The sequence below is a fragment of the Streptomyces sp. NPDC006193 genome (assembly GCF_040613915.1).
Lineage (GTDB): Bacteria > Actinomycetota > Actinomycetes > Streptomycetales > Streptomycetaceae > Streptomyces.
This window is the reverse complement of sequence record NZ_JBEXTB010000015.1, coordinates 56,187-113,857: the sequence shown is the minus strand read 5'-3', so window position 1 is coordinate 113,857 and position 57,671 is coordinate 56,187. Positions and strand designations below refer to the sequence as shown.

The window sequence follows — 57,671 nt, the reverse complement described above, 5'->3', positions numbered from 1 at the left end:
AGGGACTCGGCGAGGCGGAAGCAGTCCTGCACGTCCTCGGCGGAGGCGTGGCCGGGGTGGAGGGCGAGGGCGAGGGCGCGGCGGAGCACACGCAGCTCCTCCGCGCCGAACACCATGCCGCCGCGGGATCCGTATGGCGTGGGCATGCGGCGACGCTAGCGCTAATCGGACAAAAGCGATCAATAACGGCGTTGCCGCTCCGCGTGTCGCTCCCGGTTTCCCTCGTCCGGGGTCACCCTTCCGGGTCGCGTCCGGGAGCGCAGCGCGCGTGCCGCGCCCCCCGGCTCACAGCCGTGACACGTTCCGCTCGTACACCAGCCGCAGCCCGATGAGCGTCAGCCACGGCTGGTGCTCGTCGATCACGGAGGACTCGCCGAGCACCATCGGCGCGAGCCCGCCCGTGGCGATCACCGTGACGTCGTCCGGGTCGTCGGCCAGCTCCCGCGCCATCCGGCTGACCACCCCGTCGACCTGGCCGGCGAAGCCGTACACGATGCCCGCCTGCATGGCCTCGACGGTGTTCTTGCCGATCACGTTCCGGGGCCGGGCCACCTCGATCTTCCGCAGCTGGGCGGCCTTCACACCGAGGGCCTCCACCGAGATCTCGATGCCCGGCGCGATCACCCCGCCGACGTACTCGCCCCGCGCGGAGACCGCGTCGAAGGTGGTCGCCGTGCCGAAGTCGACGACGATCGCCGGCCCGCCGTACAGCTCGTTCGCCGCGACCGCGTTGATGATGCGGTCGGCGCCGACCTCCTTGGGGTTGTCGAACTGGATCGGCACGCCGGTCTTCACGCCCGGCTCCACCAGGACGGCGGGCACGTCGCCGTAGTAGCGCCGGGTGACCTCGCGCAGTTCGTGGAGCACCGAGGGGACGGTCGCGCAGATGGCGATGCCGTCGATGCCGTCGCCCAGCTCCTCGCCGAGCAGCGGGTGCATGCCCATCAGGCCCTGCAGCAGCACCGCGAGCTCGTCCGCCGTGCGGCGCGCGTCCGTGGAGATGCGCCAGTGCTCGACGATGTCCTCGCCGTCGAACAGCCCGAGGACGGTGTGCGTGTTGCCGACGTCGATCGTGAGGAGCATGACCGTTACTCCGCCTCGCGCAGGTCCAGGCCGATGTCCAGGACCGGCGAGGAGTGGGTGAGCGCGCCGACGGCCAGGAAGTCCACACCGGTCTCGGCGTACGCGCGCGCGCCCGCGAGCGTCAGCCGCCCGGAGGCCTCCAGCAGCGCCCGGCCGCCGACGATGCCGACGGCCTCCTCGCACTCGCCCGGCGTGAAGTTGTCCAGCAGGATCAGGTCGGCGCCCGCGTCCACGGCCTCGCGCAGCTGGTGCAGGGTGTCGACCTCCACCTCGATCGGCACGTCCGGGAAGGCCTCCCGCACGGCCTGGAAGGCCTGCGCGACGCCGCCGGCGGCGACCACGTGGTTGTCCTTCACCAGGGCCGCGTCCGACAGCGACATGCGGTGGTTGACGCCCCCGCCGCAGCGGACGGCGAACTTCTCCAGGGAGCGCAGGCCCGGCGTCGTCTTCCGGGTGTCCCGCACGCGCGCCTTGGTGCCCTCCAGGGCGTCCGCCCACGCGCGCGTGGCGGTCGCGATCCCGGACAGCCGGCACAGGATGTTCAGCGCGCTGCGCTCGGCGGTGAGCAGGTCGCGCGTGCGCGTGGTGACCGACAGCAGCTTCTGCCCGGCCTCGACCCGGTCGCCGTCCTCCACGTGCCGCTCGACCTCGAACTCGTCCGTGCAGACCACGGAGAGCACGGCCTCGGCGACCCTCAGGCCGGCCACGACGCCCGCCTCGCGCGCGGTGAAGTCCGCGGTGGCCACCGCGTCCTCGGGGATGGTGGCGACGGTGGTCACGTCCACGCCGCCGTCCAGGTCCTCTTGGACGGCGAGGTTGGCGATGTCCTCGACCTCGACCGGGTCGAGCCCGGCGGCGGCCAGCAGCTCGGCGAGCGCGGGGTCCAGCCCGCACTCCGGATACTCCTCGTCGCCCTCCGCGCCGCAGGCGCAGCCGTCGCCGCAGCCGCCGGTCGGGGCGAGGGGAAGGTGCTCGGTGCTCACGTCTGTCACTGCTCCTGGGGGCGCTGGTCGGGCCGGGTCGGGGGGAAGTCTGCGGTGTCGGTGGTGCGTACGGCCAGCGCGTGGTCCGGGTCGAGCCGTACGACGATGTGGCGCCGCCAGCGGGTGTCGTCGCGGTCGGCGTGGTCCTCGCGCCAGTGGCAGCCGCGGGTCTCCTCGCGCAGCCGCGCGGCGGCGACCAGGACCCGGGCCACGCACAGGAGGTTCGTCGCCTCCCAGGTGTCCACGCCGGGCTCGGCGGTCTTGCCGTTCTGCTCCAGCGCCTCCCGGGCCTCGGCGTGCAGCCGCTGGAGCCGGTCCGCGGCCTTCTCCAGCGACTCCGCCGAGCGCAGCACACCGGCGCCCTCGGTCATGATCCGCTGGATGGCGAAGCGGGCCTCGGGGGTCAGCAGCGGGTGCGCGGGCCTTCCCGCGTCCGGCACGGGGGCGGGCACGCGCGCGTGGAGGCCGTCCACGGCGTGGGCGGCGGCGATGTCGGCGGCGATCCGCTCGGCGTACACGAGCCCTTCGAGGAGGGAGTTGGACGCGAGCCGGTTCGCGCCGTGCACGCCGGTGCACGCGACCTCGCCGCACGCGTACAGGCCGGGCACGGTGGTCCGGCCGTGGGCGTCGGTGCGCACGCCTCCGGAGGCGTAGTGGGCGGCCGGGGCGACCGGGACGGGCTCGGTGACCGGGTCGATGCCGTGGGCCCGGCAGGCGGCCAGGATCGTCGGGAAGCGGCGCTCCCACATGTCGGCGCCGAAGTGCCGGGCGTCGAGCCACATGTGCTCGGCGCCCTGCTCCTGCATCCGCCGCATGATGCCCTTGGCCACGATGTCCCGCGGCGCCAGCTCGGCCAGTTCGTGCCGTCCCAGCATGAAGCGCACGCCGTCGCCGTCGACCAGGTGGGCGCCCTCGCCGCGCACCGCCTCGGACACCAGCGGCTGCTGGCCCTCGGCGTCCGGGCCGAGGAACAGCACGGTCGGGTGGAACTGCACGAACTCCAGGTCGCTGACCTCCGCGCCCGCGCGCAGCGCCAGCGCGACGCCGTCACCGGTCGACACGGACGGGTTGGTGGTCGCGGAGAACACCTGGCCCATGCCGCCGGTCGCCAGGACCACCGCGGGGGCGTGCACCGCGCCGACGCCGTCGTGCTGCCCCTCCCCCATCACGTGCAGGGTGACCCCGGCCGTACGGCCCTCGGCGTCCGTCAGCAGGTCCAGCACCAGCGCGTTCTCGATCGTGCGCAGCCCGCGCGCGCGGACGGCCTCCACCAGCGCCCGGGAGATCTCCGCGCCGGTCGCGTCCCCGCCGGCGTGCGCGATCCGGCGGCGGTGGTGGCCGCCCTCGCGGGTGAGTTCCAGCTTGCCGTCGGAGGACTCGTCGAAGTGGGCGCCGGTGTCGATGAGCCGCCGTACCGCGTCGGGGCCCTCGGTGACGAGGATCCGCACGGCCTCCTCGTCGCACAGGCCCGCGCCCGCCACCAGGGTGTCCGCCAGGTGCTCCTCGGGTGTGTCGCCCTCGCCGAGGGCGGCGGCGATGCCGCCCTGCGCCCAGCGGGTGGAGCCGTCGTCCAGGCGGGCCTTGGTGACGACGACCGTCGTCAGGCCCGCGGCCTCGCAGCGCAGGGCCGCGGTCAGACCGGCCACCCCGGAGCCGACCACGACCACGTCCGCGGAGATGGCCCAGCCGGGGGCGGGCGCGTGCAGTCGTATGCCTGTGCTGGTCACGAGGCGGCTCCGAAGGTGAGGGGGAGGTTGTCGATCAGCCGGGTGGTGCCGACCCGGGCGGCGACGGCGAGAACGGCCTCGCCGGTGAAGTCGGCGCCGATCTCGGTGAAGTCGGCGGGGTCGACCAGCGCCAGGTAGTCCAGCTGGAGCGGCGGGTCGAAGCGGGCGGCCTCGTCCAGGACCTGGCGGGCGGCGGCGCGGACGGCCGCGGGGCCGCCGGGCGCGGCGGTGGCCACCGCGTGCGCGTCGGCGGCCGCGCGGGACTCCCCTATGGCGCTCAGCGCCTCGGCACGGGCGCGCGTGGAGGGCACCTCCCGGGCCCGCGCGCGCAGCGCCTCCTGCGCCGCGTGCCGGTCGCGGCCCGCGAACAGGGCACGGGACAGCGCGAGGGCGGTGCGGCGCTCGTCCGGCGAGAGGTAGCGGTTGCGGCTGGACAGGGCGAGCCCGTCCTCCTCGCGCACGGTCGGCACGGCGACGATCTCCACGCCGAAGTTCAGGTCCCGCACCATGCGCCGGATCAGGGCGAGCTGCTGGGCGTCCTTCTGCCCGAACAGGGCGACGTCGGGGCGGGTGAGGTGCAGCAGCTTGGCGACGACGGTGAGCATCCCGTCGAAGTGCCCGGGCCGCGAGGCGCCCTCCAGCCGCTCGCCCATGGGGCCCGCGGAGATGCGCACCTGGGGTTCGCCGCCCGGGTAGACCTCGTCCACGGAGGGCGCGAACACCGCGTCGGCGCCGGACTGCTCGGCCAGCTTCAGGTCGGCGTCCAGGGTGCGCGGATAGCGGTCCAGGTCCTCGCCCGCGCCGAACTGCAGCGGGTTGACGAAGACCGTGACGACGACCTCGCCGTCCGGGCCGGCGATCCGCCGTGCGGTGCGGATCAGGGTCGCGTGGCCCTCGTGCAGCGCGCCCATGGTCATCACGACGGCGCGGCGGCCGTGACGCACACGCGCGTGCAGCTCGTCGGCGGTGCTGAGCAGGGCGGTGGTCATCGGTCGTTCCCCTCGCTGCCGGTCGTGCCGTCGGTGCCGCTGTCGCCGTTCGGGCCCCTGTCGCCGTTCGGGCCGCCGTAGCCGTCGGGGCCGCTGTCGCCGTTTGGGCCGCCGGCGGGGTGGCCCGCGTCGGCGAGCACCCCGAGGAGGTCCTCGGCGAGCTCCGGCTTCAGCAGTCCGTGCGCGAGCGCCCGGTCGGCGGTCGCGCGGGCCATCGCCAGATAGCCGGCCACGGTCTGCGGAGAGTGCTTGCGCAACTCGGTGACGTGCGCGGCGACCGTGCCGGCGTCGCCGCGCGCGACCGGCCCGGTGAGGGCGGCGTCGCCCGAGCGCAGGGCGTTGTCCAGGGCGGCCCCGAGCAGCGGGCCGAGCATCCGGTCGGGCGCCGCCACGCCGGCCTGGCGCAGCAGCTCCATCGACTGGGCGACCAGGGTCACCAGGTGGTTGGCGCCGAGCGCGAGGGCCGCGTGGTACAGCGGGCGGTCCTGCTCGCTGATCCACTCCGGCTCGCCGCCCATCTCGATCACCAGCGCCTCGGCGGCGAGCCGCAGCTCCTCGGGCGCGGTGACGCCGAACGAGCAGCCGGCGAGGCGCTGCACGTCCACGGGGGTGCCGGTGAAGGTCATCGCCGGGTGCAGGGCCAGCGGCAGCGCGCCCGCGCGCAGGGCGGGGTCGAGCACCTTCGCGCCGTACCGGCCGGAGGTGTGCACGAGGAGCTGGCCGGGGCGGACGGCGCCGGTCCCGGCGAGGCCGGCCACGAGGCCGGGCAGGGCGTCGTCGGGCACCGTGAGCAGCACCAGGTCGGCGCGCGCGAGGACTTCGGCGGGCGACACCAGCGGGACGTCCGGGAGCATGGTCTCGGCGCGCCTGCGGGAGGCGTCGGAGACTCCGGAGACGGCCACCGGGCGGTGTCCGGCGAGCTGGAGGGACGCGGCCAGGACGGGGCCCACGCGACCGGCGCCGACGACGCCGACGGTGAGCCGCGCGGGGCGGTCCTTGAGGTCTGGCTGGTGGACTGTACTCACGCGACGGCGGCCTTCCCGTTCCAGTCCGCTCTGGGTACCGGACGATTTCTCGTCATGTTAACGCTATCGGGCGTGGCGGCGGCCGGCCGTCCACAGGCTGTGGGTTTCCCCACGTCTCCGGCGGACGGCGCCGCGGCAGGCCCCCGGGCGCCCGCGCCGGCCAAAACCCGGGCGCCCGCGCCGGGAGACCGGGGAGAACAGGACGCCGGTCCCGGGGGGAACCCGGACGCCGGTGCCGGGGAGAACCCGGGGCGCCTCCGGGAGAACCCGGGTGCCCGCGGCAGCGGGGGTGGGCATGATCCCGGCATGACGAAGACGGCTGAGCGGGACGACGGGCGGACGCTGCGCGAGCGGCGGGCGAACGCCTGCGGGACGGCCCGGCGCATCCTGGGGTGCGTGGGCTTCCGGGGCACGCGCCGCGACCGGCCGGCCTGGTCGGCGGAGACGGCACCGCAGGCCCGCGACCATGAGGAACCGGCGGACGTGTCACGGCGACGGGGTGGTCGCCGCGCCGGCCACCCGCTCGCCCAGAGCGGCGGCCGGGGTGCCCTGGGAGCGCGTGCCACCCCGGGACGCCGCACACCCACCAGTTCCGGGTCTGGCTGCCGTACCACCCCGGGGTCGGGGAGGAGGCCGCGGTGCGGCAGGCCGAGGAAACCTCGGTGCTGCTGTTTTCCGGCGCCCTCGGGCGGGGCGGCCCCGATCCGGCGTCCACGGAGGTGACGGTCGGCGGGGTCCGCGTCAGCCGTGGCCGCCCGCCCGCACCAGCCCCGTCTCGTACGCCAGCACGACCACCTGCACCCGGTCGCGCAGCCCGAGCTTGGTGAGGATGCGGCCGACATGGGTCTTCACCGTCGCCTCGCTCAGCACCAGCCGGGCGGCGATCTCGCCGTTGGACAGCCCCTGGGCGACCAGGACCATCACCTCGCGCTCCCGCTCGGTGAGCCGCTCCAGCTCCTTGTGCCGGGGCTCCTTCCCGGCGGAGGGCAGCATCGGCGCGAAGCGGTCCAGCAGCCGCCGGGTCGTGGAGGGCGCCACGACCGCGTCGCCGCTGTGCACGGCGCGGATGGCGGCCAGCAGATCACCGGGCGGCACGTCCTTGAGCAGGAAACCGGAGGCGCCCGCCTTCAGCCCGGAGAAGGCGTACTCGTCCAGGTCGAACGTGGTCAGGATGAGCACCTTCGGCGGGTCGGGCTCGGAGCAGATCCGCCGGGTGGCCTCGACGCCGTCCAGCTTCGGCATGCGGACGTCCATGAGGACGACGTCGACGGCGGTGGACCGCAGCGCCTGGAGCGCCTCCACGCCGTCGCCCGCCTCCGCGACGACCTCCATGTCCGGCTGGGCGGCGAGCACCATCCGGAACCCGGTGCGCAGCAGCACCTGGTCGTCGACGAGCATCACGCGGATCGTCATGGGGTCCTCTTCCGTGTTGGGGTGCCGCCTCCGCCGCTCGCGTGCCGTCTGCGGCGGCCGCCGGCAGGGTGGCGCGGGTGTCCGACAGGGGGTGCGGCGGGGTCAGTGCGCCGGCTTGAGCGGCAGCAGGGCGCTGATGCGGAATCCTCCGCCCGGACGCGGACCGGCGTCCAGGGTGCCGCCGACCATGCCGACCCGCTCCCGCATGCCGATCAGGCCGTGCCCCTGGCCGTCCAGGCCGCCCTCCTCGTACAGCTCGTGCGGGGCGCCCTTGCCGTCGTCCTCGACCAGCAGGCCGAGCCCGTCGTCGAAGTAGACCAGCCGCACGCTCGCGCCCGCGTCGGGCCCGCCGTGCTTGCGGGTGTTGGTGAGCGCCTCCTGCACGATCCGGTACGCGGTCAGCTCCACCCCGCTGGGCAGCGGGCGCGGGGTGCCCTCCACCTTGAAGTCGACGGGCAGGCCGGAGCTGCGGCACTGCTCGATGAGGTCGTCGATCTGCTCGACGTCGGGCTGCGGGACGTACTCGCCGCTCTCCTGGTGCTCCCCGGTGCGCAGCACGCCCAGCAGGCGGCGCATCTCGGCGAGGGCCTGACGGCCGGTGGAGGAGATCGTCTCCAGGGCCTTCCTGGCCTGGTCGGGTGCGGTGTCGAGGACGTAGGCGGCGCCGTCGGCCTGCACCACCATCACCGAGACGTTGTGCGCGACGACGTCGTGCAGCTCGCGGGCGATCCGGGCGCGCTCGGCGGCGACCGCGACCTTCGCCTGCGCCTCGCGCTCCTTCTCCAGGCGGGCCGCGCGCTCCTCCAGCTGGGCGAAGTAGGCACGCCGGGTGCGCATGGAGTCGCCGAGCACCCAGGCGAGCGCGAAGGGCACCGTCTGGAAGACCGCCATGGCGGCCTGCCCGAGGAACCCGGTGTGCTGGGCCGGCCAGCGGATCTGGGCGAGGGCCGCCGCGCAGAGGCTGACGGCGAGCGACAGCCGCGACGACCAGCGCGCCCCGATCATCGCGACCGTGTAGGTGATCACCAGCAGGGCGAAGTCGGCGGCGATCGTCTCCACGTCCAGGACCAGCTGGGCCAGCCCGGTCGCCAGGGCGAGCAGCAGCATCGGCTCGGGAAGACGGCGGCGCAGCGCCACGACGACGGACAGGACGGCGGACACGGCCATCCCGGCGGGAATCGTGCCGTGATGGCCCTGCACCCCGTCGAGATTGACCACGCTCATCCCGGACAGCCCGAACAGGACGACCGCCCAGAAGGCGTCGACCCAGGTCGGGTGGCGGCGGAGGAAGTCATAGAGGCGCTGCACGTAACCCAGAGTAGGGAAACCGGATGCGTGCAGGGGTCAACCGGAGGACCGATCCGCGCCCGGCGCGCGTACTCCGCAAGGTGGAGACCGTGATCATCTGTGCGCCTAGTCTGGAGCGGTGACGGACGGGACGACGACGCAGGACAGCCGCGGCGGCCACCGCCCGCGCGGCTGGCGCGCGGCGGCCGGGGCCGCGCTGTACGGACCGGGGGGCTTCTACCGGCGCCCGGAGGGGCCCGCCGGTCACTTCCGGACGTCCGTGCACGCCTCCGCGCTGTTCGCGCGGGCCGTGGCCCGGCTGCTGTGCCGGGTCGACGAGGCGCTCGGGCGGCCCGCTCGGCTGGACTTCGTCGACATGGGCGCCGGGCGGGGCGAGCTGGTCACCGGTGTGCTGGCCGCGCTGCCGCCCGAGGTGGCCGCCCGCACGCGTGCGTACGCCGTCGAGCTCGCCGGCCGCCCCGCCGGGCTGGACGCGCGGGTCACCTGGCTCAGCGAGCTCCCGGAGGCCGTCACCGGGCTGCTGTTCGCCAACGAGTGGCTGGACAACGTGCCCGTGGACGTCGTCGAGGTGGACCGCGCCGGGGTGCCCCGGCTGGTGCTGGTCGCGCAGGACGGCTCCGAGCGGCTGGGGGAGCCCGTGACGGGCGCGGACGCCGAGTGGCTCGCGCGCTGGTGGCCGCTGCCGGCCGAGGAGGGGCTGCGGGCGGAGATCGGACTGCCCCGGGACCGGGCCTGGGCGTCGGCCGTGGCGCGGGTGGTGCGGGGGCTGGCGGTGGCCGTGGACTACGCGCACACCCTGGACACGCGCCCCCCGTTCGGGACGCTCACCGGCTTCCGGGAGGGGCGCGAGACGGCGCCCGTGCCGGACGGCTCGTGCGACATCACGGCCCACGTCGCCCTTGACGCCTGCGCGGCGGCACCCGGCGCAGCGTCCGCGCCGCCCACCCCCGCGCCGCCGCCCCGGCACACCGGGACGACTCCCGCGTGCCCGACGCAGACGCCCGACCACCCGGCGACGCACACACCCCCGAGCCCGGCGAACATCCCCGGCCACCCCGCGACGACGCCCGCAGACCCGACGACCACGCCCACAGACCCGACGCCGACGCCCGACCACCCGACGACGGCACCCGCGGACCCGGCGACCACGCCCCAGCGCACCCGGACCGCTCCCACCCCAGCGACGCACACGCCCCCGAGCCCGGCGCACACCCCCGGCCACCCCGCGACGACACCCGCAGACCCGACGACCGCGCCCGCAAACCCGACGCAGACGCCCGACCACCCGGCGACCGCACCCGCGGACCCGGCGACCGCGCCCCAGCGCACCCGAACGGCTCCCACCCCAGCGACGCACACGCCACCGAGCCGGGCGCACACGCCCACGGACCCGGCACAGACTTCCCGTCACCCCGCGACGACTCCTGAAGACCCGACACCGGCACCCGCACACCGGACGACCGCGCCCCAGCGCACCCGGACCGCTCCTACCCCGGCGACGCACACGCCCCCGAGCCCCACCCACACCCCCGGCCACCCCGCGACGCCACCCGCAGAACCGACGCCGACACCCGCGAACCCGACGACCGCGCCCGCGGACCACGCGACGACGGTCGGCCGCGCTGCGCCGGCGCCCGCCGGAGCGGGGCGCGCGCTTCCCGCCGCACGCCTGCTCACGCAGCGCGCCGCCCTGCGCGCTCTGGGGATCACCGGCGCGCGGCCCCCGCTCGCGCTGGCCTCCACGGATCCCGCCGCCTATGTGCGCGCCCTGGCCGGCGCGGGCGAGGCCGCCGAGCTCACCGCCCCCGGCGGGCTCGGGGACTTCGGCTGGCTGGTCCAGCCGGTCGGCATCGCGGACCCGCTGGCCCCGGACCCGCCCGCCCGCGGCCCGCGGACCGGGCCCGGCTGACCGGCGCGGCCGCGGACCGCTACTTGTCGATGTCGCCGACCACGAAGAACATCGAGCCCAGGATCGCCACCATGTCCGCCACCAGCGTCCCCGGCAGCAGCTCGGTCAGCGCCTGGATGTTGTTGTACGACGCCGAGCGCAGCTTCAGCCGGTACGGGGTCTTCTCGCCCTTGCTGACCAGGTAGTAGCCGTTGATGCCGAGCGGGTTCTCGGTCCACGCGTAGGTGTGGCCCTCGGGCGCCTTCAGCACCTTCGGCAGCCGCTGGTTGATCGGACCGGGCGGCAGCTCGGCGAGCCGGTCCAGGCAGGCGTCGGCAAGGTCCAGCGCGTTGTGCGTCTGCTCCAGCAGCACCTCGAAGCGTGCCAGGCAGTCGCCCTCGCCGCGGGTGACGACCTTCAGCGTGTCCTGGAGGTCGCCGTAGGCCAGGTACGGCTCGTCGCGGCGCAGGTCGAAGTCGACGCCCGAGGCGCGCGCGATGGGCCCGCTGACGCCGTAGGCGTGCACCGCCTCGGGCGTGAGCGCCCCGACCCCGCGGGTGCGCCCCCGGAAGATCTCGTTGCCCAGCACGAGGTCGTCGAAGACGTCCATGCGCGAGCGCACGGCCGCGACGGCCGCCCGCGCGCGTGCGGTCCAGCCGGCCGGCAGGTCCTCCTTGAGACCGCCGACGCGGTTGAACATGTAGTGCATGCGTCCGCCGGAGATCTCCTCCATGACGTTCTGCAGCACCTCGCGCTCCCGGAACGCGTAGAACACGGGCGTGATCCCGCCCAGCTCCAGCGGGTACGAGCCGAGGAACATCAGGTGGTTCAGCACCCGGTTCAGCTCGGCGAGCAGGGTGCGCATCCACACCGCGCGCTCGGGCACCTCCATGCCGAGCATGCGTTCCACGGCGAGGACCACGCCCAGCTCGTTGGAGAACGCCGACAGCCAGTCGTGGCGGTTGGCGAGCACGATGATCTGCCGGTAGTCGCGTGCCTCGAAGAGTTTCTCCGCGCCGCGGTGCATGTAGCCGATCACCGGCTCCGCGCGCACGATGCGTTCTCCGTCCAGCACGAGCCTGAGCCGCAGCACGCCGTGCGTGGACGGATGCTGCGGCCCGATGTTGAGCACCATGTCGGTGCTCTCCGCCGCGCCGCCGATTCCGACCGTGGTCTCCGTCGTAGGAGTCATGGGCCCAGTTTCCCCTACGTAGGCTGGCCTCATGGAGACGGGGAGCGGGGAACGGGCCGGGGCGCCGGCGGGCGAGGCGGTGTGGCGGCGGCTGCAGCCCGGTCTGCTGCGCGTGCGCCGGCTGCTGCTGGTGGTGTGGACGGGGGTGCTGACGATCGCCACGGCGCTGCTGACCGGGATGCTGGCCGGACCGGCGTGGGCCGTCTGGGCGCTGCTGCCGCCGGCGGCGGCCGTCTGGGGCTGGCGGCTGCTGGAACGCAACTGGCGCTCGTGGCGGTACGCCGAGCGCGCCGACGACCTGCTGATCAGCCGCGGTGTCCTGTGGCGCGAGGAGACGGTGGTGCCGTACGGGCGGATGCAACTGGTGGAGGTGACCTCCGGGCCCCTGGAGCGGCACTTCGGGCTGGCCACCGTGCAGCTGCACACGGCCGCCGCGGCGACCGACGCGACCATCCCCGGCCTGGAGCCGGCCGAGGCGGAACGGCTGCGCGACCGGCTCACCGAGCTGGGCGAGGCCCGATCGGCGGGGCTGTGACGTCCCCGGGCCGCGGAGACGGCGCAGAGGCCGGCATACCCGGGCGGCCGCCCGTCACCGAGCACCGGCTGCACCCGGTGACGCCCTTCCGCCGGGCGTGGGCGCCGCTCGCCGTGCTGGCCGGCTGGGCGGTGCACGACCCGAACGGCACCCAGGCGCAGCTGGAGCGGCTGACCACCGCCATGCTCCTGACGGGACTCGCGGTCCTGGTGCCGGTGGCCGGCCTGTACGGCTTCCTGTCCTGGTGGTTCACGCACTACGCGGTCACCGGCACCGAACTGCGCATCCGCACCGGCCTGCTGTTCCGGCGCACCGCGCACATCCGGCTGGAGCGCATCCAGGCCGTGGACGTCTCCCGTCCGCTGCTCGCACGCGTGGCCGGCGTCGCCAAGCTGCGGATCGACGTCGTCGGCGCCGACGACAAGGACGAGCTGGCCTTCCTGGGCGAGCGGGAGGCGCGCGCCCTGCGGGCGGAGCTGCTCGCACGCGCGGCGGGCTTCGCGCCCGAGACGGCGCACGAGGTCGGCGAGGCGCCGGCGCGCGTGCTGCTGAGGGTGCCCCCGCGCGAGCTGGCGCGCTCCCTGGCGCTGACCGCCGCCACCTGGGGCTCGCTGTGCGCCGCGCTCGTCGTGCCCGCCGTGCTGTGGCTCGCCACCCACAACCTGTGGACGGTCCTCGCCACCGCCCTGCCGCTGATCGGAGCGGCCGGCGCCAGGAGCGCGGGCCGGTTCGTCTCCGAGTTCGACTGGACGGTGAGCGAGTCCCCGGACGGGCTGCGCATCGACCACGGACTGCTCGACCGCGCGCACGAGACGGTGCCCCCGGGCCGGGTGCAGACCGTGCGGATCGTGGAGCCGGTGCTGTGGCGGCGGCCCGGCTGGGTGCGGGTGGAACTCGACGTCGCCGGCTCCGACAACTCGGTGCTGATCCCGGTCGCCCCCCGAGCGGCCGCCGAGTCGGTGGTGGCGCGTGTGCTTCCCGGCGTGACGGTGCCGCGCGAGTTCGCGCGGGCGCCGCGCCGGGCCCGGTGGTGCGTGCCGCTCTGGTGGCGCGGGCACCGGCTGGCGGTCACCGGCACGGTGTTCGCCGCCCGCAGCGGCCTGCTGTGCCGCCGCGTCTTTCTGGTCCCGCACGCCAAGGTGCAGAGCGTGCGGCTCACCCAGGGGCCCTGGCAGCGCCGCTGGAAACTCGCCGACGTCCATGTGGACACCGGCGCCGGCAAGACCGTGACGGCCCGCCTGCGGGACGCCGGGGAGGCCGCGCGGCTGTGGGACGAGCAGGCGGAGCGGTCCCGGACGGGCCGCCGGGACGCCCTCCCGGACCGCTGGATGACCTCCGGCTGACCGCGCGGCACATGCGCCGGGCCCGCCCTCCCCTCGGGAGGACGGGCCCGGCGCGCCGCGTGCGGATGCGACGAAGGCTCAGGAGGCCGCGCTGCGCAGCCCCCGGAGACGGACGTGCTCGGTCTCGTCGTGCGCCGTCAGGTCGATGACCTGGCCGACGCCCCGGGACCGCGCGTCGGCGGGCTTGAAGCCGGCCTCGGTCTCGGCCTTGTGCACGGCGAGGGCCTCCGGGCCGACCACGTCGGCGAGGTCCTCGTTCTGCACGGAGTCCAGCGCGGCCTTCGGGGTGCCCTTCTTGGTGCCGAAGAAGTCGAAGCCGCCTTCGACCACCGGGCGCCGCGCGGGCGCGGCCGGCACCACGGCCACCGCGGTCGGCACGGTGAAGTGCCCGGCGGGCGGCTGTCCCGCCGCTCCGGCGCCCTCGGCCGCCGGAGCGGCGCCGGCGCCGTCCGTGACGGCCGCCGCGGCGGCTTCCCCTTCGGCGGGCCGGCCGGCGGGCCGGTCCCCGGCGGATCCGCCCGCGGAAGGCGGCACGGGAGCCGCGGACGCCGCGGTCCCGGCGGGCCCGCCCGCGGGAGCCGGCGGCGCACCGGCCGCGGACACGGCGGCCTCACCGGTGCCTCGGGCCGCGGCGGTCGGGACTTCCGCGGCCACGGGCCCGGTCCCCTCGGGTGCGGCCCCCTCGGGTGCCTCGGCCCCGCCGGTCCCGGCCGCCGGCACGCCGTCGGCGCCGGACGCCGAGGCTGCCCGCGGCTCGCCCCCGGTCACCGCCCCGGGCCGGGACTCGGGCGCGGGTTTAGCGTCGGGCGAGGGCTTCGCGTCGGGCGTCGGCTCCACGTCGTACGCGGCCGGAGCGGCGCCGTCCCCCCGGTCGAACCGGGCCAGGGCCGCGAGGGCCCGCCGGTACAGGCCGCTGCCCTGCGGCGAGAACGCCGCGTACTCCGCGACCCGCTCCCCGGCCTCCTCGGGGCCTTCGAAGTCCGCGGAGTCGGCCGCCTCCGGCCCCGCGGCCCGCCCGGGCGGCAGCGCGGGCGAGGAGGGCGCGGGCCCGGGCTCGGACGCGGACTCGGGCGCCGTCTCCAGTTCCAGCAGCCGGCGTCCCTCCAGGGCGCTCGCGCGCTCGGTCTCGGCGGTGGCGTAGCGGCGCAGCAGGGCCGCGTGCTCGTTGCGCAGGCCGGCCAGTTCGGCGCGCTTGGCGCGCAGCCGCTGTTCCAGCTTGGTGCGCAGTTCGCGGGACTCCTCCAGGTCGGTCTCCAGTTCGGCGACCCGTTCCTCGAACCGCCACTCGTCGCCCGCACGCGCGCGCATGAGTTCGGCGACCTGCCTGCCCGCCTGCGTGTCCCAGCGGCGCATCACCACGGCGCCGGTGACCGCGGTCGCCGCGGCCGCGGCGGCCAGCGCGCGCACCACCGTGACCTCGGAGAACACCCACGGACCCAGCGCGCAGACGAGGGACACGCCGGCGATCGCCGACGGGGGCAACAGCCGGTGCAGAGGCGGGGAATGGCGGTGGCGTCCACGTGGCATGGCCAGAAACTTACCGCGCGTGAGCGAATCATGGGTCTCCGCCCCGAAAAAACACAGCCACACCACGGGCCTCACGCAAAGTCGGGCCAAGACCGTTCAGCGGTCGGTGAGCCGTCCGCTGAGCCACTGGAGCGTCGGCGGGATCTCACGCCGCCAGGTGTTGAAGTTGTGGCCGCCGCTGTCGAGGATGATCGACGAGATACGGGTCGGGCCGGTGGCCTGCACCTGCTCCATGAACTTCAGCGTGTCCTGGTAGTTGTGCTCGCCGACCCGGCTGCTGGTGACGAGCAGTGAGGTGTCGGGCGCCGGCTCGTGGGCGAGGAACCAGCGCAGGTCGGCGCGGTTCTGCAGCGCCCTGTCGCCGTGGAAGAGGTCACCGGTGGTGGGGTCGGTCGGCGCCTTGTAGTACGGCGACAGGCCCGCGCCGGCCGCGTAGACGCGGGGGTGGTGCAGGGCGAGCTTGAGCGCGCAGTAACCGCCCGTGGAGTCGCCGACGACGCCCCAGCTGCCCGGGTGCCTGCCGGCCCGGTAGTGGGTGAGGACGGCGTCCGGCAGGTCCTTGGCGAAGAACGTCTCCGCCTGCGGCCCGCCCGGCACGTCCACGCACTCGGTGTCCCGCGGCGGGGCCACGGTCGGCCGCAGCATCACCAGGATCATCGGCTGCACCCGCCCGTCCTTGGCGAGCTGCTGGGCCGTCCTGGGGTAGTGCAGCTTGTCCACCAGCGCCCGTGCCGTGCCCGGGTATCCGGTCAGCACGACGGCCACCGGGAACGTACGGGTGCGGTACTGCGGCTGGAAGTACTCCGGCGGCAGGTACACGAACGCCGGAGTCGCGATGCGGGTCGTACGGCCGACGATGTCGACCTTCTGGATCTGCCCGCCCGTCTCCGGCCGCGCCGCGCGCACGCCCGGCACCTTGGAGGTGGACACCACCTGGAGCGGGCCCCCGGTGCTGCCGTTGGCGGAGTGGTCGACGACGATCCCCTGGTCGGTCTCCTTGCCGAACAGGTCCGCCCAGCTGGCGTAGAAGCCGAAGGCCTGGTTGGCGGCGAGCCCGACGGACGCGAACAGCGCCAGCTGGGTCGCCAGCAGCAGCCCCACCCGTCCGCCGACGGCCCGCCAGCTCCACCGCGCGAGGCGCGGCCACAGCCACACCGTGCCGGCGAACAGCAGGACGGCGACCGCGATCGCCAGCACCAGCACCTTGTCGCTCGTGAGACCCATGGCTGCTTCCTGCCTGCGTTTCGTGCCCGTGCCGGCCCCGCGCTCCGCCGCGCGGACTTGCCCGGGGCTTTCCTCGGCCTTTGACCCGGCTTTCCGGTGGGGAGTGAACCTCTCTCCCCGGGACACCGTCCTAGAGGGCGCAATGTCGCCGGCTGCCCGAACGGGCCCGGGTACAAGGTCTCTCGCAGAACTACGGGATGCGATGTCTGTCAGGGTAGATGGGGAAATGTCGGGCGGGGTTCCGGGCCGCTCAAGCCGGGCGCGGCGCATACTGCGCGGCCCGCGCCCCGAGGCCGTTCCCGCCGTGGTGGGCAGGGCGGCCGCGCTCGTGGGCGTCCTGGACATCGCCGCGGGTGTGTTCCCGCGCTTCCGTCACAGCCGTATGCACGCCCTCGCCGAGGTCCTGCCGGGCTCGTTCGGGCCCTTCGCCGCGGCGCTCTCGCTCAGCGCGGGCGTACTGCTGCTGCTGCTCGCGCACGGGCTCAAACGGCGCAAGCGCAGGGCGTGGCGCGCCGCGGTCGCGCTGCTGCCCGCGGGCGCGGTGGCCCAGTTCGCGTACCGGCACTCGATCGCCGGGGTGGTGATCGCGGTCGCGCTGCTCGTCCCGCTGCTGCGCCACCGCGACCAGTTCGCGGCCCTGCCCGACCCGCGCAGCAGGTGGCGCGCGCTCGCCAACTTCGTGCTCATGAGCGCCGGTTCCCTCGTCCTCGGACTCGTCATCGTCAGCGTCCACCCGAACCGGACGATCGGCGACCCGAGCCTGGCCGATCGGCTGACGCACGTCGTCTACGGCCTGTTCGGCTTCGAAGGCCCGGTCGACTACCAGGGCAACACCTCCTGGACGGTCGCCTTCTCCCTCGGCGCCCTGGGCTGGCTCACCGCGGTCACCACGGTCTACCTGGCCTTCCGCCCCGAGCACCCGGCCGCCCGCCTCACCGAGGACGACGAGGCCAGGCTGCGCGCGCTGCTGGACAAGCACGGCGGGCGCGACTCGCTCGGCCACTTCGCGCTGCGCCGCGACAAGGCCGTGGTGTTCTCGCCGAGCGGGAAGGCCGCGGTCACCTACCGGGTCGTCTCCGGTGTGATGCTCGCCAGCGGCGACCCCATCGGGGACGTCGAGGCCTGGCCGGGCGCCATCGAGCGCTTCATGGACGAGGCCAGGGCCCACTCCTGGACCCCCGCGGTCATGGGCTGCTCGGAGACGGGCGGCGAGGTGTGGACCCGCGAGACCGGCCTCGACGCCCTGGAACTGGGCGACGAGGCGGTGGTCGACGTGGCGGATTTCTCGCTGGCCGGACGTGCGATGCGCAACGTGCGGCAGATGGTCAAGCGCATCGAGCGAGCCGGCTACGAGACCCGGGTACGGCGCGTCCGTGACCTCGGCGAAGCCGAGCTGGAGCGGATCCGCCGCGCGGCGGAGGACTGGCGCGGCACCGACACCGAGCGCGGGTTCTCCATGGCGCTGGGCCGCATCGGCGACCCGGCCGACGCCGACTGCCTGATCGCCACCGCCCACAAGGCGGACGACGCGCCCGGCGAGTACGGCGACTTGAAGGCGATCCTCCACTTCGTCCCCTGGGGCCGGGACGGCGTGTCGCTCGACCTGATGCGCCGTGACCGCGCCGCCGACCCGGGCATGAACGAGCTGCTCATCGTCGCCGCCCTGCAGGCCGCCCCGAAGTTCGGCATCACCCGGGTCTCGCTGAACTTCGCCATGTTCCGCTCCGCCCTCGCACGCGGCGAGAAGATCGGCGCCGGTCCGGTGCTGCGGGCCTGGCGCGGGCTGCTGGTGTTCCTCTCGCGCTGGTTCCAGATCGAGTCGCTGTACAAGTTCAACGCCAAGTTCCAGCCGCGCTGGGAGCCCCGGTTCGTGGTCTACCGGGCCTCCGCCGACCTGCCCCGCATCGGCTTCGCCGCCATGCAGGCGGAGGGCTTCGTCGACCTCGCCCTGCCGCTGCCGCGCTTCCTGCGGCGGCGCCGCCCGGCCGTCCGGCGACCGTGCGCCCACGCGATGGGCGAGCGGGACGCCCGGGCGGCCTGACCCCGGCCGGGCCCGCTGCGCGCGGCCCCGGGACCGCCTCCGCCACCTACGGCCGGGGCGCGGGCGGGGCGCGCGGGCGGGGCAGCCCCCGCCGGGGCCGGGAGCCCGGCCCGGGCCGCCGCGCGTTCCCGCCGCCGCCCCGGGGCCTACGCTGAACGTATGAACAACCTCAGCGGGCGCGGCCGAGTGGCCGGCCTTCCGGCATGGGACCGGTGCGCGGTCATGGGAGTCGTGAACGTGACCCCCGACTCCTTCTCCGACGGCGGCCGCTGGTTCGACACGACCGCCGCCGTCAAGCACGGCCTGGACCTCGTCGCCGAGGGCGCGGACCTGGTCGACGTCGGCGGCGAGTCCACCCGGCCCGGCGCCACGCGCGTGGACGAGGCCGAGGAGCTGCGGCGCGTCGTCCCCGTGGTGCGCGGCCTCGTCTCGGAGGGCGTGACCGTCTCCGTCGACACCATGCGCGCCTCCGTCGCCGAACAGGCCCTCGCCGCCGGCGCCGCCCTGGTCAACGACGTCAGCGGCGGCCTCGCCGACCCCGCGATGATCCCCGTCGTCGCCGACGCGGGCGCCCCGTTCGTCGTCATGCACTGGCGCGGCTTCCTCCAGGGCGGCAACGTGCGCGGCGTCTACGAGGACGTCGTCGCCGAGGTCCTGGACGAACTGCGCGCGCGCGTGGAGGCCGTCTCGGCGGGCGGCGTCGCCCCCGAGCGCATCGTGGTCGACCCCGGACTCGGCTTCTCCAAGGAGGCCGAGCACGACCTCGCCCTCCTCGCCCACCTCGACCGCCTGCACGCCCTGGGCCACCCCCTGCTGGTCGCCGCCTCCCGCAAGCGGTTCCTCGGCCGGGTCCTCGCCGGGCCCGGAGCGGCTCCCCCGCCGGCCCGGGAGCGCGACGCCGCCACCGCCGCCGTCTCCGCGCTCGCCGCGCACGCCGGCGCCTGGGCGGTGCGCGTGCACGAGGTGCGCGCCACCGCGGACGCGGTACGGGTGGCCCGCGCCGTGGAGGGGGCGCGCGCGGCCGGACCGGCGCCGGGCGCGCGGAGCGGGCACGGAGCGCACGGCGCCCCGCACGCGCCGGGCGGCCAGGACGTACACGGGGCGCACGGCCCCGGACATGCCACCGGCGCCCCGGGCGAGCACGGGGCGGTAGGAGAGCGGTGAGCGCCCCCCACACCGACGTCGAGCAGGTGGAGGCCGCCAACACCGCCTTCTACGAGGCACTCGAACGCGGCGACTTCGAGGAGGTCTCCGCCCTCTGGCTCACCCCTGCCGACCTGGGCGTGGACGAGACCTACCACGACCCGGCGGACACCGGCGTGATCTCCTGCGTGCACCCCGGCTGGCCGGTGCTCACCGGCCGCGGCGAGGTCCTCCGGTCGTACGCCCTGATCATGGCCAACACCGACTACATCCAGTTCTTCCTCACCGACGTGCACGTCTCCGTCACGGGCGACACCGCGCTCGTGACCTGCACGGAGAACATCCTCAGCGGCGGGCCCGCCCCCGAGGGCGACGGGGAGCTCGGCCCCCTGCTCGGCCAGCTGGTCGTCGCCACCAACGTGTTCCGGCGCACCCCGTCCGGCTGGAAGCTCTGGTCGCACCACGCCTCCCCGGTCCTCGCCGAGAGCGCGGACGGCGGCGACGGCGGACCCGGCGTGAACGGCGTGGACCCGGACGACGGCCCCCTCGCCTGAACGGGCCGGCCGGCGCGCCGGAGCGGGACGCGGTTGGAACCACCTGACCCGGGGTAGACGCGGCTACCGGTCCGTGACACGGCCGGGTCACGCGGAGGGAACACCGGGTGGACCCGCCGGCCCCGGCCCGGCCGCCCGCCGCCGTGGCCCGGCGCCGTCCGTGCCCGCGGGTAGATTCGTCCGAGGCCGGTGTGCCGCCCGCGCGCGGCACGGACCGGCCGTCACCGACGACTGCAGGAGTGATTCGCGTGGATCGTGTCGCGCTGCGCGGCCTGAAGGCCCGCGGGCACCACGGTGTGTTCCCCAAGGAGCGCGAGGAGGGCCAGACCTTCATCGTGGACCTCGTCCTCGGCCTGGACACCCGGCCGGCCGCGGCCGACGACGACCTGACGAAGACCGTGCACTACGGCATCGTCGCCGAGGAGGTCGTGGCCGTGGTCGAGGGCGAGCCGGTGAACCTCATCGAGACGCTCGCCGAGCGGATCGCCGGCACCTGCCTGAAACACGAGGGGGTCCAGGAGGTGGAGGTCTGCGTCCACAAGCCGGACGCGCCGATCACCGTCCCCTTCGACGACGTGACCGTCACCATCTCCCGGAGCCGAGTATGACCCGCCCTTTCCGCCCGGGTCACAGCGACCCGACCGTCCAGCCGGTGCCCAGCTCGGTCGTCGAGCGGGTGGACGCCGCCGACACGACCCTGCACAACCCCCAGCGGGCCGTCGTCTCGATCGGCTCCAACCTCGGCAACCGCCTGGAGACCCTCCAGGGGGCCGTCGACGCCCTGGAGGACACCCCCGGCGTCCGGGTCAAGGCGGTGTCCCCGGTGTACGAGACGGAGCCGTGGGGCGTGGCGCCCGGCAGCCAGCCCTCGTACTTCAACGCGGTCGTGGTCCTGAGGACGACACTGCCCCCGGCCTCCCTGCTGGAGCGGGCGCACGCCGTCGAGGAGGCCTTCCACCGCGTCCGGGACGAGCGCTGGGGCCCGCGCACGCTGGACGTCGACATCGTCGCCTATGCGGACCTCACCTCCGACGACCCGCAGCTCACGCTGCCCCATCCGCGGGCGCACGAGCGCGCCTTCGTCCTGGCGCCCTGGCACGACGTGGACCCGCAGGCGCAGCTCCCCGGCCGCGGCCCGGTGGCCGACCTGCTGGCGGCCGTCACCCGTGAGGGCGTGGACGTGCGCACCGACCTGGAACTCCGGCTGCCCGAGTAGTCGTTAAGGTCGAGACGGGTCAGGACCGCGACCACCACGACGCGACCGCACACCGGTACGGACCGGGGGAACTGAAGGGACACCGTGAGAGAGCTGCGCATCAGGGTGCTGGCCGGCGTGTTCGTCGTGGCCGGCGTCCTGTCCTGGGCGGGCGCCCGCCTCTGGAACTCGATCGGGACCCTCCCCAGCGTCCCCCTGGCCGCACCCGTGGTGCTCGCGCTGATCGCGGTGGTGCTGCTCGCGACGGCGCTGTCGCTGCGGGCCCGTCTCCGGGCCCAGCGCGAGCGCCGGCCCGGCGCCAAGGGCGTCGATCCGCTGATGGCCGCCCGGGCGGTCGTCTTCGGCCAGGCCAGCGCCCTGGTCGCCGCCCTCGTCGCCGGCATGTACGGCGGCACGGGCGTCTTCCTGCTGGAGCTGCTGGACATCCCGGCCCGCCGGGACCAGGCGATCTACGCCGGCTTCTCGGTCCTCGCCGGGTTCGGCGTGATAGCGGCGGCCCTGTTCCTCGAGCGGGTCTGCAAGCTCCCCGAGGACGACGACCAGAACCACACGGGGGCGGAGCCGGTGGCCTGAGCGCCGGCGCGGGCGGCCGGACCGCCGGGCCCGCTCGCCGGCGTGTTCAGCGCGCCATGATGAGGCTCATCGCCTCGTTCCGGGTCGCCGCGTCCCGCAGCTGCCCGCGGACGGCGGACGTTATGGTCTTCGCGCCCGGCTTGCGGATGCCGCGCATGGACATGCACATGTGCTCGCACTCGATGACCACGATGACGCCCCGCGGCTCCAGGATGTCCATCAGGGAGTCCGCGATCTGCGTGGTGAGCCGCTCCTGCACCTGGGGGCGGCGGGCGTAGACGTCCACCAGGCGGGCGAGCTTGGACAGGCCGGTGATCTTGCCGGTCTCGGACGGGATGTACCCGACGTGGGCGACGCCCCTGAACGGCACCAGATGGTGTTCGCAGGTGCTGTACACCTCGATGTCCTTCACGAGGACCATCTCGTCGTGACCCAGGTCGAACGTCGTCGTCAGCACGTCCTCGGGCTTCTGCCACAGGCCCGCGAAGATCTCCCGGTACGCCCGCGCCACCCGGGCCGGCGTCTCCCGCAGGCCCTCGCGGTCCGGGTCCTCGCCGACCGCGATCAGCAGTTCCCGCACGGCGTTCTCGGCGCGCTTCTCGTCGAACTCGCCGATGGGGCCCTCGCCGTCCAGCGTCACCGGGTCGGTCATCTGTTCCTCGTTCCTGTCCCTCGCACGCGCGGCTGACCCGCGTTCTGTCTGCGGACACGCGAAATGCCGCGCCCCCCAGGCTAGAACCTGGGGGGCGCGGCAGTCATTCCGGCCCCGCTGGCCGGAAACCGATCACTCGGCGATCACTCGGGGCGGCGGTCCTCCGGCGCCGGCTCCTTCACCGGGGCCGTCTCCGCGGCGGTGGACTTGACCGTGCTGATCGCGGCCGACGCGCCGTTCGCACCGTTGGTCAGCGCCAGCTCCTTCGGGGAGAGCACCGGCGGGCGGGTGGACGGGGTGCGGCGGGAGGAGCCGGTCCAGGCGGGCCGCGGCGGGCGCTTGACGACCGGCGCGAAGATCTCGGCGATCTCCTCCTTGCCCAGGGTCTCCTTCTCCAGGAGGGCCAGGACGAGGTTGTCGAGCACGTCGCGGTTCTCGACCAGGATCTCCCACGCCTCGTTGTGCGCGGTCTCGATGAGCTTCTTGACCTCTTCGTCGACGAGCGCGGCGACCTCTTCCGAGTAGTCGCGCTGGTGCGCCATCTCACGGCCGAGGAAGGGCTCGCTGTTGTCGCCGCCGAACTTGATGGCGCCGAGACGCTCGGTCATGCCGTACTGGGTGACCATCGCGCGGGCCAGGTTGGTGGCCTTCTCGATGTCGTTGGCGGCGCCGGTGGTCGGGTCGTGGAAGACCAGTTCCTCGGCCGCCCGGCCGCCCAGCATGTAGGCGAGCTGGTCGAGCATCTCGTTGCGCGTGGTCGAGTACTTGTCCTCGTCCGGCAGGACCATGGTGTAGCCGAGGGCGCGGCCGCGGGACAGGATGGTGATCTTGTGGACCGGGTCGGCGTTCGGCGAGGCCGCCGCGACCAGGGCGTGACCGCCCTCGTGGTACGCGGTGATCTTCTTCTCCTTGTCCGACATGATCCGGGTCCGCTTCTGCGGGCCCGCGACCACGCGGTCGATCGCCTCGTCCAGCGCCTTGTTGTCGATCAGCTTCTGGTCCCCGCGGGCGGTGAGCAGCGCGGCCTCGTTCAGCACGTTGGCGAGGTCGGCGCCGGTCATGCCCGGGGTGCGGCGGGCGACGGCGGCCAGGTCCACGTCGGGCGCGACCGGCTTGCCCTTCTGGTGGACCTTGAGGATCTCCAGGCGGCCCTGCAGGTCCGGCGGGTCGACCGCGATCTGCCGGTCGAAGCGGCCGGGGCGCAGGAGGGCCGGGTCGAGGATGTCCGGGCGGTTGGTGGCGGCGATCAGGATGACGCCGCCCTTGACGTCGAAGCCGTCCATCTCGACGAGCAGCTGGTTCAGGGTCTGCTCGCGCTCGTCGTGACCGCCGCCGAGGCCGGCGCCGCGGTGGCGGCCGACCGCGTCGATCTCGTCGACGAAGACGATCGCCGGGGCGTTCGCCTTGGCCTGCTCGAACAGGTCACGGACACGGGAGGCGCCGACACCGACGAACATCTCGACGAAGTCGGAGCCGGAGATCGAGTAGAAGGGGACGCCCGCCTCGCCGGCGACGGCGCGCGCGAGCAGGGTCTTGCCGGTGCCCGGGCGGCCGTACAGCAGCACGCCCTTGGGGATCTTGGCGCCGACGGCCTGGAACTTGGCGGGCTCCTGCAGGAACTCCTTGATCTCTTGGAGCTCCTCCACGGCCTCGTCGCAGCCGGCGACGTCGGAGAAGGTCGTCTTCGGGGTGTCCTTGGTGATGAGCTTGGCCTTGGACTTGCCGAAGTTCATGACCCGGGAGCCGCCGCCCTGCATCTGGTTCATCAGGAACAGGAAGACGACCACGATCAGGACGAAGGGCAGCAGGGAGAGCAGGACGCCGACGAACGGGTTCTGCTTGGACGGCGACACCGTGTAGCCGTCCGGGATCTGCTTGTCCTCGTACTTGGTCTGCAGGGTGCTGGCGAGGGCCACGCCCTGGTCGCCGATGTAGCTCGCTTGGATCTTGGAGCTGCCCTCGACCTTGTAGCCGTCCTTGAGCGTGACCTTGATGCTCTGCTCGTCACCGGTGGTGAGCTTGGCCGAGTCGACCTTGTTGTTGCTGATCGCCGCCACGACCTGGCCGGTGTCCACCGTCTTGTAGCCGCCGGACGAGCCGACGACCTGCATCAACACGACCACGGCAAGGACGGCCAGCACGATCCACATGACCGGCCCACGGAAGTATCGCTTCACGTCCATCCATACGGAGCGGTGCCGCCCCGTCCCTCCTGCCATAGTGAGTTTGATAAGACAGTTCTTCTGACGGTACCCCAGCATTGTTGTCCGAAGCCGCACGGAGCCGGTTCGACGCCGGGGGAAGCCGTCTCTGCATGCTTCAACGGAACGGGGTCCGCTGGGGTTCCCGAATGTCCGGCCGGGCTTGGGCCGACCGGCTCAGCCGCCGTAGACGTGAGGCGCGAGCGTGCCGACGAACGGCAGGTTGCGGTACTTCTCGGCGTAGTCCAGGCCGTAGCCGACGACGAACTCGTTCGGGATGTCGAAGCCGACCCACTCCACGTCGATGGCGACCTTCGCGGCGTCCGGCTTGCGCAGCAGCGTGCACACCTTCAGGGAGGCGGGCTCCCGGGAGCCGAGGTTGTTGATCAGCCAGGACAGGGTCAGGCCGGAGTCGATGATGTCCTCGACGATCAGGACGTGCCGGCCCTTGATGTCGGTGTCCAGGTCCTTCAGGATGCGGACCACGCCGGAGGACTGGGTGCCCGCGCCGTAGGAGGACACGGCCATCCAGTCCATGGTGACGGGGGTGGACAGCGCCCGGGCGAGGTCGGCCATGACCATCACCGCGCCCTTGAGGACGCCGACGATCAGGAGGTCCTTGCCCGCGTACTCCGCGTCGATCTTCGCGGCCAGCTCGGCCAGCTTCTCGTCGATCTCTTCCTTGGTGATGAGCACCTGCTGGAGGTCGGCACCCATGTCTTTCGCGTCCACCCGCATCACTTTCGGTCGTCCCGCACTTACGGCCGCATGCACGGCCTGCGCTGCCCGGCCCGCCGGAGGGTCGCTCCGGGAGGGGTCGGATTCAGCCTTGCCGAATCACCAGTCTGCCACCCTGCCGCTGGGCGATTACCCGGCCCGGGAGATTGATGGCTCCCTGGCCGCGCCAGCCGGTGATCAGGCGGTCGACTTCCTCGATGTGGCGGGCGAACAGCGAGCCGGCCGGCGCGCCGGCCTCGATGGCCGCGCGGCGCAGGATCCGGCGGCGCACGGCGGGCGGGAGGGCGTACAGCTTGGCGCACTCCAGCAGGCCGGCGGCGTCCCGTACGGACGCCTCGGCCTGGCCCGCCCAGGCGTCCAGGGCGTCGGCGTCGTCGCGGGAGAGCTGGGCGGTGCGGGCCAGCGCCTCCACGACGCCCTTGCCGAGGGCCTTCTCCAGGGCGGGCAGGCCCTCGTGCCGGAGCCGGGAGCGGGTGTAGGAGGGGTCGGCGTTGTGCGGGTCGTCCCAGACGGGCAGGGACTGGACCATGCAGGCCTTGCGGGCGGTCTGCCGGTCGAGGTGCAGGAACGGGCGCCGGTAACGGCCGCCGGCCCCCGAGACCGCGGCCATGCCGGACAGGGAGCGGATGCCGGAGCCGCGGGCGAGGCCCAGCAGAACCGTCTCGGCCTGGTCGTCCCTGGTGTGGCCGAGGAGGACCGCGGCGGCGCCGTGGCGCTCGGCGGCGGCGTCCAGGGCGGCGTAGCGGGCGTCGCGGGCGGCGGCCTCGGGCCCGCCCGCGCGGCCGACGGTCACGGCGACCGAGTCGACCGGGTCGAGGCCGAGCTCGCGCAGTCGCAGGACGACCTCGTCGGCGCGCAGGTCGGAACCGGGCTGGAGGCCGTGGTCGACGGTGACCCCGCCGGCGCGGACGCCGAGTCGGGGGGCCTCGAAGGCGAGGGCGGAGGCGAGAGCCATGGAGTCGGCGCCGCCGGAGCACGCGACGAGGACGAGCGGGGAGGACGTCCGCCCGGCCGTCCGCCCGGCCGTCCGGCCGGGGTGCCCGCCGGGGCCGTGGCGGCCCGGGTGCGCGTCGGAGGTCTCGTGGTCGTTCAGGATGTCGTGGAGGACGCGGCGGACCGCCAGGCGTATCGCCGCGACCGCAGGATGGGGACCCATGTCCGGTTCCCTTCATGAAGTTTCCGGGGGGTGAACCCGAGACGGTCACTCAGAGTGTGTAGATGGTGACAGAAGCGGGCCGTTCCCCGAGCATTGCACGCCTACGCATGGCTCACGGTCCCTCGGACGGGTGATTGAAGGGGCGTTCGCCTGCCGTCGGCTGATTTCTTTCACGACCTCCCCGGGCCGCTCACGACTCGGCCCTGCGGTGCACCCGCGCGACCCAGTCCGCCGGTTTGGCGATCTCCGCCTTGGTGGGCAGGGTGTTGGGCGAGGTCCACACGCGGTTGAAGCCGTCCACGCCGACCTCGTCCACGACGGCCCGGACGAAGCGTTCGCCGTCCCGGTACTGCCTGAGTTTGGCGTCCAGACCCAGCAGCTTGCGCAGGGCCTGGTCGAGCCGGGAGGCGCCCTTCGCGCGGCGCTGCTGGAACTTCTCCCGGATCTCCGCGACGGACGGCACGACGCTCGGGCCGACGCCGTCCATGACGTAGTCGGCGTGCCCCTCCAGCAGGGACATCACGGCGGTCAGACGGCCGAGGATCTCGCGCTGGGCGGGGGTCTGCACCAGCTCCACGAGGGAGCGACCGCCGTCCTCCTCCTCGCCCTCGGGGCGGCCGCCGACCAGGGACTGGGCCGCGTCCCGGATGCGTTCGAGGAAGGTCATCGGGTCCACGTCGGTCTCCGCCAGGAACGACTGGATCTCGCCCTCCAGGTGGTCCCGCAGCCAGGGCACGGCGGTGAACTGCGTGCGGTGGGTCTCCTCGTGCAGGCACACCCACAGCCGGAAGTCGTGCGGGTCGACGTCGAGTTCCCGCTCGACGTGGACGATGTTCGGGGCGACGAGGAGGAGCCGGCCGCCGCCGTTCCCGCCGGCCGGCAGGTCGCGGCCGGCCGGGGCGAAGGTCTCGTACTGGCCGAGGACGCGGGAGGACAGGAACGACAGGAGCATGCCGAGCTCCACGCCGGTGACCTTGCCGCCGACGGCGCCGAAGACGGCGCTGCCCGGGCTGTCGCCCCGGCGTTCCTGCATCTTCTCCAGCAGCGGCCGCAGGATCTCCCGGAAGCCGGCGACGTTGGCGCGCACCCAGCCGGGGCGGTCGACGACGAGGACGGGGGTGTCGTGGGCCTCCTCGGCGCCCAGCCGCGTGAAGGCGCGGACGTGCTCCTCCGAGGCCTTCGCGTGCCGGCGCAGCTCCGCGACGACGGCCCTGGCCTCGTCGCGGCTGACGTCGGGGCCGGGCCGTACGAGCCGTGTCGCGGTCGCCACCGCGAGGTTCCAGTCGACCATCCCGGGAGATGCGGTGCCACCGAAGCCAGTCATGCTGTCAACCGTACGTGAGCGGTGCGGCTTCGGGCAGGGCGTGCGGGCCGGGCGGCCGACGGCCCCGGGCCCGCCCGGCGCCGGGCCGGGCGTCCGCGCCGCTACCGGCAGCCGCACCCCGCCAGCGCCGTCGCCGCCTCGTCCAGGGCCGACTGGGCCTGGGCGGCGTCCGCCGTGCCGGAGGCCAGGAAGGCGAAGGCGAGGAGGCGGCCGTCCGTGTCGACGACCGTGCCCGCCAGGCTGTTCACCCCGGTCAGGGTGCCGGTCTTGGCGCGTACGACGCCGGCCGCGCCGTCGGAGTAGCGGCTGCTCAGGGTGCCGGTGAAGGCGGCGACGGGCAGGCCGGTGAGGACGGGGCGCAGGCCGGGGCGGGCCGGGTCGCCGGCCTTGACCAGCAGAGCGGTGAGCAGGTCGGCGGTGAGCCGGTCGTCGCGGTCGAGGCCGCTGCCGTCGTGGAAGGCGGCGCCGCCCATCGGCAGGCCCAGCCCCCGCAGCTGCTTGGCGATCGCCTCGGCGCCGCCGTCGAAGCTCGCGGGCTCGCCGCTGGCCAGCGCCGTGTGGCGGGCCAGGGCCTCGGCGATGTCGTTGTCGCTGTTCGTCAGCATGCGCTCGACCAGGGCGGACAGCGGGGGCGAGGAGACGGTGGCGAGGGTCTCCGCGCGCGCGGTGGCCTTGGAGGGGCCGGGCGCGGTGGTGGTGATGCCGGCGTCCTTCAGGAAGCCCGCGAACCTGGCCGCCGCGTCGGAGGCCGGGTCGCTCACGCGCGGCGCCGGGCCGCCGGCGGAGCCGTCGGTGCGGCCCTCGTCGACGGTCAGGGCGCTGACCGGGGCGATGTTGTCGTTGACGCCGATGGGGTGCAGGGCGGGGCCGGTGTAGAGGGTGGCGTCGTAGGAGAGGGTGATCCTGCGGATGCCGCGCCGGCGGAGGGCCTCGGCGGTGTCCGCCGCCAGGCGGCGCAGGCTCGCCCAGCCCTCCCCGGACCCGGCCGCGCCCGGGCGGGCGGAGTCCCCGGCGCCGCGGTGCGCGGTGAGGGTGGGGTCGCCGCCGCCGACCAGGACGAGTTCCCGGGTGTCGGGTTCGAGGGCGGCGCGGGTGGTGAGGCGGTGGTCGGGGCCGAGGGCGGACAGGGCGGCCGCCGCGGTGGCGATCTTGGTGGTGGAGGCGGGGGTGAGGGCCTTGCCGGAGCCGTCGCCGTACAGGCGGGCGCCGGTCGCGACGTCCACGACGGCCGCCGCGTGGCTGTCGCCGAGCGCCGGGGAGTCCAGGACGGGCTCCAGGACCTCCGTGAGCGGCTTCCCGTCCGGGGCGGCCCTCTTGGTGCCGACGGCCGCGGTGGCGTCGCCCAGGCCGGTCAGGACGGGCGGGGCGCTCGGCGCGGGCCGGGCCGCCCCGGCGGCGGCGCCGGAGCGACCGTGATCTGCGCCACCCGACCGCTGGAGAGCGGCGGCCCGGTTCCGCTCGGCCGTACGCTGACCGTTGGCGTCCCAGGGACCGGCGACGGTCACCACGCCGGCGGCCAGCGCCAGGCCGGCGGTGGCGGCGCCCGCGGTGTACTGCCAGGTCCTGACGGTCAGCGGACGGGGGAGGTGGGCAGGCCCGAGCCGTACGGCCCTCAGCCGCGCGATCCGCGGCCCGGCGGCCGCCACGGCGCGCGCCAGACGCGGTCGTACGGCGCTCGCGATCCGCACCATCTGCGGTCTCGCGGCCCGCCAAGGCCTCAGCTCTGGCACGACCACCAGCCCCTTTCGCGATCACACACCTGCGTGAGGGACACTTAACCACCAGAACTATGTGCTGATCATGGAGGAGCCACCGGTGGAGTTCGACGTCACGATCGAGATCCCGAAGGGTTCGCGGAACAAGTACGAGGTGGACCACGAGACCGGTCGGATCCGCCTGGACCGTCGCCTCTTCACCTCGACCGCCTACCCGACCGACTACGGCTTCGTCGAGAACACCCTCGGCGAGGACGGCGACCCGCTGGACGCGCTGGTCATCCTGGACGAGCCGACCTTCCCGGGCTGCCTCATCCGCTGCCGCGCCATCGGCATGTTCCGCATGACGGACGAGGCCGGCGGCGACGACAAGCTGCTGTGCGTCCCGGCCACCGACCCCCGCGTGGAGCACCTGCGCGACATCCACCACGTGTCGGAGTTCGACCGCCTGGAGATCCAGCACTTCTTCGAGGTGTACAAGGACCTGGAGCCCGGCAAGTCGGTCGAGGGCGCCAACTGGGTCGGCCGCACGGAGGCCGAGGCGGAGATCGAGCGGTCGTACAAGCGCTTCAAGGAGCAGGGCGGCCACTGAGCCCGGCCGCCGGGAACGGGCCGCACGCGGGTGCGTGCGGCCCGTTTCGCATGTGCGCACGCGGTGCGGACCGCCCGGGTGGCTGTGCGCATACTGAGGCCAAGGGAACGTGTGGTGCAGGGAGCGGTGCGAAGTGACGGAGACGGAGGAGCACAAGCCCCGGTCCGACGAGGCGCGGTGGGACCCGGAGATCACGTCCGAGTTCGCCGTCCCGCAGGGTCTCGACGTCCCCCGGGCCGGCGGTGAGCCGGAGACGACCTCCGAGTTCGCGGTGCCGGAGGGGCTTCAGACGCCGCAGCCGCCGAGCGCCGAGCCGGAGGGGTCGGCGTTCAGCACGCCGAGCACCTACAGCGCCCGGAGCGCCCCGGCCGCGTTCACGCCGGCCGCCGGGGCGCCGCTGGTCAGCCTGGTCAAGGACGCGCCGTGGCAGGACCGGATGCGCACGATGCTGCGCATGCCGGTGGCCGAGCGGCCGGCGCCGGAGCCGGTGCAGCGGGTGGAGGAGGGCGGTCCGGCCGTCCCGCGCGTGCTGGACCTGACCCTGCGCATCGGGGAGCTGCTGCTGGCGGGCGGCGAGGGCGCGGAGGACGTGGAGGCCGCGATGTTCGCGGTGTGCCGGTCCTACGGCCTGGACCGGTGCGAGCCGACCGTCACCTTCACGCTGCTGTCGATCTCGCACCAGCCGTCCCTGGTGGAGGACCCGGTGACGGCGTCCCGGACGGTGCGGCGGCGGGGCACCGACTACACGCGCCTGGCGGCCGTGTTCCGGCTCGTGGACGACCTGACGGACCCGGAGACCCACGTCTCGCTGGAGGAGGCCTACCGGCGCCTGGCGGAGATCCGCCGCAACCGGCACCCGTACCCCGGGTGGGCGCTGACGCTGGCGAGCGGGCTGCTGGCCGGTGCGGCCTCCGTGCTCGTCGGCGGCGACTCGATCGTGTTCCTCGCGGCGGCGGTCGGCGCCATGCTCGGCGACCGGCTGGCGTGGCTGTGCGCGGGCCGCGGGCTGCCGGAGTTCTACCAGTTCACGGTGGCCGCGATGCCGCCCGCCGCGATCGGGGTGGCGCTGACGCTGGCGCACGTGGACGTGAAGGCGTCGGCCGTGATCACCGGCGGGCTGTTCGCGCTGCTGCCCGGGCGGGCGCTGGTGGCCGGCGTGCAGGACGGGCTGACGGGCTTCTACATCACCGCGTCGGCGCGGCTGCTGGAGGTCATGTACTTCTTCGTCGGCATCGTCGTCGGGGTGCTGGTCGTCCTGTACTTCGGCGTGAAGATCGGCGGCGAGCTGAACCCGGACGCGGCGCTGGGCATCTCCGAGCGGCCGCTGGTCCAGATCGGGGCGTCCATGCTGCTGTCGCTGACCTTCGCGGTGCTGCTCCAGCAGGAACGTTCCACCGTGCTGTGGGTGACCCTGAACGGGGGCGTCGCCTGGTCGGTGTACGGCGCGATGCATTCCGTGGGCGACATCTCGGCGGTGGCCTCCACGGCCGTGGCGGCGGGGCTGGTGGGGCTGTTCGGGCAGCTGCTGTCGCGGTACCGGTTCGCCTCGGCGCTGCCGTACACGACGGCGGCGGTCGGGCCGCTGCTGCCGGGGTCGGCGACCTACTTCGGGCTGCTGTCCATGGCGCAGAACGAGATGGACAAGGGGCTGGTGTCGCTGGCCAAGGCCGCGTCGCTGGCCATGGCCATCGCCATCGGGGTCAACCTGGGGTCGGAGATCTCCCGGCTGTTCCTGCGGGTCGGCTCAGCGGGCAAGCGCCGGGCCGCCAAGCGGACCAGGGGGTTCTGAGCGGTCCGTCAGCGGCTGCGGTGGTCGTAGGGGGGCTGCTCCGGGTCGTACCGGCCGTCGCCGTACTGGTCGGCGCCGTACTGGTTGGTGCCGTACTGGTCACCGTTGTACTGGTCACCGTTGTACTGGTCACCGCCGTACTGGTCACCGCCGTACTGCTGCCGGCCGTACTCGTCCTGGCCGTACTGCTGCCGGCCGTACTGCTGGTTCCCGCTGTACTGCTGCTGCTGGTACTGCTGCTGCGGGTACTGCTGCTGGTACTGCTCGTGCGGGTACTGCTGCTGGTCGTAGGACCGGTCGTCGTGGCCGCCCTGGTCCCAGTGCTGCTGCTGCCGGGGGTGCTGGTACGGCTGCTCCGGCTCGATGCGGCGCAGCCTGGTCGTGGCGTCGTCCATGACCGGGGGCTGCGGCTGGTACGGCTGCTCCTGGTGGGCGCCCCGGTGCTGCTGCGGGGCCTGCGCAGCCGACTGCTCGGCCTTCTTGTTCTTGCCGCGGGCCCGCAGGAACTCGATCGCGATCGGGATCACGGAGACGAGGACGATCAGGATGAGGATCGCCTCGATGTTCTTCTTGACGATCTCGATGTTGCCGAGCCAGGAGCCGAGCAGGGTGACGCCCGCGCCCCACAGGACGCCGCCGATGACGTTGAAGGTCAGGAACGAGCGGTAGCGCATGCCGCTGACGCCCGCGATGATCGGCGTGAACGTGCGCACGATGGGCACGAAGCGGGCCAGGACCAGCGACTTCGGGCCGTACTTCTCGAAGAACTCGTGCGCCTTGGTGACGTTCTCCTGCTTGAACAGCCGGGAGTCCGGGCGGTTGAACAGGGACGGGCCGACCTTCTTGCCGAACATGTAGCCCGCCTGGTCGCCGAGGACCGCGGCGAGGCAGATGAGGGCGATGGCCCCCCACAGCGGGAAGTCCAGCTGATCCGAGGTGATCAGCAGGCCGCAGGTGAACAGCAGCGAGTCACCCGGCAGGAAGAAGCCGATGAGCAGGCCGGACTCGGCGAAGACGACGAGCAGCAGACCCCAGATGCTGTAGGTGTCGAGCAGGTAGTTGGGATCCAGCCAGCTCGGGCCGAGGGCGAGTGTCATCACGGGTCCGGGCTCCTGAGGGTGAAAGCGGCTACGGCGTCACGGCGTCCATGTACGGCCGCACAAAGCTATCAACGTGAGGGGACCGCCCCGGGTTTCACCGGCGTCTTCCGGCGCCCTGCGGGGCGACCGGTAGGAAACCGTGACCCAGGTGACCGCTGTGACCGCTGTGACCCGGAAGCCGCGGCGGCCGGAGCCGCGCCCGCACCGGCCCGGACGTGCGCCCCGGGGGCGCGTCCGGGCCGGGACGCCGTGCGCGAGAGGTCAGGACGCCGTGTGCCGTGCCGCGTTGGCGAGGATGGCCTCCCTCAGGTGCTCGGCGAGACCGGCGCCCAGGGAGTCGTAGTACGCCTTGAAGCGCTCGTCGGAGACGTACATCTCGGCGAGGCAGCGGTGCATCTCGTACGGGCAGTCGTAGTACCACCTGCTGATGTGCTGCCGGTGCTCCTCGGCCATGGCCGTGGCGGCCTCCCCGGCCGGCGGCTCACCGGCGGACACCAGGGCGGCGTACCGCTCGCTCCAGTCGTCGACCTCGGCCTTGATGCGCCGCCAGTCCTCCTTGGTGTAGCGGGCGGCGCGGCGCTGCGACTCGGCGTACGCCTCGGTGCCGCCCCAGCGTTCCTCGGCCTCCTCCCGGTACTGCTCGGGGTCCTTGTCCCCGAAGACCTCGAACCTCTCCTCCGGCGTGAGGTTGATGCCCATCGTGCGTGCCTCCATGGCGTGCTCCACGGCCGCGGCCATCTTCTGGAGCTTCTCGATCCGGGCGGTCAGCAGTTCGTGCTGGCGGCGCAGGTGCGCGCGCGGGTCCGCGTCCGGGTCGTCGAGCAGGGCCGCGACCTCGTCGAGCGGGAAGCCGAGCTCCCGGTAGAACAGGATCTGCTGGAGCCGGTCGAGGTCGGCGTCGGTGTAGCGCCGGTGCCCGGCGTGGGTGCGCCCGCCGGGCACCAGCAGGCCGATCTCGTCGTAGTGGTGCAGGGTGCGCACCGTGATGCCGGCGAACCCCGCGACCTGTCCCACGGAGTAGCTCACGTTCCGCTCCTTCGGTCGGTACGCGCTCCACGCTGAGGCCTCACGCCACGTGAGGTGCAAGCCGCATCTCCTCGGATGCTCCGCCCCCTGCTGCCGCTGATCCTGCCCCCCTGCTGACCGGTGCCGTGTGCGCCCTGCCGTACCTGCCGGTGAGCGGAGCGGCGAGCGGTCGCAGCGGGTGCCGTGGGCCGGCCGGCCGGACGCGCCGGGGGCGGGCCGGTACTGGTGGTGCGGATGCCGGTGGTGCGGATGCCGGCCGTCGCCGCAGCAGGCGGCCGGCTCCTCGGCGGGGGCCGTGCGGCTGGGCTACCCGGCCTGTTCCATCGCCACCAGCTCGAACGCGGTCCTGCCGTCCAGGCACTCGCGGATGATGTCGGCGTGGCCGGCGTGCCGGGCCGTCTCGCGGATCAGGTGCAGACACAGCCAGCGCAGCGAGACACGGCCCTCCGGCGGGAACCACGGGTCGGGCGGCAGCGGGAAGGTGTCGTCCAGGCTGGGCGCGGACCGGATCAGGTCCTCGGTCCCGGCGGCCACCTGCTCCCAGTACCGCAGGCACGAGGCCACCGTCTCGTCGCCGATCAGCTGGAAGGTCTCGTGCCAGTTCGACTCGTCCCGCCGCACCGCCGGCGGCTCCTCCTTGGCCCGCGCCAGCCAGCTCTGCTCCACCTCGGCGACGTGCTTGAGCAGGCCCCCCAGGGACAGCTCGCTGGCGCACGGACGGGTCCGGGCCTGCTCCTCGGTCAGGCCGAGCAGCGCCCGGCGGATGCCGCCGCGCTGTTCGTCCAGGAAGGCCAGCAGCGCCCCCCGCTCGTCGCCCTCCGCTTCCGCCGGAACGTGCATGACCATGGCGTGCCGCCTCTCCTCGGGTCGTTCGCCGGGTTGGGTTCCCCCGACACCGACCACGCTAGGAGCTATCGCGGTCAGGGACTGTCCGCAATGGACCGGCGCCACGGAGGAGCACCGCGCAAGCGCGAGGCGGTCAGAACGGGAACCCGCTGCGGCCGTGCTGCACCGAGATCCACTTGACCGTGGTGAAGGCCTCCAGCGTCGTCTCGCCGTTGAGGCGGCCGATGCCGGAGTGCTTCTCGCCGCCGAACGGCACGAGCGGCTCGTCGTGGACGGTGCCGTCGTTCACGTGGAACATGCCGGTGTCGATCCGCTTGGCGAAGGCCACGCCCCGCTCGACGTCCCCCGTGTGGACGGCGCCGCTGAGGCCGTACGGCGTGTCGTTGACGATCCGGACCGCCTCGTCCTCGCCGTCGAACGGGACGAGGAAGACGACCGGGCCGAAGACCTCCTGCCGCAGCAGCGCCGAGTCGGCGGGGAGGCCGGTCAGCACGGTGGGCTCGACCAGGTTGGCGGTCGTGGCACCGCGCACCAGGGCGGTGGCGCCTTCGGCGAGCGCCTGTTCGACGGTGTTCGACAGGGCGGTGGCCTGCGTGGAGTTGATCACCGGGCCGATGACGGTCTCCGGGTCGCGCGGGTCGCCGACCTTGAGGGTGCGGACCTTGGCGACGAACTTCTCGGTGAACTCCTCGGCGACGGAGCGGTCCACGAGGACCCGGTTGGCGGCCATGCAGACCTGTCCCTGGTGCACGAACCGGCTGAAGACCGCCGCGTCGACCGCGTAGTCGACGTCGGCGTCGTCCAGCACCACCAGCGCGCTGTTGCCGCCCAGTTCGAGGACCGAGCGCTTGAAGTTCCGGGCGCAGACGGTGGCGACGTGCCGGCCGACCTTGTCCGAGCCGGTGAAGGAGATGACCTTCGGCACCGGGTGCTCGATGAACGCGTCGCCGATCTCGGCGATGTCGGTGACGACGACGTTGAGCAGGCCGCCGGGCAGCCCGGCCTCCTCGAAGATCTTCGCGAGCAGGGTGCCGCCGGCGATCGGGGTGTTCTGGTGCGGCTTGAGCACCACGGCGTTGCCGAGCGCGAGGGCGGGCGCGACCGACTTCAGCGACAGCAGGAAGGGGAAGTTGAACGGGCTGATCACACCGACGACCCCGACCGGCACCCGGTAGACGCGGTTCTCCTTGCCGTCGGTCGGGGAGGGCAGGATCCTGCCCTCGGGGCGCAGCGCGAGGTGGATCGACTCGCGCAGGAACTCCTTGGCGAGGTGCAGTTCGAAACCGGCCTTCACGCGCGTGCCGCCCAGTTCCGCGATGATCAGCTCCGCTATCTCCTGCTCGCGGTCCTCTATCAGCCTGAGCGCCCGCTCGAAGACCGCCCGCCGGGTGTAGGGGTTGGTCTCGGCCCACCGCTCCTGGGCGCGGGCGGCGGCCCGGTAGGCCTCGTCCACCTCGTCGACGGTGGCCACCGTGATCGAGGCCAGCTTCTCGTCGTCGTAGGGATTGAAGTCGATGACGTCCCAGGAGCCGGTGCCCGGGCGCCACTCGCCGTCGATGTACTGCTGGGCCAGGTCGGTGAAGTAGGACGACATGTGAACCCTCAATCGCTAGCGGACACCAGATCTGCGCATGTCTGATCTGCCGTCATCCTACGTGCGACACAAGGGAGTTGAGTGGGTCGGATGTGGTCAGGAGAGCTGCAGCAGACCGCGGAGCACGTCCCGGCTCTCGTCCGGGCCGGGGCTGTCCTGCTGCAGCTCCTTCAGGGCCTGCTCGTACTGGGCGACGTCCTCGCGCTTGTCCAGGTAGAGGGCGCTGGTCAGCTGCTCCAGGTAGACCACGTCGGACAGGTCCGCGTCGGGGAAGCTGAGGATGGTGAAGGCGCCGCTCTCACCGGAGTGGCCGCCGAAGCTGAACGGCATGACCTGCAGCCGCACGTTGGGCCGCTCGGAGATGTCGATCAGGTGCTGGAGCTGGCCGCGCATCACCTCGCGGTCGCCGTAGGGGCGGCGCAGGGCGGCCTCGTCCAGGACGATGTGCAGTTCGGGGGCGTTGTCGGAGAACAGGCGCTTCTGCCGCTCCAGGCGCAGCGCGACGCGCCGCTCGACGTCGGCGGAGCCGGCGCCCCTCATGCCGCGCCGGACCACCGCGCGGGCGTACTCCTCGGTCTGCAGCAGGCCGTGCACGAACTGCACCTCGTAGACGCGGATCAGCGAGGCGGCGCCCTCCAGGCCGACGTAGGTGGGGAACCAGCTGGGCAGCACGTCGGTGTAACTGTGCCACCAGCCCGCCACGTTGGCCTCCCGGGCGAGGGACAGCAGTGACTCGCGCTCGGCCTCGTCGGTGATGCCGTAGAGGGTCAGCAGGTCCTCGACGTCTCTGGTCTTGAAGCTCACCCGGCCCAGCTCCATCCGGCTGATCTTCGACTCCGAGGCGCGGATCGAGTACCCCGCCTTCTCGCGCGTGATCCCGCGCGCTTCACGCAGCCGCCTGAGTTGCGAGCCGAGCAGCATCCGCCGCACCACCGATCCGGGCTCTCCCGCGCTCACTTCGTCAGCCTCCCCAACCGTCTCCAGGGGCCGCAGTCTGCCATCAAAACACTTCGAGCAGTACTCGTACGGTTACGGAAACGGAAAGAGGTCGGCCGCTTCCGCCGGGTCATGACCTGGAAAGGTCGGGACCTTTGACGACAAGCATCGTGAAGATGGCAGAAAAAATGGCCAAGAAGCGGTACGGGAAGGTGTATTTCGGTCGCGTGCACGTGCATCTGCCCTTGCATCTGCCCTACGCATCCGAAACCATGGTGCCGCGCCACCGCTGCATCGCAACGACCGCGAACACCCGGGAGTGCCTCGCATGGGGACGAATGGATCGACCATGCTCAAGCCGTTACGGCAGGGCCTTCCGCCGCTGGATCCCGCGGCCGTGTCCGATGCCGCCTCCTGCCTCCTGCCCGCCCGGTACGAGGCGGTGCGCGAGGCCCGGCGCTTCACCCGCGGCACCCTGGACCAGTGGGACGTCGGCGACCGCTTCGACGACATATGCCTCGTGGTGTCCGAACTCGCCACCAACGCGCTGCGGCACGCCCTGCCGGCCGCCCACGGCCGCGGCGGCGAGCAGAGCGCGTCCGTGCGGCTGCAGCTGATGCGCTGGGCCGACCGGCTGGTGTGCGCCGTGCGGGACCCGAGCCACGAGACGCCGGTCCCGGGCGACTCGGACGACTTCTCCGCCGAGTCGGGGCGCGGGCTGGTCCTGGTCGACTCCTTCGCCGACAGCTGGGGCTGGCACCCGCTCGCGGGCGGCCTCCAGGGCAAGGTGGTCTGGGCGATGTTCCGGCTCCGGGCGGGCTGAACCGCCACCGCGCCGCAGGACGCCCGCCCCGCCCGGCGGCCGGCCGCCGCGGGGCCCGACAACGTTGCCGACGGTCGGCCGCCCGCCCTGCGCCAGGGGTCAGCTCGCCACCAGGTGGTCGAACTCGCCGTCCTTGACACCGAGGAGCATCGCCTCGATCTCCGCCCGCGTGTAGACGAGCGCCGGACCGTCCGGGAAGCGCGAGTTGCGCACGGCGACCTCGCCGCCCGGCAGCCGCGCGAACTCCACGCACGAGCCCTGCGAATTGCTGTGCCTGCTCTTCTGCCAGGCCACTCCGTCCAGCTGCGTGGCAGCCATGCCGTTGTACACGTCGTACCCCCCGTACACGCCGTCAGCGTCGCGGTCCACAGGTCGCTCCCCGGTGGTGCACTGGCTGGTGTGGCCATGGATGCTCTGGTCAACTGACCCGGATCATAACCCCGTTCACCTGCATATGCATGAGCAGATGCACGTGCACGGGGAGTGGTGCCGCAGTTACAGCCTTGACGTCCGCTTTACCCAGCGGCCGTGCACCGGCTAGGACGCACAGCGCGGCCTTCCTGTTCCAGCCGGGCGACGATCGGGCGGCCCGTGCGCGCAGGCAGGCGCGCCCGGAGTCCGGCGGAGTCCCGGCCAGCGGCTGGTAGCTTGCGCTGCGGGCCGCCCGGCGACGGCGGCCGGGCCGCTACAGCTTGGGAGCTTCCGGTGACTACGGCGACTGCTTCGGCGCGTGGATCGGGGACCGTCCGGGCGGCGGCCCCACGGGGGCGGGCCCCGGCACTGACGGCGGGACTGGTGGGTGTGCTGGCGCTGACGGCCTGCGGTGGTGGCGGCTCCGGCGCCGGGCACCGCCCCTCGGCGGCGCCCGGCACGGCCACGGCCGCCCCCGCGCGCACCGCCTCCCCGGTCCTGACCGGTGCGGCCGCCGAGCTGCAGGGAAGCTGGGTCACCACCGGGAAGGGCGCGATCGTGGCCCTGGTCGTCTCCGGCGGGAAGGCCGGCGTCTTCGCGACCGGCGGGACCGTGTGCAGCGGTACCGCGGACGCCGAGGACGGCGTGCGGACGCTCCGTCTGACCTGTGCCGACGGCAGCAGGGAGCGGACCGTCGGCAGGGTCGACTCGGTGACCGCCGGGAGGCTGGAGGTGACCTGGTCGGGCGGAGCCGGCCGGGAGACGTACACCAAGGCGGCGGGCGGAAGGCTGCCGTCGGCGCCGGCGACCCACACGATCCGGTGAATCCGGCACGGCGTGCGCGCCGGTCCCGGGCGGCGCGAGCGCAGGGCCGCGTGAACGGCCCCCGCGCGCAGGGGCGATGATGCAGGGGCACCGTCACCACGTGGACAGGGACCTGCTCATGCGCGCCATTCCGCTCACCGTCACCGCCCTCGCCGCCGCCCTGCTGCTGACCGCCTGCGACGACGGCGGAAGCAACAGCAAGGGCGGCAAGGGCTCGGCCTGCGAGATCGGCGGGGTCTCCGTGCAGATCGGATCGGCGAGCGTCGCGCCGGCCGCCGGGGACACCGGGGAGATCCCCGTCAGCATCACCAACCAGAGCGCGCCCTGCACCCTGGACCGCTTCCCGGGGGTCGTGCTGGACACCGGCGCCGCGGACGCCGCCGTGCCCGTCCTGGCGGGCGCGAAGGCGCAGAAGCTGAAGCTCGCCAAGGGCGACTCCGCGTCGTTCTCCATCGGTTACGTGCGCGGCGCGGACGGCGGCGGGAAGAGCCTGGCGGCGAAGACCGTGAAGATCAGCCTGCCCGGTTCCTCCGCCACCCGCTCCTTCCCGTGGTCGTACGGCCCCGTCGCCGCCAAGGGGAAGGGACCGGACGCCTCGGTCAGCGCGTTCCGGCAGGCCGGCGACTGAGGGATCGGTGCGCGGGCCCGCCGGGCGCTCACTCGAGCCGCGGGCGGGCCGCGACCTGCGCCCGGTCCGCCGCGCGGGCGCCCTCGGTCCAGCCCTCGGCGTCGCTGACCCCCCGCAGCCGGGTCGTGGTGGTCTGCGGGAACATGCGCTCCAGCCGGCCCGCGACGGCCGCCTCGCGCGTGGCCAGCACCGGAAGCAGGTCCTGGGTCACCTGGGCCCCGGCGGCCGCCGCGAGCCGGTCGCCCACGCGGTGCGCGTAGGCCGCGAGGAACGACTGCCGGAAGGTCTTGGTGCGCTTGCGGCCGCCGGCCCGCTGGAGCGCCTCGGCCCGGGTCATCGCGTGCGTGGCCTGCACCAGCAGCGAGGTGTAGAGCAGCTCGACCGCCTCCAGGTCCGCCTCGAAGCCGACGACCGTGGAGAAGCCGAACGGTTCGTTCCACACCGCGCGGCAGTGGTTGGCGGTGGCCACCGCGTCCAGCAGGACCGCCTTGGCCTGCTCGTACGGCGGTTCGACCCCGATGCGGCAGGCGCCGGGGGCGTCCGGGGCGGGCGCGCCGGCGGCGAGCAGCGCCTCGTCGACGCTGTGCCGGGCCATCAGCTCCTGCGCCTTGGCGCTGAGGGCCTCCGCCTCCTCCGGGTAGCCGGTCGCCTCGGCCTTGGCGAGCAGGGCGCGGATGCGGGTCAGCATGCGGGAGGCGCCCGGACCGGGTGCCCGGCGCCGCTCCTCCTCCAAGGGCTCCAGCGCGGGGAGGCGGAGCAGCAGCCGGTACACCTCCAGGACGGCCGTGGCGTGCGAGAACCGGTCGGCCCCGCGTCCCGGCTCCGCCGGCAGGGCCTCCAGCTGGGCGGCCCAGCGGCGCCCGCGCGGGCGGTCCCGCCCGGCCTGCGCCCTGATCAGCTCGGACACCAGGCCCACGTGCACGTCGTCCAGCTCCCGCCGCACCAGCCGCACGACGTCCGCGGGCTGCCAGCCGCGACGCCAGGCCGCCGCCACGAGATCCTCGCCGCGCCGCGCGAGCTCGGCGTCCGCGGCCGGGTCGGCGGCGAGCAGGGAGGCGCCGGTGTCGAGCCCGGTGTCGGTGTCGTCGTGGAGGGCGGCCCGGAAGGCCCGCTCGACGGTGCTGGCAGTGCTGGTCACGCTGTCGATCGTGCCATGCCGCGCGGACAGTCGGGCGCGGCCGTCCACAGGCTGTGGACAACGAGCGGGCTCGCCGGCTGCGGGGCCGGCGGAGCCGTCGGACGGCACGGAGGAGTGTCAACCATCGGTTGACACCCCTGGGGGCGCAACCTAGGGTTGACACCATGGCGACCAACCCGAACATCACGGCATCCGTGCGCCTCGACGACCTCATCGAGGCCATCAAGAAGGTCCACACCGAGCCCCTGGACCAGCTCCAGGACGCGGTCATCGCGGCGGATCACCTCGGCGACGTGGCCGACCACCTCATCGGGCACTTCGTCGACCAGGCGCGCCGCTCCGGCGCGTCCTGGTCCGACATCGGCCGGAGCATGGGGGTGACCCGGCAGGCGGCGCAGAAGCGGTTCGTGCCCAAGGAGTCCGCCGACCTGGACCCCGGCCAGGGCTTCAGCCGCTACACCCCCCGCGCGCAGAACGTGGTCATGGCCGCGCACAACGAGGCGCTGGCCGCCCGCAACACCGAGGGCAGGCCCGAGCACCTGGTCCTCGGGCTGCTGGCCGAGCCGGAGGGACTGGCGGCGAAGGCGATCACCGCGCAGGGCGTCACCCTGGACGCCGTACGCGGGGCCGCGACCGCCGCGCTGCCGCCCGCCGCCGACGACGTGCCCGAGCTCGTCCCCTACGGCCCCGAGGCCAAGAAGGTCCTGGAGCTCACCTTCCGCGAGGCGCTCCGGCTCGGCCACAACTACATCGGCACCGAGCACGTCCTGCTCGCCCTGCTGGAGCACGAGAACGGCCAGGGAGTCCTCAGCGGCCTCGGCGTCACCAAGGCCGGCACCGAGGAGTACGTCGGGAAGGTCCTGGCGGTGCTGCTGGAGAAGAAGGCCGGGACGGGCGACGGGGGCGACGGGACGGAGTGAGCCGCAGGACGGCGGGCCCGGTGTGACCGCGATCCGGCGCGGAGCCGCCGGCCACGGGTGGAACCGCGGGCCGGGGCGATTGTCAGACCCTCCTGCCAGACTCGTCGGCATGACCGACCGGTGGGCGCTCGCGCCGGCCGAGGACGGCGGCGTGGACGTCGCCCCCCTCGGCCCGGACGGGCTGCCCGCCGGACCGGTGCGGCGGGAGAGCGATCTCGCCGGGGCGGTGCGGAGCCGCCCGGAGGTGACGCGCTGGGTGTGGCGGTCGACCGCCGAGGTCTACCCGCGCCTGCTCGCCACGGGGGTGCGAGTGGAGCGGTGCTACGACGTCGAGGGCGCCGAGACACTCCTGCTGGGCCACGAGGGGCGGTACGGCGAGCCGCGTTCGGCCGCCGCCGCCCTGGCCCGCCTCCGCGGCGGACCCGTGCCGCCCGATCCGCCGCAGCGCGCGGCCGAACCGGGCGGCCAGCCCCCGCTGTTCGAGCCCGCCGGCGCCCGCCTGCCGCTGCCCGACCTGCTCGCGGTGCACGCCGAGCAGCTGCGGCGGCACGAGAGGACCGCGCACCCCGACCGGATGCGGCTGCTGACCGCCGCCGAGTCCGCGGGCATGCTGGTGGCCGCCGAGATGAACCACGCGGGCCTGCCCTGGAGCGCCGAGGTCCACCGCGGCCTGCTGCACGACCTGCTCGGCGAGCGGTACGCGGGCGGCGGCGAGCCCCGCCGCCTGGCCGAGCTCGCCGACCAGGTGTCCGCGGCCTTCGGCCGCCGGGTGCGGCCCGACCTGCCGGCCGACGTCGTCAAGGCCTTCGCGCAGGCCGGGATCAAGGTGAAGTCCACCCGCCGTTGGGAGCTCCGGACCGTCGACCACCCCGCCGTCGAGCCCCTGCTGGAGTACAAGAAGCTGTACCGCATCTGGGTGGCCCACGGCTGGTCCTGGCTGCAGGACTGGGTCCGCGACGGCCGCTTCCGCCCCGGGTTCCTCGCCGGCGGCACGGTCACCGGACGCTGGGTGACCAACGGCGGGGGCGCCCTGCAGATCCCCAAGGTGCTCCGCCGGGCCGTGGTCGCGGACCCCGGCTGGCGGCTGGTCGTGGCCGACGCCGACCAGATGGAGCCGCGCGTGCTGGCCGCGATCTCCCGCGACCCCGGCCTGATGGAGGTGGCCGGCCGCGAGAGCGACCTCTACCAGTCCGTCTCCGACCGGGCCTTCTCCGGCGACCGGAACCAGGCCAAGCTCGCCGTGCTCGGCGCGGTCTACGGCCAGACCTCCGGCGACGGCCTGAAGAACCTCGCCGCGCTGCGCCGCCGCTTCCCGAAGGCCGTCGCCTACGTCGACGAGGCGGCCCGCGCGGGCGAGGAGGGCAGGCTCGTGCGCACCTGGCTGGGCCGCACCTGTCCGCCGCCCGCCGTGCAGGGCGAGGAGGACGCGGCGGAGGAGGCGGGCGTCCCGGCCGCACACGACGACGACACCGGGGCGCACGCCTGGGTCCCCGGCTACGCCTCCACCGACGCCCGCGCGCGGGGCCGCTTCGCGCGCAACTTCGTCGTGCAGGGCAGCGCCGCCGACTGGGCGCTGCTGCTGCTCGCCGCGCTGCGCCGGGCCTGCGCGCCGCTGCGGGCCGAGCTGGTCTTCTTCCAGCACGACGAGGTGATCGTGCACTGCCCGGCCGAGGAGGCCGACACCGTCGTCCGGGCCGTCCGCGAGTCCGCCGACCTCGCCGGCCGGCTGACCTTCGGTCAGACCCCGGTGCGGTTCCCGTTCACGACGGCCGTGGTGGAGTGCTACGCCGACGCCAAGTGAGCCGGTTCGCGCACCGGCGGGTTCCCCGGCCGGCCGATCAGCCGGCCGAGCCGGCCGAGCCGTCGTCGAGCAGGGTCCGCAGCTGTGCCAGGACGGCCTGCTCGTCGGTGCCGTCCAGCGCCGCGAGGGCCGCGCGCCAGGCGTCGTACGCCTCCGCGTGCCGCCCCTGCTCGCGCAGCAGCAGCCCGTGCTGGTGCAGCGCGAGCCCGCCCATGTAGCGGTCGGTGCGGGCTTCCGCCCGGCGCAGCAGTTCGGCGCACTCCCCGGCCGCCCGTTCGGTCCGTCCCAGCCCGCGCAGCGCGCGGACCAGGCCGAGCCGGGTCTGGGACTCGCCGTGCCAGTCGCCGTGGCCGCCGAGGATGCGCAGGCTCTCCTCGAAGTGCCGGGCGGCGGCGGCCGGCTCGCCGAGGGTGAGATGGGCGTAGCCGATGTTGCAGTGCGCCGAGTGCTGCACGATGACCGCGCCGATCGCGTCCCCGATCGCGAGCGAGCGCCGGTGCTGCTCGATGGCGGCGCGCGGATCGGTGTGCTCGTAGAGGTTGCCGAGGTGGCTGTGGGTGACGGCCTCGCCGTAGGGGTCGTTCAGCAGCCGTGAGTACGCGAGGCTCTGCCGCAGCGCCTCCTCCGACTCCTCGAACCGGCCGAGCCCCTCCAGGAGCAGCCCGCGGTTGTTGAGGCAGCGCCGGATCCGGGACGCCGTGCCGAGCCGCCGCCAGATCTCCAGGGCCCGGTCGGTGAGGGCGAGGGCGTCGTTCTGCCGGCCGGTCAGGAAGTGCAGGCCCGCGAGGTCGCCGAGCGCGTACGCCTCGGCCGCCGGGTCCTCCAGGCGCCGGGCCGCGGTGAGCGCCGCCCGCCCCAGCACCTCCATCTCGGCGACCCGGCCGCTGCGCTGCACGTACGGGAAGAGCAGCCGGACGAGCGCCGAGAGCGCCGCTGCCGTGGGCACGTCGTCGGCGCCGGCGTTCCGCTCCACCAGGGCGACGACGTTCTCCAACTCCACCTCGCCCCAGGCGAAGGCCTCCTCGGCCGACTCGAAGGGCGGCAGCGCCGCCACGTCCGCCGCGTGCCCGGCGGGCTGCGCGGCGGTGGGCCGCCGCCGGTCGTCCAGGTCGAGCCCCGGCTCCACGACCACCGCCAGCACCCGCTCGGCCACGGCGGCGTACCACCGCAGGGCGATGCGGTCGGCCGACTCGGCGCCCGCGCCCTGCCCGGCGGCCCCCTCGGCGCCCGTGCCCTGCCCGGCGGTCCCCTCGGCGGCCGGGGCCGGTCCGGACGCCCTGCCGGCGTCCGCGAGTTCGCGGGCGAAGTCGCGGACCAGGTCGTGGGGGGCGTACCGGCCGTACGCCGTCTCCTCCAGGAGGGCGACGTCGACCAGGCGGTCCAGCGCGGCCTCGGCGCGGCGTTCGTCCGTGCCGGTGAGGCGGGCGACGAGGGGGGCGCCGTAGGTGGGCAGGTCGAGCGCGCCGATGTGGCGCAGGGCCGAGGCGGCGTCCCGGTCGGCCTGGCGTTCGGCGGCGGCCAGCGCGTCGTGGGCGACGGCCAGGGAGCGCCGGACGCTCAGGTCGTCGTACTCGAGGTGGTGCAGCCGCCCGCCGGTGGCGGCGAGTTGGCCGGCCAGGACCTCCGGGGTGAGGGCGCTGCGCGCGGCGAGCCGGGCGGCGACGACACGCAGCGCCAGCGGCAGCCGGCCGGTCAGCTCGACCAGGGCGTGGCCGGCGTCCAGCCCTTCGCGTCCGCTCACCGCGCGCAGCAGCGCCGCACTGTCCTCGCCGGTCAGCGGGCGGAGCGGGAAGCGCCGGGCGCCGTCGAGGGCGGTCAGCGGCGAACGGCTGGTGACGATCACCGCGCAGCCGGACCCGGCCGGCAGCAGGGGCCGCACCTGAGCCGCGTCGGCCGCGTCGTCCAGGACCAGCAGGATGCGGGCCGGGGCGAGCAGCGACCGGAGCAACGCGGCCGCCGCGTCCGGGTGTTCGGGGATGTTCTTGGGCTCGGCGCCGAGGTCCCGCAGGAGTGCGGCGAGCGCCTGCGCGGCGGTGAGCGGGGTCATGCCGGGGGTGGCGCCGTGCAGGTTGACGTAGAGCTGGCCGTCGGAGAAACGTTCACGCAGCTCATGGGCGACGTGCAGCGCCAGCGCGCTCTTGCCCACGCCCGCCATACCGCTGATCACGGCCACGGCGGGCGCCGGGGCGGGCGGTTCGGTCAGCGCCCGGCGCAGCGCCCGGCGCACGTCGGTGCGGCCGGTGAAGTGGGCGGGCGGGGCCGGGAGCTGGGCCGGGCGCGGGGTGTGCAGCGGGGCCTGGCGGTCGCCGTCGTCCGGGGCAGCGGGAGCGGCGTCGTCGCCGGCGGCGCCGGCCACCCGGCTGTCCCGCCGCGGCTGTCGCGCGTCGTCACCGGCCGGCCCCGGGCCGCCGGGAGTCTGCTGCCGTCGCTGCTCCGCGCCCCGCAGCACCTCGACGTGTGCCTCCTGGACCGCCGGGCCGGGCTCGACGCCGAGTTCCTCCACCAGGCGGGCCCGCAGGTCGCGGTGGACGGCGAGGGCCTCGGCCCGGCGGCCGGCGCGGTGCAGGGCGAGCATGAGCTGACGGTGGTACGCCTCGCGCAGCGGATGCTCGGCGACCAGCGCCGCGAGTTCGGGGACCAGCGCGGCCGGCCGCGGCCCGCCCAGGGCGAGTTCGGCGTCGTAGCGCCACTCCAGCAGCAGCAGCCGGGCCTCCGCAAGGCGCTGCACCAGGGCGTAACCGCCGAAGCCGGCGGGCAGCCCGCCGAGCGGGGCGCCCCGCCACAGCGCGAGCGCGGCGGTGCAGGCGCGGACGACGCCCGGCCAGTCCCGCCGGGCGTGCGCGGCCCGCGCCTCGGCGACCCGGGCGTCGAAGACGTGCACGTCCAGCTCGCCGTGGTCGACGCGCAGCACATAGCCCGGCGGCACGGCCCTGAGCCGCTCGGGGTCGTCCAGCAGCCGGCGCAGCCGGGTGACGTGGTTGTGCAGGGAGGCCTGCGCGGAGACGGGCGGCGCGCCGCCCCACAGCGCGTCCTTCAGCGACGCGACCGAGACGACCCGGCCGGGCTCCAGCAGCAGTGCGGCGAGCAGCGCGCGGACCTTGGGGCTGCCGATGGCCCGGACGCCGTCGTCGCGGGCGTCGTCACCGGACGGCGGGGGTGTCCGGGAGGCGTCGTACGCGACCGCGTACGGCGGCCGGTCGTAGAGGACCGGCGGTCCCAGCAGTCCGAACCGCAGCTCGCACCGCCGCATCACGCCGCCTCACTGCCTTCCCGCGCGGTCGGGGCCGACCGTGCTCCGCGGCGGGTGTGCGCCCGCCGTCGCCTGGCGGATATCCGCCCTGTCCGAGGCGGTTCCCCGCCACCCTCCGTCCGGCGGCCCGACCCGGAACCGGCCGTCCCACGGGCCTCTTCCCGCTGCCGCCGGGCAACTTCCGGACGGACGGCCCGCAGGCTCACCGACGAACCATTGGCCACATGTTAGCGATCCGTTGGTGAACCCTGATGTGATCATTCCATCGGATCCGGCCCGTCGGTGCGCGCGTATGTCGCGTAACTCGGGGGAGTGTCGCCGCCGGCTGGGTCCGGGGACGTGCAGGGCCCCGGCCGTCGGAGGTGAACGGCCGGGGCCCCGTCCCGCACCCCTCTCCCGCCGCTTCCCCTGCGGGCCTCCGCGCACCGCGGGACGACTCCGCGCGCCGCCCCGCTCGACGTTTCGCGCACCCCTGCCGGTCACCCACGGCCGGCGCCGCCGCCCGCGTGCCCGTACGACAGAACCCCAGGCCGGACGAGGTCCGACCTGGGGTCCCAGGAGAGCCGCTTTCGGGATTCGAACCCGAGACCTACGCATTACGAGTGCGTTGCTCTGGCCATCTGAGCTAAAGCGGCGCGCTGTCCGCACCATGGTGCGATCAGCAACGTCGGTAAGTCTACACAGTTTCCGGGGGTGCTTCGCACCCGCCCCGGAGCGGGCGGCTCCGGGGCGGGCCGTGGGGTCTACGAGCACCGCTTCCCGGCGGCCGGCGGGGTGCCCCGCAGGAGGTAGGCGTTGATCGCCGAGTCGACGCAGGCGCTGCCGCGGCCGTAGGCGGTGTGGCCGTCGCCGTCGTAGGTCAGCAGACGGCCGGAGGAGAGCTGGCGGGCCAGCGACTGCGCCCAGCGGTACGGCGTCGCCGGATCGCGGACCGTGCCGACCACCACGATCGGCGCCGCGCCCTTCGCCTCGATGCGGTGCGGCTCGCCCGTCGCCCTCACCGGCCAGTACGCGCAGTTCAGCGAGGCCCACGCGAGGCCGGGACCGAAGACCGGGGACGCCTTCGCGAAGGCGGGCAGCGACCTCTCCACTTCTTCGGGGCCGGTGAAGGCGGGGGGCAGGTCCAGGCAGTTCACGGCGGCGTTGGCCATCATCAGGTTGCTGTAGCGGCCGCTCGCGTCCCGCTCGTAGTAGCTGTCGGCGAGGGCCAGCAGGCCGGCGCCGTCGTTCTTCCTCATGGCCGAGGTCAGCGCCTTGCGCAGCTGCCCCCACGACCCCTCGTCGTACATCGCCGCGATCACCCCGGTGGTGGCCAGCGACTCCCCCAGCCTGCGGCCCCGCGCGCCGGCCGCCGGTACCGGACGGGCGTCCAGCTTCCGGAAGAACGCCTTCAGGCGGTCGCCGACCCGGGCGGGCGTCGTGCCCTTCCCGCCGAGCGGGCAGTCGGCGTGCCGTACGCAGTCCCTCGCAAACGCCTGGAACGCCGTCTCGAAGCCCGCCGTCTGGTCCAGGGTCAGGGTGCGGGCGTCGAGGGACGGGTCCATCGCGCCGTCCAGGACCATCCGCCCGACCCGCTCGGGGAACAGCCCGGCGTAGGTCGCCCCGAGGAACGTCCCGTAGGACGCCCCCACGTAGTTCATCCTGCGGTCGCCGAGGACCGCCCGCAGGATGTCCATGTCCCTCGCCGCCTCGACGGTGGAGACGTGCCGCAGCAGCCGCGCCGAGCGGGCCCCGCAGCTCTCCGCGAACTGCTGGACGGCGGAGACCAGCGCGGACCGCTCCCGCTGGTCGTCGGGGGTCAGGTCGGTCTGCGTGTACGCGTCCATCCGGGGCCCGTCGAGGCACTGAACGGGCTCGCTGCGGGCGACGCCCCGCGGGTCCACCGCGACCATGTCGTAGCGGGCCCGGACCTGGGCCGGGTAGCCGATGCCCGCGTACTGCTGGAGGTAGCCGACCGCCGAGCCGCCCGGACCGCCGGGGTTGACCAGCAGCGAACCCAGGGGCCTGCCCTTCCCCGTGGCCTTCTTGCGGGCGACGGCGAGCCGCACGGAGCCCGCGCCGGGTCTGGCGTAGTCCAGCGGCGCCTTCATCGTGGCGCACTGGAAGCCGGGCACGCCGCAGCCGCGCCAGTGCAGGCGCTGGCCGTAGTACGGCGTCAGCGCCGACGGCGTGGACCTCGGCAGCGCGGCCAGCGCCGCGTCCACCGTCCCGCTCCCCGGCGTACCGGGACTCACGGCGGAGCAGGCGGACACGAGCAGGGCGGCGGCCGTGACGAAGGCGGCCGTGAGACGGGCCGTCGCCCGGGTGGGGATGTCGCGGAACCGGCGGAGGGGTGGCCTGGTGTGCATCGGACGAGCGTAACGCTGAGCGACCGATCGGATGCGTACCGTCGGAAGCGTGGCTCGTACGGGGGACACGGGCGGTGCGCCCGGCCGGGCTCCGGGCCTTCGCGTCGCGGTCATGAGACGCCTCCCTTCCTGCCCGCGGCGGGCCGTCCCCCGCTTCCTGTCGGCGGCGGGCCGTCCCCCGCTTCCCGTCGGCGGCGGGCCGTCACCCCGCCCGGAGCGCCATCGTCATCGCCTCCACCGCCAGCAGCGGGGCCACGTTGCGGTCCAGCGCCTCGCGGCACGCGGCGATCGCCTCGATGCGGCGGAGGGTGGACTCCGGGGTGCTGGCGCGGGCCAGCCGCTCCAGGGCGTCCTCGGCGTCGGTGTTGGCGATCGCCACGCGGGTGCCGAGCTGGAGGGCGAGGACGTCGCGGTAGAAGGCGGTCAGATCGCCGAGGGCTACGTCGAGGCTGTCGCGCTGGGTACGGGTTCTGCGGCGCTTCTGCATGTCCTCGAGGTCCTTCATCACCCCGGCGGTGCCGCGCGGCAGCCGGCCGCCCTGGGCCGCGCCGAGCGCCGCCTTCAGCTCCTCGGTCTCCTTGCCGTCCACCTCTTCGGCGAGCTGCTTGGCGTCCTCGGCCGCCGCGTCGACCAGCTCCTGGGCGGCCTTCAGGCAGGCGCCGACCTCGTCCAGCCGCAGGGGCAGCTTCAGCACGGCGGCGCGGCGCTCGCGGGCCGCCGGGTCGGTGGCCAGACGGCGGGCCCGGTCGACGTGCCCCTGGGTGGCGCGCGCGGCGGCGACCGCCACACCGGGCTCGATGCCGTCCCTGCGGACCAGCATGTCGGCGACCGCCTCGACCGACGGCGTGCGCAGGTTCAGGTGCCGGCAGCGGGAGCGGATCGTCGGCAGGACGTCCTCGACGGAAGGGGCGCACAGCAGCCAGACCGTGCGGGGGGCGGGCTCCTCGACGGCCTTGAGGACGGCGTTGGCGGACTTCTCGTTCAGCCGCTCGGCGTCCTCCACCAGGATGATCTGCCAGCGGCCGTTCGCCGGGGAGGTGAACGACTTGCGGACGGTGTCCCGCATGTCCTTGACCAGGATCTCCGCGCCGACCGCCGCGACCGTCGTGACGTCCGCGTGGGTGCCGAGCAGCGCGGTGTGGCAGCCGTCGCAGAAGCCGCAGCCGGGCGCCCCGCCGAGGGCGCGGTCGGGGCTCACGCACTGCAGGGCCGCGGCGAAGGCCCGCGCCGCCTGGTTCCGGCCCGCGCCCGGCGGGCCCGTGAACAGCCAGGCGTGCGTCATCTTCGACGCCTCGGGCAGCGGCTCGTCCGCCGCGGCGGCCGTGACCAGGGCGTCGGCGTCCTGCGCGGCGGCCTCGAGCACCGCGCTCACCTTCTCCTGCCCGACGAGGTCGTCCCACACGGTCATGGGTCACGCCGCCCTTCCGTCGCACTCCGCGTTCCGGCTTCCATTGTGGGGGCGGCCACTGACAGCGCGGGGCGCAGGTGCTCGCGCGGCCACCGGGCCGGGCGGCGCCGCGGTGGGCTCCGGCCCGGCGGGAGAGCGTGAGGGGAGCGGGGCGGGAGGAGCACCGACGGCTGCCGCAAGGTCGGGCGGGTGCAGCGGGAGGCCAGCGGGGGCAGCGGAAGGCGGCGGCCCCCGGTTCCCCTCCCGAGGGCCCGGCACCGCCCCGGCCGGGGCCCGGCCGGCCCCGGCGCTGCTCAGGCCCGCCGGACGCCGGCCGCGCCTGAGGGCGGCAGCCGGGCGGCCGGTGCGGCTCAGCCGCGCCGGCCGCTCCGGCCACGGCCTCCGCGGCCCTGCTGCTCCCCGTCGGGGCCGCCCTGGTCGCCGTTCCCCCGCTCGTCGTAGGAGCCCAGCAGCTCGTCCGCCAGCGTCGGCAGGTCGTCCAGCGGGGTCTCCTCGGCCCAGTCGGAGCGCGTCCGGCGGGGCGAGGCGCCGTCGGCGTCGATCCGGGGCATCTCGCGCGTGCGCGGCTCGGAGCCGTCCGGGCCCGCGCCCGGCTGCTCGTCCCGGAAGAAACCGGGCGGCACACGGTCCGCCGGGTCGTCGCCCCGGACGGGCGGCACGGCCGCACCGGCGGTCGCGGCGCCGGTCACCGGCGGCAGCTTCGCCGTCTCCTCGAAGGACACCGGCGGCAGCACTGCGGTGTCGTCCGCCGCACCCGGAGCCACCGGCGGCAGCACGGCCGTCTCCTCCGCAGCCCCGAGGGCCGCCGGCGGCTGCGGCAGCTCGGCGGTCACCTCGGCGTCGGGCTGCGCGCCCCGCGCCGTGCCGCCGGAGCCCCACGCCGCGTCGGCGGAGCCGTGCCGGTCCTCGCGCACCGGTCGCAGCACCGTCGTGTCCTCGGTGGCCCGCGTGTCCGTACGCGGCCCGCCGGCGTCCGCCGGGGCCATCGGCGTGCCGGCCGTGGCCGTGTCGGGAGCCACGCCCGGTGCGGTCGGCAAGGGGGCGCTGGGCATGCGGGCCGCCGCGTCGGCGGCCGCCGCGGCCTCGGCGGCCTGCCGCCGGGCCTCCTCGGCCCGCAGCAACGCCTCCTCGGCCTTGCGCTGCGCCTCCAGGCGCCGGGCCTCCTCCTCGGCGCGCAGCCGCGCCTGGCGGGCCTCCTCCTCGGCGCGCAGCCGCGCCTCTTCCTCGGCCTGCTTGCGGCGCCGCTCCTCCTCGGCCCTGCGGCGGGCCTCCGCCTCGGCCCGTGCCTTCTCCTCGGCGAGCAGCCGCTGCCGCTCCTCCTCCGCGCGCCGGCGCGCCTCCTCGGCCCGCAGCCGGGCCTCCTCGGCCTGCCGTTCCGCCTCGCGGCGCTGCGCCTCCTCCAGCTCGCGCCGCTTGCGCTCCTCCTCCTCGGCGCGGAGCTTGGCGAGCTGCTCCTGGCGCTCCCGCTCCAGGCGCTCCTCCTCGGCCTTGCGCGCGGCCTCTTCCTCGGCCTTGCGGCGGGCTTCCTCCTCGGCCTTCCTGCGGGCCTCCTCCTTGGCCCTGATCTCGGCCTCGGACAGCGGCAGCACGGTGTCCAGGCGGTGCCGGATCACGGTCGTGACCGCCTCGGGTTCCTGCCCGGCGTCCACGACCAGGTAGCGGCCGGGGTCGGAGGCGGCCAGGGTGAGGAAACCGGCCCGCACGCGCGCGTGGAACTCCGCCGGCTCCGACTCCAGCCGGTCCGGCGCCTCCGTGAACCGTTCGCGGGCGGTCTCCGGGGAGACGTCCAGCAGGACGGTGAGGTGCGGGACGAGACCGTCGGTGGCCCAGCGGTTGATGCGGGCGATCTCGGTCGGGGACAGATCCCGGCCGGCGCCCTGGTAGGCGACGGAGGAATCGATGTAGCGGTCGGAGATCACCACCGCGCCGCGCGCCAGGGCGGGGCGCACGACCGTGTCGACGTGCTCCGCGCGGTCGGCGGCGTACAGCAGCGCCTCCGCGCGGTGCGACAGGCCGGCCGAGGACACGTCCAGCAGGATCGAGCGCAGCCGCTTGCCCACCGGAGTGGCGCCCGGCTCGCGGGTGAGCACGACTTCGTGGCCCTTGGCGCGGATCCACTCGGCGAGGGCCTCGGCCTGGGTGGACTTGCCGGAGCCGTCGCCGCCCTCCAGGGCGATGAAGAAACCGTTCGCCGCCGGGGCGGTGACCGGGTCGTCGCCGCCCAGCAGCGCGTCCTTGAGGTCCTGGCGCAGCGGTACGCCGGACCGGTCGTCGACCTTGGCCAGGACCAGCGCGGCCACCGGCAGCAGCAGCGCCCCGACCAGCATCAGGGTGAAGGCCGCCCCGCCGTGCGCGAAGACGAACTTGCCGTTCTGCAGGCGGTGCGGGCCGATCAGGGCCGCGATCAGCGGGGCGACGAGGACGCCGAGCGCTATGAAGACGCGGACCACGGCGTGCAGGTGTTCGGTGGTGCGCGCCCGGCGGAAGTCCTCGGTCTCCTGGTCCAGCAGGGTGTGCCCGGTGTTGGCGGCCACGCCCGCGCCCGCGCCCGCAAGGGTGACGATCAGCAGCACCGTGGTGACGTCCGGGACCAGTCCGGCGGCCAGCAGGGCGATGCCGGTGAAGGCGAGCGCGAGGGCCAGCAGGCGGCGGCGCGAGAGGGAGGGCAGCAGGGCGGGGGCCGTACGGATGCCGGCGGCGACGCCGCCGGTCAGCCCCAGCACCAGCAGGCCGTAGAGCACCGGGCCGCCGCCGAGGTCCTTGGCGTGCAGCACGCACACCGCGACGGCCGCCGCGATCGCGCCGGCGACCCCGGCGCAGGCCGGGACGAGCAGCGGGACGGCGCCCGTACGGCCCTTGTCGACGCCGGCGCCGGTGCGCGGGCGGCGCAGGCCCTCGAGCGGGGACCGCGCGCGGGGGGTGCGCGTGTCGGGCAGTTCGAGGTGGGTCAGCACGGACAGGGAGGCCGCGAACAGACCCGCCGCCACGTAGGAGCCGAGGGCTGCCTGGTGCTGGTCGAACCAGGCCACGCCGGTGCCCAGCAGGTTGTTCAGCAGGGCGGCGGCGACGAGCGTCGCGGCGGCCAGCGGGACCGCGAGGAAGGTCGTGCGCAGCGACAGGCGGCGCAGGGCGTCGAGGTGGTCCGGCAGCGGCCGCACCGTCGCGCCCTCGGGGGGCGGGGACGGCAGCAGGGCGGGGGCGGCGCTCTCCCGGCACACCGTCCACAGCCGCTCGGCGACGCCGACGACGAAGGCGGTGACCAGCAGCGCCGCGAGGGCGTTGTCCGGCGTCCAGTCGACCCACAGGGGAGCGATGATCAGCAGCGCGGCGCGCACGCCGTCGGCGCCGACCATGGTCCAGCGGCGGTCGAGCGGCCCCTCCTGGGCGGTGAGCGCCGTCAACGGGCCGAGCAGGACGGCGCCGAAGAGCAGGGTGGCGAGGATGCGCGCCGCGAAGACCGTCGCCACTGCGAACGCCACGCCGCGGTAGCCGCCGCCGAACGCGCCCTCGGCGACGGCCGCCTGGAGGGCCAGGAGGACCAGCACGAAGAGTGCCAGGGCGTCGCCGACACCGCTCACCAGTTGCGCGCTCCACAAGCGCCTCAGCTGCGGTCGGCGCAGCAGGGAGCGGACGGCGCGCTCTCGGGAGTCCGCGACCAGGGAGTCGTCCGGTGCTGTGGTGGGGGCCGTTGGCTGCTCGGCTCGCGTCATGCGTTCAGCCTATCCGCAGCCGCAGACAGCACACCTCGGTGTCCCGACGTGCGCGCGCCCCGGCATCGGCGGGATGCCGGGGCGTTCGCTGCGCGAAGCCGTGCGACCGGGTGGGCGCCCGACGGAGCGTCAGTCGCCCGTGCCGGACGCCGTCGCCTTCGAGGCCGTGGCCTTCGCCGCGGTGGTCTTCTTCGTGGCCGTCTTCTTGGCGGCGGCCGTCGTCTTCTTCGCCGCCGTCTTCTTGGCGGCCGTCTTCTTCGCGGGGGCGGTCTTCTTCGCCGCCGCCTTCTTCGCGGTCTTCTTGGCGGGGCTCTTCGCACGCTTCTCGGCGAGCAGTTCGAAGCCGCGCTCCGGAGTGATCGTCTCGACGCTGTCACCCGAGCGGAGGGTCGCGTTGGTCTCCCCGTCGGTGACGTACGGGCCGAAGCGGCCGTCCTTGACCACGACCGGCTTTCCGGAGACCGGGTCCTCGCCCAGCTCCTTCAGCGGCGGCTTGGCCGCGGCCCGGCCGCGCTGCTTCGGCTGGGCGTAGATCGCCTGCGCCTCCTCCAGCGTGATCGTGAAGATCTGGTCCTCGGTCTGCAGCGAGCGCGAGTCCGTGCCCTTCTTCAGGTACGGGCCGTACCGGCCGTTCTGCGCGGTGATCTCCACGCCGTCGGCGTCGGTGCCGACGACCCGCGGCAGGGACATCAGCCGCAGCGCGTCCTCGAGGGTCACCGTGTCGAGTGACATGGACTTGAACAGGCTGGCGGTACGCGGCTTGACGGCGTTCTTGCCCGACTTCGGGGTGCCCTCGGGGAGGATCTCCGTGACGTACGGGCCGTAGCGGCCGTCCTTGGCGACGATCGTGTGGCCGGTGGCCGGGTCGGTGCCCAGCTCGAAGTCGCCGCTGGGCTTGGCCAGCAGTTCCTCGGCCAGCTCGACGGTCAGCTCGTCCGGCGCCAGGTCGTCGGGGATGTCGGCGCGCTGGTGCTGCTCGGTGTCCTTCTCGCCGCGCTCGATGTACGGGCCGTAGCGGCCGACGCGGAGCACGATGCCGTTGCCCACCGGGAACGACGACACCTCGCGCGCGTCGATCGCGCCCAGGTCCGTCACCAGTTCCTTGAGGCCGCCGAGGTGGTCGCCGTCGCCGTTGCCGGCGTCGGCCGCGACGCCCTCCACCGTGCCCTCGCCGAAGTAGAAGCGCTTGAGCCACGGCACGGCCTGGGCCTCGCCGCGGGCGATGCGGTCGAGGTCGTCCTCCATCTTGGCGGTGAAGTCGTAGTCGACCAGCCGGCCGAAGTGCTTCTCCAGGAGGTTCACCACGGCGAAGGAGAGGAAGGACGGCACCAGGGCGGTGCCCTTCTTGAAGACGTAGCCGCGGTCGAGGATGGTGCCGATGATCGACGCGTACGTCGACGGGCGGCCGATCTCGCGCTCCTCCAGCTCCTTGACCAGGCTGGCCTCGGTGTAGCGGGCCGGGGGCTTCGTCGCGTGGCCGTCGACGGTGATCTGCTCGGCGGACAGCGCGTCGCCCTCGGCGACCTGCGGCAGCCGGCGCTCGCGGTCGTCCAGCTCGGCGTTCGGGTCGTCGGCGCCCTCGACGTAGGCCTTGAGGAAGCCGTGGAAGGTGATCGTCTTGCCGGAGGCGCTGAACTCGACGTCCCGGCCGTCGGCGGCGGTGCCGCCGATCTTCACGGTCACGCTGTCGCCGGTCGCGTCCTTCATCTGGGAGGCGACGGTCCGCTTCCAGATCAGCTCGTAGAGCTTGAACTGGTCGCCGGTCAGACCCGTCTCCGCGGGCGTGCGGAACCGATCACCCGACGGGCGGATCGCCTCGTGCGCCTCCTGCGCGTTCTTCACCTTGGCGGCGTAGGTGCGCGGCTGCGGAGGCAGGTAGTCGGCGCCGTACAGCTGCGTGACCTGCGCACGGGCCGCCGCGATCGCCGTGTCGCTCAGCGTCGTGGAGTCCGTTCGCATGTACGTGATGTAGCCGTTCTCGTACAGCTTCTGCGCGATCTGCATGGTCGCCTTCGCGCCGAAGCCGAGCTTGCGGCTGGCCTCCTGCTGCAGCGTCGTCGTACGGAACGGGGCGTACGGCGAGCGGCGGTACGGCTTGGACTCGACGGACCGCACGGAGAAGCGGGTGTCGTCCAGGGCGGCGGCGAGGGAACGGGCTGTCGCCTCGTCGAGGTGCAGGGTGTTGTCGCTCTTGAGCCGGCCGAGGGAGTCGAAGTCGCGGCCCTGCGCGACCCGCCTGCCGTCGACGGTCTGCAGGCGGGCGACGAGCGTCGCCGGGTCCGACGGGTCGCCCGCGCGGCCCGTCGCGAACGTGCCCGTCAGGTCCCAGTACTCGGCGGAGCGGAACGCCATGCGCTCGCGTTCCCGCTCCACGACGAGGCGTGTGGCGACGGACTGCACGCGTCCGGCCGACAGCCGGGGCATGACCTTCTTCCACAGCACCGGGGAGACCTCGTAGCCGTAGAGGCGGTCGAGGATGCGGCGGGTCTCCTGGGCGTCGACGAGCCTCTGGTTGAGCTGGCGCGGGTTGGCGACGGCCTCGCGGATCGCGTCCTTGGTGATCTCGTGGAACACCATGCGCTTGACCGGGATCTTCGGCTTCAGGACCTCCTGGAGGTGCCAGGCGATCGCCTCGCCCTCCCGGTCCTCGTCGGTGGCCAGGAACAGCTCGTCGGAGTCCTTCAACAGGTCCTTGAGCTTCTTGACCTGCGCCTTCTTGTCGGCGTTGATGACATAGATCGGCTGGAAGTCATGTTCGACGTCCACACCGAGGCGGCGGACCTCACCGGTGTACTTCTCCGGCACCTCCGCGGCACCGTTGGGGAGGTCGCGGATGTGCCCGACGCTCGCTTCGACTACGTAGCCGGGGCCGAGGTAGCCCTTGATCGTCTTCGCCTTGGCAGGCGACTCGACGATGACGAGTCGGCGGCCGCCCTGTGCGGTCTCGCTGGTCGGGGACAACTTCGCTCTTCTCTC

At 74.3% G+C, this 57,671-nt stretch carries 44 protein-coding genes, 1 tRNA gene and 2 pseudogenes (1 of these 47 only partly in view); 17 read left to right on the top strand and 30 right to left on the bottom strand.

Annotation, left to right across the window (positions count from 1 at the left end; all coding sequences use genetic code 11):
- From ABZ261_RS16650 to ABZ261_RS16615, 8 genes are all read right to left on the bottom strand, one after another.
- On the bottom strand, positions 1-116 hold the 5' portion of the coding sequence (locus ABZ261_RS16650) for a hypothetical protein (RefSeq protein WP_356859777.1). It extends 541 nt beyond the left edge of the window; only the first 116 of its 657 coding nucleotides appear in the window; its start codon is at positions 114-116; its stop codon lies off the left edge, out of view.
- 169 nt (positions 117-285) lie between these two features.
- Positions 286-1,083: a type III pantothenate kinase gene (locus ABZ261_RS16645; protein WP_356859701.1), complete on the bottom strand. Its 798-nt coding sequence runs from the start codon at positions 1,081-1,083 to the stop codon at positions 286-288.
- Between the two features lie 5 nt (positions 1,084-1,088).
- Positions 1,089-2,066, bottom strand: coding sequence for a carboxylating nicotinate-nucleotide diphosphorylase (nadC, locus tag ABZ261_RS16640; RefSeq protein ID WP_356859699.1), 978 nt, complete (start codon positions 2,064-2,066; stop codon positions 1,089-1,091).
- 5 nt (positions 2,067-2,071) lie between these two features.
- Positions 2,072-3,793: an L-aspartate oxidase gene (locus tag ABZ261_RS16635; protein WP_356859697.1), complete on the bottom strand. Its 1,722-nt coding sequence runs from the start codon at positions 3,791-3,793 to the stop codon at positions 2,072-2,074.
- Positions 3,790-4,782 carry a pantoate--beta-alanine ligase gene (gene panC / locus ABZ261_RS16630; RefSeq protein WP_356859695.1) on the bottom strand — a complete coding sequence of 331 codons (993 nt, stop codon included), beginning with the start codon at positions 4,780-4,782 and terminating at the stop codon, positions 3,790-3,792. The genes ABZ261_RS16635 and panC overlap by 4 nt, the downstream gene beginning before the upstream one ends.
- A complete protein-coding gene (locus tag ABZ261_RS16625; protein ID WP_356859693.1) occupies positions 4,779-5,807 on the bottom strand; it encodes a DUF2520 domain-containing protein in 1,029 nt (342 codons plus the stop codon). The genes panC and ABZ261_RS16625 overlap by 4 nt, the downstream gene beginning before the upstream one ends.
- Before the next feature lie 741 nt (positions 5,808-6,548).
- Complete coding sequence (locus ABZ261_RS16620) at positions 6,549-7,220, bottom strand: response regulator transcription factor (RefSeq protein WP_356859691.1); 672 nt, start codon at positions 7,218-7,220, stop codon at positions 6,549-6,551.
- Between the two features lie 102 nt (positions 7,221-7,322).
- Positions 7,323-8,528 carry a sensor histidine kinase gene (locus ABZ261_RS16615; RefSeq protein WP_356859689.1) on the bottom strand — a complete coding sequence of 402 codons (1,206 nt, stop codon included), beginning with the start codon at positions 8,526-8,528 and terminating at the stop codon, positions 7,323-7,325.
- A 118-nt stretch (positions 8,529-8,646) separates the two neighbouring features.
- Between ABZ261_RS16615 and ABZ261_RS16610 the strand changes: the two are divergent.
- Positions 8,647-9,450, top strand: a pseudogene (locus tag ABZ261_RS16610) (SAM-dependent methyltransferase); the annotation flags it as partial.
- Between the two features lie 729 nt (positions 9,451-10,179).
- Positions 10,180-10,437: pseudogene (locus tag ABZ261_RS16605) on the top strand (hypothetical protein); the annotation flags it as partial.
- Between the two features lie 19 nt (positions 10,438-10,456).
- Here ABZ261_RS16605 and ABZ261_RS16600 read toward each other — a convergent pair.
- Positions 10,457-11,608 carry an NADH-quinone oxidoreductase subunit D gene (locus tag ABZ261_RS16600; RefSeq protein WP_356859687.1) on the bottom strand — a complete coding sequence of 384 codons (1,152 nt, stop codon included), beginning with the start codon at positions 11,606-11,608 and terminating at the stop codon, positions 10,457-10,459.
- Between the two features lie 31 nt (positions 11,609-11,639).
- On the opposite strand from ABZ261_RS16600, the gene ABZ261_RS16595 reads away from it, so the two are divergent.
- Both ABZ261_RS16595 and ABZ261_RS16590 read left to right on the top strand, forming a co-directional pair.
- Positions 11,640-12,143, top strand: coding sequence for a PH domain-containing protein (locus ABZ261_RS16595; protein ID WP_356859685.1), 504 nt, complete (start codon positions 11,640-11,642; stop codon positions 12,141-12,143).
- Positions 12,140-13,486, top strand: coding sequence for a PH domain-containing protein (locus tag ABZ261_RS16590; RefSeq protein WP_356859683.1), 1,347 nt, complete (start codon positions 12,140-12,142; stop codon positions 13,484-13,486). Before ABZ261_RS16595 ends, ABZ261_RS16590 begins: the two co-directional genes overlap by 4 nt.
- A gap of 78 nt (positions 13,487-13,564) precedes the next feature.
- On the opposite strand, the gene ABZ261_RS16585 is transcribed toward ABZ261_RS16590, so the two are convergent.
- Together ABZ261_RS16585 and ABZ261_RS16580 are read right to left on the bottom strand one after the other, a co-directional pair.
- Positions 13,565-15,013, bottom strand: coding sequence for a hypothetical protein (locus ABZ261_RS16585; protein WP_356859681.1), 1,449 nt, complete (start codon positions 15,011-15,013; stop codon positions 13,565-13,567).
- A gap of 96 nt (positions 15,014-15,109) precedes the next feature.
- Positions 15,110-16,237, bottom strand: a complete 1,128-nt coding sequence (locus ABZ261_RS16580) for an alpha/beta hydrolase-fold protein (protein ID WP_356859679.1) — start codon at positions 16,235-16,237, stop codon at positions 15,110-15,112.
- A gap of 226 nt (positions 16,238-16,463) precedes the next feature.
- Between ABZ261_RS16580 and ABZ261_RS16575 the strand changes: the two genes are divergently transcribed.
- The 6 genes from ABZ261_RS16575 (at position 16,464) to ABZ261_RS16550 (ending at position 21,764) form a co-directional block, all read left to right on the top strand.
- Positions 16,464-18,278, top strand: a complete 1,815-nt coding sequence (locus tag ABZ261_RS16575) for a phosphatidylglycerol lysyltransferase domain-containing protein (protein WP_356859677.1) — start codon at positions 16,464-16,466, stop codon at positions 18,276-18,278.
- Between the two features lie 159 nt (positions 18,279-18,437).
- Positions 18,438-19,442, top strand: a complete 1,005-nt coding sequence (gene folP / locus ABZ261_RS16570) for a dihydropteroate synthase (protein ID WP_356859675.1) — start codon at positions 18,438-18,440, stop codon at positions 19,440-19,442.
- On the top strand, positions 19,439-19,975 hold the full coding sequence (locus tag ABZ261_RS16565) for a nuclear transport factor 2 family protein (RefSeq protein WP_356859673.1): 537 nt from the start codon (positions 19,439-19,441) through the stop codon (positions 19,973-19,975). Before folP ends, ABZ261_RS16565 begins: the two co-directional genes overlap by 4 nt.
- 248 nt (positions 19,976-20,223) lie before the next feature.
- Positions 20,224-20,583 carry a dihydroneopterin aldolase gene (gene folB, locus ABZ261_RS16560; protein ID WP_356859671.1) on the top strand — a complete coding sequence of 120 codons (360 nt, stop codon included), beginning with the start codon at positions 20,224-20,226 and terminating at the stop codon, positions 20,581-20,583.
- Positions 20,580-21,191: a 2-amino-4-hydroxy-6-hydroxymethyldihydropteridine diphosphokinase gene (gene folK, locus ABZ261_RS16555; RefSeq protein WP_356859669.1), complete on the top strand. Its 612-nt coding sequence runs from the start codon at positions 20,580-20,582 to the stop codon at positions 21,189-21,191. The genes folB and folK overlap by 4 nt, the downstream gene beginning before the upstream one ends.
- An 84-nt stretch (positions 21,192-21,275) precedes the next feature.
- Positions 21,276-21,764, top strand: coding sequence for a DUF3180 domain-containing protein (locus ABZ261_RS16550; RefSeq protein WP_356859667.1), 489 nt, complete (start codon positions 21,276-21,278; stop codon positions 21,762-21,764).
- 46 nt (positions 21,765-21,810) lie between these two features.
- Here ABZ261_RS16550 and folE read toward each other — a convergent pair whose 3' ends face one another.
- The 6 genes from folE to dacB form a co-directional block, all read right to left on the bottom strand.
- Complete coding sequence (gene folE / locus ABZ261_RS16545) at positions 21,811-22,416, bottom strand: GTP cyclohydrolase I FolE (RefSeq protein ID WP_356859665.1); 606 nt, start codon at positions 22,414-22,416, stop codon at positions 21,811-21,813.
- A 143-nt stretch (positions 22,417-22,559) separates the two neighbouring features.
- Positions 22,560-24,599, bottom strand: coding sequence for an ATP-dependent zinc metalloprotease FtsH (ftsH, locus tag ABZ261_RS16540; protein ID WP_356859663.1), 2,040 nt, complete (start codon positions 24,597-24,599; stop codon positions 22,560-22,562).
- A gap of 195 nt (positions 24,600-24,794) precedes the next feature.
- Positions 24,795-25,355, bottom strand: a complete 561-nt coding sequence (gene hpt / locus ABZ261_RS16535; RefSeq protein WP_356859661.1) for a hypoxanthine phosphoribosyltransferase — start codon at positions 25,353-25,355, stop codon at positions 24,795-24,797.
- 85 nt (positions 25,356-25,440) lie between these two features.
- A complete protein-coding gene (gene tilS / locus ABZ261_RS16530; protein ID WP_356859659.1) occupies positions 25,441-26,511 on the bottom strand; it encodes a tRNA lysidine(34) synthetase TilS in 1,071 nt (356 codons plus the stop codon).
- Between the two features lie 190 nt (positions 26,512-26,701).
- The gene (locus tag ABZ261_RS16525; RefSeq protein ID WP_356859775.1) at positions 26,702-27,802 is read right to left on the bottom strand and encodes a zinc-dependent metalloprotease; all 1,101 of its coding nucleotides are present in this window, start codon (positions 27,800-27,802) and stop codon (positions 26,702-26,704) included.
- A 134-nt stretch (positions 27,803-27,936) separates the two neighbouring features.
- Positions 27,937-29,526 (bottom strand): D-alanyl-D-alanine carboxypeptidase/D-alanyl-D-alanine-endopeptidase, encoded by a 1,590-nt coding sequence (gene dacB / locus ABZ261_RS16520; protein ID WP_356859773.1) that lies wholly within the window; start codon positions 29,524-29,526, stop codon positions 27,937-27,939.
- 124 nt (positions 29,527-29,650) lie between these two features.
- On the opposite strand from dacB, the gene ABZ261_RS16515 reads away from it, so the two are divergent.
- Complete coding sequence (locus ABZ261_RS16515) at positions 29,651-30,142, top strand: inorganic diphosphatase (protein ID WP_356859771.1); 492 nt, start codon at positions 29,651-29,653, stop codon at positions 30,140-30,142.
- A 133-nt stretch (positions 30,143-30,275) separates the two neighbouring features.
- Entirely contained in the window at positions 30,276-31,931 is a 1,656-nt protein-coding gene (locus ABZ261_RS16510; protein WP_356859657.1) for a threonine/serine exporter family protein, read from the top strand.
- A gap of 8 nt (positions 31,932-31,939) precedes the next feature.
- Here the strand turns inward: ABZ261_RS16510 and ABZ261_RS16505 are convergent, their stop codons facing one another.
- From ABZ261_RS16505 to ABZ261_RS16485, 5 genes are all read right to left on the bottom strand, one after another.
- On the bottom strand, positions 31,940-33,031 hold the full coding sequence (locus tag ABZ261_RS16505) for a VTT domain-containing protein (protein ID WP_356859655.1): 1,092 nt from the start codon (positions 33,029-33,031) through the stop codon (positions 31,940-31,942).
- Between the two features lie 261 nt (positions 33,032-33,292).
- Positions 33,293-34,057, bottom strand: coding sequence for a MerR family transcriptional regulator (locus tag ABZ261_RS16500; RefSeq protein ID WP_356859653.1), 765 nt, complete (start codon positions 34,055-34,057; stop codon positions 33,293-33,295).
- Positions 34,058-34,363: 306 nt separating this feature from the next.
- Positions 34,364-34,903: a DinB family protein gene (locus ABZ261_RS16495; protein ID WP_356859651.1), complete on the bottom strand. Its 540-nt coding sequence runs from the start codon at positions 34,901-34,903 to the stop codon at positions 34,364-34,366.
- A 133-nt stretch (positions 34,904-35,036) separates the two neighbouring features.
- On the bottom strand, positions 35,037-36,497 hold the full coding sequence (locus ABZ261_RS16490; protein ID WP_356859649.1) for an aldehyde dehydrogenase family protein: 1,461 nt from the start codon (positions 36,495-36,497) through the stop codon (positions 35,037-35,039).
- 96 nt (positions 36,498-36,593) lie between these two features.
- Positions 36,594-37,418, bottom strand: a complete 825-nt coding sequence (locus ABZ261_RS16485) for a helix-turn-helix transcriptional regulator (protein WP_356859769.1) — start codon at positions 37,416-37,418, stop codon at positions 36,594-36,596.
- A gap of 364 nt (positions 37,419-37,782) precedes the next feature.
- Here ABZ261_RS16485 and ABZ261_RS16480 point away from each other — a divergent pair, with 364 nt between their 5' ends.
- Positions 37,783-38,256: an ATP-binding protein gene (locus ABZ261_RS16480; RefSeq protein ID WP_356859767.1), complete on the top strand. Its 474-nt coding sequence runs from the start codon at positions 37,783-37,785 to the stop codon at positions 38,254-38,256.
- Between the two features lie 99 nt (positions 38,257-38,355).
- On the opposite strand, the gene ABZ261_RS16475 is transcribed toward ABZ261_RS16480, so the two are convergent.
- The gene (locus tag ABZ261_RS16475; protein WP_356336548.1) at positions 38,356-38,574 is read right to left on the bottom strand and encodes a DUF397 domain-containing protein; all 219 of its coding nucleotides are present in this window, start codon (positions 38,572-38,574) and stop codon (positions 38,356-38,358) included.
- Between the two features lie 483 nt (positions 38,575-39,057).
- Here ABZ261_RS16475 and ABZ261_RS16470 point away from each other — a divergent pair, with 483 nt between their 5' ends.
- Together ABZ261_RS16470 and ABZ261_RS16465 are read left to right on the top strand one after the other, a co-directional pair.
- Positions 39,058-39,492, top strand: coding sequence for a hypothetical protein (locus ABZ261_RS16470; RefSeq protein ID WP_356859647.1), 435 nt, complete (start codon positions 39,058-39,060; stop codon positions 39,490-39,492).
- A gap of 118 nt (positions 39,493-39,610) precedes the next feature.
- Positions 39,611-40,120, top strand: coding sequence for a DUF4232 domain-containing protein (locus ABZ261_RS16465; RefSeq protein ID WP_356859765.1), 510 nt, complete (start codon positions 39,611-39,613; stop codon positions 40,118-40,120).
- Between the two features lie 28 nt (positions 40,121-40,148).
- Here ABZ261_RS16465 and ABZ261_RS16460 read toward each other — a convergent pair whose 3' ends face one another.
- Positions 40,149-41,258: a DUF2786 domain-containing protein gene (locus ABZ261_RS16460; protein ID WP_356859646.1), complete on the bottom strand. Its 1,110-nt coding sequence runs from the start codon at positions 41,256-41,258 to the stop codon at positions 40,149-40,151.
- A 164-nt stretch (positions 41,259-41,422) separates the two neighbouring features.
- Between ABZ261_RS16460 and ABZ261_RS16455 the strand changes: the two genes are divergently transcribed.
- Positions 41,423-42,178, top strand: coding sequence for a Clp protease N-terminal domain-containing protein (locus ABZ261_RS16455; RefSeq protein WP_356859644.1), 756 nt, complete (start codon positions 41,423-41,425; stop codon positions 42,176-42,178).
- 109 nt (positions 42,179-42,287) lie between these two features.
- On the top strand, positions 42,288-43,979 hold the full coding sequence (locus tag ABZ261_RS16450) for a bifunctional 3'-5' exonuclease/DNA polymerase (RefSeq protein WP_356859642.1): 1,692 nt from the start codon (positions 42,288-42,290) through the stop codon (positions 43,977-43,979).
- Between the two features lie 37 nt (positions 43,980-44,016).
- Here the strand turns inward: ABZ261_RS16450 and ABZ261_RS16445 are convergent, their stop codons facing one another.
- The 6 genes from ABZ261_RS16445 to topA all read right to left on the bottom strand — a co-directional run bounded on the left by ABZ261_RS16445 (position 44,017) and on the right by topA (position 57,656).
- Positions 44,017-47,229, bottom strand: coding sequence for a BTAD domain-containing putative transcriptional regulator (locus ABZ261_RS16445; protein WP_356859640.1), 3,213 nt, complete (start codon positions 47,227-47,229; stop codon positions 44,017-44,019).
- Between the two features lie 561 nt (positions 47,230-47,790).
- Positions 47,791-47,864, bottom strand: a tRNA-Thr gene (locus ABZ261_RS16440).
- Positions 47,865-47,972: 108 nt separating this feature from the next.
- Positions 47,973-49,577 (bottom strand): alpha/beta hydrolase, encoded by a 1,605-nt coding sequence (locus ABZ261_RS16435; protein WP_356859638.1) that lies wholly within the window; start codon positions 49,575-49,577, stop codon positions 47,973-47,975.
- Between the two features lie 202 nt (positions 49,578-49,779).
- A complete protein-coding gene (locus ABZ261_RS16430; protein WP_356859636.1) occupies positions 49,780-50,985 on the bottom strand; it encodes a DNA polymerase III subunit delta' in 1,206 nt (401 codons plus the stop codon).
- 350 nt (positions 50,986-51,335) lie between these two features.
- On the bottom strand, positions 51,336-54,695 hold the full coding sequence (tmk, locus tag ABZ261_RS16425) for a dTMP kinase (RefSeq protein WP_356859634.1): 3,360 nt from the start codon (positions 54,693-54,695) through the stop codon (positions 51,336-51,338).
- A 129-nt stretch (positions 54,696-54,824) separates the two neighbouring features.
- Positions 54,825-57,656, bottom strand: a complete 2,832-nt coding sequence (topA, locus tag ABZ261_RS16420) for a type I DNA topoisomerase (protein WP_356859632.1) — start codon at positions 57,654-57,656, stop codon at positions 54,825-54,827.
- Between the last annotated feature and the right edge of the window lie 15 nt (positions 57,657-57,671).

Coding starts and splice junctions, on each gene's coding strand:
- ABZ261_RS16645 (WP_356859701.1), bottom strand. CDS start 1,083: ATGCTCCTCACGATCGACGTCGGCAACACGCACACCGTCCTCGGGCTG.
- panC (WP_356859695.1), bottom strand. CDS start 4,782: ATGACCACCGCCCTGCTCAGCACCGCCGACGAGCTGCACGCGCGTGTG.
- ABZ261_RS16620 (WP_356859691.1), bottom strand. CDS start 7,220: ATGACGATCCGCGTGATGCTCGTCGACGACCAGGTGCTGCTGCGCACC.
- ABZ261_RS16600 (WP_356859687.1), bottom strand. CDS start 11,608: ATGACTCCTACGACGGAGACCACGGTCGGAATCGGCGGCGCGGCGGAG.
- ABZ261_RS16595 (WP_356859685.1), top strand. CDS start 11,640: ATGGAGACGGGGAGCGGGGAACGGGCCGGGGCGCCGGCGGGCGAGGCG.
- ABZ261_RS16585 (WP_356859681.1), bottom strand. CDS start 15,013: ATGCCACGTGGACGCCACCGCCATTCCCCGCCTCTGCACCGGCTGTTG.
- ABZ261_RS16580 (WP_356859679.1), bottom strand. CDS start 16,237: ATGGGTCTCACGAGCGACAAGGTGCTGGTGCTGGCGATCGCGGTCGCC.
- ABZ261_RS16575 (WP_356859677.1), top strand. CDS start 16,464: ATGTCGGGCGGGGTTCCGGGCCGCTCAAGCCGGGCGCGGCGCATACTG.
- folP (WP_356859675.1), top strand. CDS start 18,438: ATGAACAACCTCAGCGGGCGCGGCCGAGTGGCCGGCCTTCCGGCATGG.
- folK (WP_356859669.1), top strand. CDS start 20,580: ATGACCCGCCCTTTCCGCCCGGGTCACAGCGACCCGACCGTCCAGCCG.
- folE (WP_356859665.1), bottom strand. CDS start 22,416: ATGACCGACCCGGTGACGCTGGACGGCGAGGGCCCCATCGGCGAGTTC.
- ftsH (WP_356859663.1), bottom strand. CDS start 24,599: ATGGACGTGAAGCGATACTTCCGTGGGCCGGTCATGTGGATCGTGCTG.
- hpt (WP_356859661.1), bottom strand. CDS start 25,355: ATGCGGGTGGACGCGAAAGACATGGGTGCCGACCTCCAGCAGGTGCTC.
- tilS (WP_356859659.1), bottom strand. CDS start 26,511: ATGGGTCCCCATCCTGCGGTCGCGGCGATACGCCTGGCGGTCCGCCGC.
- ABZ261_RS16525 (WP_356859775.1), bottom strand. CDS start 27,802: ATGGTCGACTGGAACCTCGCGGTGGCGACCGCGACACGGCTCGTACGG.
- dacB (WP_356859773.1), bottom strand. CDS start 29,526: ATGGTGCGGATCGCGAGCGCCGTACGACCGCGTCTGGCGCGCGCCGTG.
- ABZ261_RS16495 (WP_356859651.1), bottom strand. CDS start 34,903: ATGGTCATGCACGTTCCGGCGGAAGCGGAGGGCGACGAGCGGGGGGCG.
- ABZ261_RS16490 (WP_356859649.1), bottom strand. CDS start 36,497: ATGTCGTCCTACTTCACCGACCTGGCCCAGCAGTACATCGACGGCGAG.
- ABZ261_RS16485 (WP_356859769.1), bottom strand. CDS start 37,418: ATGCTGCTCGGCTCGCAACTCAGGCGGCTGCGTGAAGCGCGCGGGATC.
- ABZ261_RS16480 (WP_356859767.1), top strand. CDS start 37,783: ATGCTCAAGCCGTTACGGCAGGGCCTTCCGCCGCTGGATCCCGCGGCC.
- ABZ261_RS16475 (WP_356336548.1), bottom strand. CDS start 38,574: ATGGCTGCCACGCAGCTGGACGGAGTGGCCTGGCAGAAGAGCAGGCAC.
- ABZ261_RS16465 (WP_356859765.1), top strand. CDS start 39,611: ATGCGCGCCATTCCGCTCACCGTCACCGCCCTCGCCGCCGCCCTGCTG.
- ABZ261_RS16455 (WP_356859644.1), top strand. CDS start 41,423: ATGGCGACCAACCCGAACATCACGGCATCCGTGCGCCTCGACGACCTC.
- ABZ261_RS16450 (WP_356859642.1), top strand. CDS start 42,288: ATGACCGACCGGTGGGCGCTCGCGCCGGCCGAGGACGGCGGCGTGGAC.
- ABZ261_RS16445 (WP_356859640.1), bottom strand. CDS start 47,229: ATGCGGCGGTGCGAGCTGCGGTTCGGACTGCTGGGACCGCCGGTCCTC.
- ABZ261_RS16435 (WP_356859638.1), bottom strand. CDS start 49,577: ATGCACACCAGGCCACCCCTCCGCCGGTTCCGCGACATCCCCACCCGG.
- ABZ261_RS16430 (WP_356859636.1), bottom strand. CDS start 50,985: ATGACCGTGTGGGACGACCTCGTCGGGCAGGAGAAGGTGAGCGCGGTG.
- tmk (WP_356859634.1), bottom strand. CDS start 54,695: ATGACGCGAGCCGAGCAGCCAACGGCCCCCACCACAGCACCGGACGAC.